Source organism: Paraglaciecola polaris LMG 21857, from assembly GCF_000315055.1.
GTDB lineage: Bacteria > Pseudomonadota > Gammaproteobacteria > Enterobacterales > Alteromonadaceae > Paraglaciecola > Paraglaciecola polaris.
On sequence record NZ_BAER01000073.1, the window covers coordinates 1 to 54,259 of the forward strand.

Annotated in this window: 40 protein-coding genes and 1 pseudogene; 23 read left to right on the plus strand and 18 right to left on the minus strand. The window is 44.9% G+C overall.

The window, feature by feature from the left end; genetic code table 11:
- Positions 1–28: 28 nt before the first annotated feature.
- The gene (locus GPLA_RS13605; RefSeq protein ID WP_007105499.1) at positions 29–1,651 is read right to left on the minus strand and encodes an NAD(P)/FAD-dependent oxidoreductase; all 1,623 of its coding nucleotides are present in this window, start codon (positions 1,649–1,651) and stop codon (positions 29–31) included.
- Positions 1,652–1,840: 189 nt separating this feature from the next.
- On the opposite strand from GPLA_RS13605, the gene fdxA reads away from it, so the two are divergent.
- Both fdxA and GPLA_RS13615 read left to right on the plus strand, forming a co-directional pair.
- A complete protein-coding gene (fdxA, locus tag GPLA_RS13610; protein WP_040514823.1) occupies positions 1,841–2,164 on the plus strand; it encodes a ferredoxin FdxA in 324 nt (107 codons plus the stop codon).
- A gap of 125 nt (positions 2,165–2,289) precedes the next feature.
- Positions 2,290–3,510 (plus strand): hydroxymethylglutaryl-CoA reductase, encoded by a 1,221-nt coding sequence (locus GPLA_RS13615; RefSeq protein WP_051997681.1) that lies wholly within the window; start codon positions 2,290–2,292, stop codon positions 3,508–3,510.
- Between the two features lie 53 nt (positions 3,511–3,563).
- Here GPLA_RS13615 and GPLA_RS13620 read toward each other — a convergent pair whose 3' ends face one another.
- Both GPLA_RS13620 and GPLA_RS13625 read right to left on the minus strand, forming a co-directional pair.
- Positions 3,564–4,025, minus strand: coding sequence for an acyl-CoA thioesterase (locus GPLA_RS13620; protein ID WP_007105503.1), 462 nt, complete (start codon positions 4,023–4,025; stop codon positions 3,564–3,566).
- Between the two features lie 114 nt (positions 4,026–4,139).
- The gene (locus GPLA_RS13625; RefSeq protein ID WP_007105504.1) at positions 4,140–5,300 is read right to left on the minus strand and encodes an iron-containing alcohol dehydrogenase; all 1,161 of its coding nucleotides are present in this window, start codon (positions 5,298–5,300) and stop codon (positions 4,140–4,142) included.
- Between the two features lie 215 nt (positions 5,301–5,515).
- Here GPLA_RS13625 and GPLA_RS13630 point away from each other — a divergent pair, with 215 nt between their 5' ends.
- Both GPLA_RS13630 and trxC read left to right on the plus strand, forming a co-directional pair.
- Complete coding sequence (locus GPLA_RS13630) at positions 5,516–6,370, plus strand: ion transporter (protein WP_007105505.1); 855 nt, start codon at positions 5,516–5,518, stop codon at positions 6,368–6,370.
- A gap of 4 nt (positions 6,371–6,374) precedes the next feature.
- Positions 6,375–6,803, plus strand: a complete 429-nt coding sequence (trxC, locus tag GPLA_RS13635) for a thioredoxin TrxC (protein WP_007105506.1) — start codon at positions 6,375–6,377, stop codon at positions 6,801–6,803.
- Positions 6,804–6,881: 78 nt separating this feature from the next.
- Here the strand turns inward: trxC and prsT are convergent, their stop codons facing one another.
- Positions 6,882–9,623 (minus strand): XrtA/PEP-CTERM system TPR-repeat protein PrsT, encoded by a 2,742-nt coding sequence (gene prsT, locus GPLA_RS13640; protein WP_040514845.1) that lies wholly within the window; start codon positions 9,621–9,623, stop codon positions 6,882–6,884.
- Between the two features lie 536 nt (positions 9,624–10,159).
- Between prsT and GPLA_RS13645 the strand changes: the two genes are divergently transcribed.
- Together GPLA_RS13645 and cysG are read left to right on the plus strand one after the other, a co-directional pair.
- On the plus strand, positions 10,160–11,905 hold the full coding sequence (locus GPLA_RS13645) for a DEAD/DEAH box helicase (RefSeq protein WP_040514825.1): 1,746 nt from the start codon (positions 10,160–10,162) through the stop codon (positions 11,903–11,905).
- Positions 11,906–12,158: 253 nt separating this feature from the next.
- Positions 12,159–13,547: a siroheme synthase CysG gene (cysG, locus tag GPLA_RS13650; RefSeq protein WP_007105509.1), complete on the plus strand. Its 1,389-nt coding sequence runs from the start codon at positions 12,159–12,161 to the stop codon at positions 13,545–13,547.
- Positions 13,548–13,565: 18 nt separating this feature from the next.
- Here the strand turns inward: cysG and GPLA_RS13655 are convergent, their stop codons facing one another.
- The 4 genes from GPLA_RS13655 to GPLA_RS13670 all read right to left on the minus strand — a co-directional run bounded on the left by GPLA_RS13655 (position 13,566) and on the right by GPLA_RS13670 (position 18,325).
- Positions 13,566–14,243 carry a polyamine aminopropyltransferase gene (locus GPLA_RS13655; protein WP_007105510.1) on the minus strand — a complete coding sequence of 226 codons (678 nt, stop codon included), beginning with the start codon at positions 14,241–14,243 and terminating at the stop codon, positions 13,566–13,568.
- Between the two features lie 107 nt (positions 14,244–14,350).
- A complete protein-coding gene (locus tag GPLA_RS13660) occupies positions 14,351–15,097 on the minus strand; it encodes a ferredoxin--NADP reductase (RefSeq protein ID WP_007105511.1) in 747 nt (248 codons plus the stop codon).
- A 177-nt stretch (positions 15,098–15,274) separates the two neighbouring features.
- Entirely contained in the window at positions 15,275–17,629 is a 2,355-nt protein-coding gene (locus GPLA_RS13665; RefSeq protein WP_007105512.1) for a TonB-dependent receptor, read from the minus strand.
- Positions 17,630–17,908: 279 nt separating this feature from the next.
- Positions 17,909–18,325, minus strand: a complete 417-nt coding sequence (locus GPLA_RS13670; RefSeq protein WP_007105513.1) for a hypothetical protein — start codon at positions 18,323–18,325, stop codon at positions 17,909–17,911.
- A gap of 310 nt (positions 18,326–18,635) precedes the next feature.
- Here GPLA_RS13670 and GPLA_RS13675 point away from each other — a divergent pair, with 310 nt between their 5' ends.
- On the plus strand, positions 18,636–19,232 hold the full coding sequence (locus GPLA_RS13675; protein ID WP_007105514.1) for an HAD family hydrolase: 597 nt from the start codon (positions 18,636–18,638) through the stop codon (positions 19,230–19,232).
- 35 nt (positions 19,233–19,267) lie between these two features.
- On the opposite strand, the gene GPLA_RS13680 is transcribed toward GPLA_RS13675, so the two are convergent.
- Both GPLA_RS13680 and GPLA_RS13685 read right to left on the minus strand, forming a co-directional pair.
- Positions 19,268–20,380, minus strand: a complete 1,113-nt coding sequence (locus tag GPLA_RS13680; protein ID WP_007105515.1) for an aminotransferase class V-fold PLP-dependent enzyme — start codon at positions 20,378–20,380, stop codon at positions 19,268–19,270.
- 10 nt (positions 20,381–20,390) lie between these two features.
- Positions 20,391–21,200, minus strand: coding sequence for a tryptophan 2,3-dioxygenase family protein (locus GPLA_RS13685; RefSeq protein ID WP_040514828.1), 810 nt, complete (start codon positions 21,198–21,200; stop codon positions 20,391–20,393).
- A gap of 137 nt (positions 21,201–21,337) precedes the next feature.
- Here GPLA_RS13685 and GPLA_RS13690 point away from each other — a divergent pair, with 137 nt between their 5' ends.
- Positions 21,338–21,805, plus strand: a complete 468-nt coding sequence (locus tag GPLA_RS13690; protein ID WP_007105517.1) for an Lrp/AsnC family transcriptional regulator — start codon at positions 21,338–21,340, stop codon at positions 21,803–21,805.
- 64 nt (positions 21,806–21,869) lie between these two features.
- Here the strand turns inward: GPLA_RS13690 and GPLA_RS13695 are convergent, their stop codons facing one another.
- From GPLA_RS13695 to GPLA_RS13720, 6 genes are all read right to left on the minus strand, one after another.
- Positions 21,870–22,742, minus strand: a complete 873-nt coding sequence (locus GPLA_RS13695) for an ATP-grasp domain-containing protein (protein ID WP_007105518.1) — start codon at positions 22,740–22,742, stop codon at positions 21,870–21,872.
- A 355-nt stretch (positions 22,743–23,097) separates the two neighbouring features.
- The gene (gene msrA / locus GPLA_RS13700; RefSeq protein WP_007105519.1) at positions 23,098–23,598 is read right to left on the minus strand and encodes a peptide-methionine (S)-S-oxide reductase MsrA; all 501 of its coding nucleotides are present in this window, start codon (positions 23,596–23,598) and stop codon (positions 23,098–23,100) included.
- Entirely contained in the window at positions 23,598–24,047 is a 450-nt protein-coding gene (gene msrB, locus GPLA_RS13705) for a peptide-methionine (R)-S-oxide reductase MsrB (RefSeq protein ID WP_007105520.1), read from the minus strand. The genes msrA and msrB overlap by 1 nt, the downstream gene beginning before the upstream one ends.
- Before the next feature lie 331 nt (positions 24,048–24,378).
- Complete coding sequence (locus GPLA_RS23740) at positions 24,379–24,600, minus strand: hypothetical protein (protein WP_007105521.1); 222 nt, start codon at positions 24,598–24,600, stop codon at positions 24,379–24,381.
- 48 nt (positions 24,601–24,648) lie between these two features.
- A complete protein-coding gene (locus tag GPLA_RS13715) occupies positions 24,649–25,128 on the minus strand; it encodes a DsrE family protein (protein ID WP_007105522.1) in 480 nt (159 codons plus the stop codon).
- Positions 25,129–25,234: 106 nt separating this feature from the next.
- A complete protein-coding gene (locus tag GPLA_RS13720) occupies positions 25,235–26,887 on the minus strand; it encodes a M28 family metallopeptidase (RefSeq protein ID WP_007105523.1) in 1,653 nt (550 codons plus the stop codon).
- A gap of 254 nt (positions 26,888–27,141) precedes the next feature.
- Between GPLA_RS13720 and GPLA_RS13725 the strand changes: the two genes are divergently transcribed.
- From GPLA_RS13725 to GPLA_RS13745, 5 genes and pseudogenes are all read left to right on the plus strand, one after another.
- Positions 27,142–28,305, plus strand: coding sequence for an efflux RND transporter periplasmic adaptor subunit (locus GPLA_RS13725; RefSeq protein ID WP_040514832.1), 1,164 nt, complete (start codon positions 27,142–27,144; stop codon positions 28,303–28,305).
- Between the two features lie 8 nt (positions 28,306–28,313).
- Positions 28,314–31,524: pseudogene (locus GPLA_RS13730) on the plus strand (efflux RND transporter permease subunit).
- A gap of 327 nt (positions 31,525–31,851) precedes the next feature.
- Positions 31,852–35,226, plus strand: coding sequence for an nSTAND1 domain-containing NTPase (locus GPLA_RS13735; RefSeq protein WP_007105527.1), 3,375 nt, complete (start codon positions 31,852–31,854; stop codon positions 35,224–35,226).
- 28 nt (positions 35,227–35,254) lie between these two features.
- Positions 35,255–35,650 (plus strand): DP-EP family protein, encoded by a 396-nt coding sequence (locus GPLA_RS13740; RefSeq protein ID WP_007105528.1) that lies wholly within the window; start codon positions 35,255–35,257, stop codon positions 35,648–35,650.
- Positions 35,651–35,909: 259 nt separating this feature from the next.
- Positions 35,910–36,989: a PLP-dependent cysteine synthase family protein gene (locus GPLA_RS13745; protein WP_040514835.1), complete on the plus strand. Its 1,080-nt coding sequence runs from the start codon at positions 35,910–35,912 to the stop codon at positions 36,987–36,989.
- A gap of 191 nt (positions 36,990–37,180) precedes the next feature.
- On the opposite strand, the gene GPLA_RS13750 is transcribed toward GPLA_RS13745, so the two are convergent.
- The gene (locus GPLA_RS13750; protein WP_007105531.1) at positions 37,181–39,352 is read right to left on the minus strand and encodes a hypothetical protein; all 2,172 of its coding nucleotides are present in this window, start codon (positions 39,350–39,352) and stop codon (positions 37,181–37,183) included.
- A 963-nt stretch (positions 39,353–40,315) separates the two neighbouring features.
- Here GPLA_RS13750 and GPLA_RS13755 point away from each other — a divergent pair.
- Entirely contained in the window at positions 40,316–40,513 is a 198-nt protein-coding gene (locus GPLA_RS13755; RefSeq protein WP_007105533.1) for a hypothetical protein, read from the plus strand.
- Positions 40,514–40,853: 340 nt separating this feature from the next.
- Complete coding sequence (locus GPLA_RS13760; protein ID WP_040514837.1) at positions 40,854–41,837, plus strand: GGDEF domain-containing protein; 984 nt, start codon at positions 40,854–40,856, stop codon at positions 41,835–41,837.
- Positions 41,838–41,848: 11 nt separating this feature from the next.
- Here the strand turns inward: GPLA_RS13760 and GPLA_RS13765 are convergent, their stop codons facing one another.
- Positions 41,849–43,084, minus strand: coding sequence for an MFS transporter (locus GPLA_RS13765; RefSeq protein WP_007105536.1), 1,236 nt, complete (start codon positions 43,082–43,084; stop codon positions 41,849–41,851).
- A gap of 349 nt (positions 43,085–43,433) precedes the next feature.
- Here GPLA_RS13765 and GPLA_RS13770 point away from each other — a divergent pair, with 349 nt between their 5' ends.
- From GPLA_RS13770 to GPLA_RS13805, 8 genes are all read left to right on the plus strand, one after another.
- Positions 43,434–45,800 (plus strand): TonB-dependent receptor, encoded by a 2,367-nt coding sequence (locus tag GPLA_RS13770; RefSeq protein ID WP_007105537.1) that lies wholly within the window; start codon positions 43,434–43,436, stop codon positions 45,798–45,800.
- A 7-nt stretch (positions 45,801–45,807) separates the two neighbouring features.
- Positions 45,808–47,949, plus strand: coding sequence for an FAD-dependent oxidoreductase (locus tag GPLA_RS13775; protein WP_007105538.1), 2,142 nt, complete (start codon positions 45,808–45,810; stop codon positions 47,947–47,949).
- A 125-nt stretch (positions 47,950–48,074) separates the two neighbouring features.
- Positions 48,075–48,953 (plus strand): DUF547 domain-containing protein, encoded by an 879-nt coding sequence (locus GPLA_RS13780; RefSeq protein WP_007105539.1) that lies wholly within the window; start codon positions 48,075–48,077, stop codon positions 48,951–48,953.
- Positions 48,937–50,160: an ABC transporter substrate-binding protein gene (locus GPLA_RS13785; RefSeq protein ID WP_007105540.1), complete on the plus strand. Its 1,224-nt coding sequence runs from the start codon at positions 48,937–48,939 to the stop codon at positions 50,158–50,160. The genes GPLA_RS13780 and GPLA_RS13785 overlap by 17 nt, the downstream gene beginning before the upstream one ends.
- Positions 50,136–51,785 (plus strand): ABC transporter permease family protein, encoded by a 1,650-nt coding sequence (locus tag GPLA_RS13790; protein WP_051997682.1) that lies wholly within the window; start codon positions 50,136–50,138, stop codon positions 51,783–51,785. Before GPLA_RS13785 ends, GPLA_RS13790 begins: the two co-directional genes overlap by 25 nt.
- Positions 51,769–52,437: an ATP-binding cassette domain-containing protein gene (locus tag GPLA_RS13795; RefSeq protein WP_007105542.1), complete on the plus strand. Its 669-nt coding sequence runs from the start codon at positions 51,769–51,771 to the stop codon at positions 52,435–52,437. Before GPLA_RS13790 ends, GPLA_RS13795 begins: the two co-directional genes overlap by 17 nt.
- Positions 52,438–52,492: 55 nt before the next feature.
- Positions 52,493–53,113 carry a CDP-alcohol phosphatidyltransferase family protein gene (locus tag GPLA_RS13800; protein ID WP_007105543.1) on the plus strand — a complete coding sequence of 207 codons (621 nt, stop codon included), beginning with the start codon at positions 52,493–52,495 and terminating at the stop codon, positions 53,111–53,113.
- A gap of 403 nt (positions 53,114–53,516) precedes the next feature.
- Positions 53,517–54,224: a DUF1499 domain-containing protein gene (locus GPLA_RS13805; RefSeq protein ID WP_007105545.1), complete on the plus strand. Its 708-nt coding sequence runs from the start codon at positions 53,517–53,519 to the stop codon at positions 54,222–54,224.
- Positions 54,225–54,259: the final 35 nt, after the last annotated feature.

Genomic DNA, 54,259 nt, shown 5'->3' on the forward strand with positions numbered 1-54,259 from the left:
TGTCTTATGCATAGGCTAAGCAATGCCCTTAGTGAATATCAAGCTCACTATTTTCTAGCATGGATAACGCCACAGCTTCCGCTACTTTTATGCCATCAATACCAGCGGATAGAATGCCACCAGCATAACCAGCACCTTCACCGGCAGGGTATAACCCTTGCACGTTAACACTTTGGTAATCAGCCCCGCGCTTGATAGAAATTGGCGAAGAGGTGCGCGTTTCAACGCCAGTCAACAAACCATCTGCTTTTGCAAAGCCTTTGATCTGTTTATCAAACGCTGGTATTGCCTCACGGATTGCACTGATCGCGTAATCGGGTAGGACCTCAGATAAGTCTGTCAGTTTGACCCCAGGTGTATAGGAAGGCTTTACATCGCCCAGTTCTGATGAGGGTTTTCCATTTAAAAAGTCACCGATGAGCTGAGCAGGGGCATCGTAGTTACTTCCCCCTAGTGCATACGCTTGTTCTTCTAATTTACGTTGTAACTCGATACCGGCCAATGGATGACCCGGAAAATCTTTTTCAGGTTCGATACCCACTACGATGGCACTATTGGCATTGCGTTCATGTCGTGAGTATTGGCTCATGCCGTTGGTGACTACGCGTCCTTCTTCTGACGCGGCAGCCACAACGGTACCACCAGGGCACATGCAAAAGCTGTAAACTGCTCGGCCACTTTTACAATGGTGCACTAACTTATAATCAGCGGCGCCCAGAATGGGGTGACCAGCACTGGGGCCAAAACGACACTCGTCAATCATCGATTGCTCATGCTCAATACGAAAGCCCACAGAAAAAGGTTTAGCTTCGATATACACATTACGATCGTAAAGCATTTTAAAGGTGTCTCGCGCACTATGACCCACGGCCAGCACTGCGTGTTGGCAATCTAACCGCTCACCTGTGGATAAACTCAAGCCAATGAGTTGTCCATTTTCGATATGTACATCATCGACCCGGGTGCTAAAACGAACTTCGCCGCCTAATGCGGTAATTTGTGCCCGCATCCGTTCAACCATAGCCACCAACTTAAAAGTACCTATGTGCGGTTTGCTGACATACATAATTTCATCTGGCGCGCCCGCATCAACAAACTCTGTCAGTACTTTTCGCCCATAATGTTTGCGATCTTTAACTTGGCTATACAGTTTTCCGTCGGAAAATGTACCCGCTCCCCCTTCGCCAAACTGCACGTTAGATTCAGGATTTAACGGTTTCTTACGCCAGAAACCAAACGTATCTTTGGTGCGTTCACGCACCTCTTTACCACGATCTAATATAATCGGCTTAAAGCCCATTTGTGCCAACAATAAGCCGGCAAATAAACCACATGGGCCCAAACCTATTACCACAGGTCTCTGAGTTAAACCTTTGGGTGCCTGGCCAACAAATTTATAACGCGTATCGGGAGATATGCGAACATGCGGATCGTTAGCAAATTGGGCTAACAATGTTTCATGGTCATCGACTTCTATATCCAGCGTATAAATCAATTGAATATCATGTTTATTGCGCGCATCAAAACCGCGTTTAAACACTGAAACCTGTTTCAGATGCTGAGCACTACAAGCTAATTTGCTTAGCACGGCTTGAGTTAAGTCAGCATCTTGATGATTAAGTGGAAGTTTTATATCAGTTAAACGCAGCATATGAGATCCGAAAAAAGGTAAACGCAGGGGCACAGCCCAACACAAAAATTATAAGCGGGTTATTTTAAGTCATGCGTGGCCTTGTGTCTGGTTTATTCAACACGAACTTGCTCATCATTAACACCATCTTGTATTTTTATAACCAATAAGTATGATCGGCGCCCATATCGCTCAGCTAAGATCTTACTCATGACCTTTGTAGTCACAGACAACTGCATAAAATGTAAATACACTGACTGCGTTGCCGTTTGTCCGGTGGATGCATTCTTCGAGGGGCCAAACTTTCTCGTTATCGATCCGGATATTTGTATCGATTGCGCGCTATGCGAACCTGAATGTCCAGCCAAAGCAATTTTTCAGGATGATCAACTGCCACCGGGACAAGCCGTCTTTACCGAATTGAATGCCGAGCTTGCCAAGGTATGGCCAAATATCATCGACGTGATCCCCCCACCCGCTGACGCCCTAGATTGGGATGGGGTACCTGACAAATTGCAGCTTCTTGAAACCTAAAATATCACCTGTCATGGTAACTATCATTAGAACTACTGCACATTAATTAAGCATAACCATTTCAAACCACTAGCATTTGCTGATAATTGTAGATTTACCTTATCTCTACTGTTCCGGTTATTCCTATGTCAGATAAAAATGCTTCCACTTCGCCCTTCACAGGCTCTGCTACTTCCAAACCATCTATTCCAAGAGACAAACAGAACGATCATACTCAAAGTATGGCCCAGCAACGCCGCGACTTTATACAACAACAAACGAACGCAGAGCTTACCCATGTGGGCCACTATTCTCTGAGCCCTGAGCAAACTGCAGGTAATATTGAAAACTTTATCGGCGTAGCTCAAGTTCCTATTGGTTTAGCCGGGCCAATTAAGGTCAATGGCGAACATGCCAAAGGCGAATTTTATGTGCCTCTTGCTACAACCGAAGGCACCTTAGTCGCCAGTTATAATCGCGGCATGCGAGTGCTTGGCGCAGCGGGCGGCGTAAAGGTCACAGTCGTGGATGATGCTATGCAGCGTGCACCGGTATTTATTTTTGAAGATGCTCGCCAAGCACACGCCTTTGGTATTTGGATCAATGAGCAACTCGCAAGTATTAAAAATGAAGCGCAAAGCACCACTAGCGTAGGCAAATTACGTAATATTGAGCAATATGCTGCTGCACGTATGTTGTACTTACGGTTTAATTTCACCACAGGCGATGCAGCAGGCCAGAACATGGTGGGCAAAGCTACTTTTGCAGCCTGCGAGTGGATTAAGGCCAATTATCCCGGCCAAGGCATGCAGCGTTACAACTTATCTGGTGCTATGGATACCGACAAAAAGCATTCTCAACTCAATACGTTACACACCCGAGGCAAGCGTGTTATCGCGGAAGCGAAAATCAGTAATGACATTCTCAAAAGCATGTTGGGAGTATCAGCAGAGATGCTGTTTAAAATGCGCCAAGTATCCAACATGGGCAGTTTTATGGCGGGCTCTATTAATAACGGCTCCCACTCTGCAAATGGCATCACCGCCATGTTCATTGCCTGCGGCCAAGACGCTGCCAACGTAGCTGAGTCTTCAGCGGCGTTATCTTTTGTGGATGTAGACGAACAAGGCAATTTCTATATTGCGATCACCTTGCCCTCATTAATAGTGGCAACGTATGGTGGTGGTACGGCATTGGCAACACAGAAAGAGTGCTTAGAAATGATGGACTGCTGCGGAGAAGGTAAAGCCCATAAACTCGCTGAGATAATAGGAGCGACCGTATTAGCAGGCGAGTTGTCGTTGAGCGCCGCTGTATTAGCTGGTGACTGGGTGACCAGCCATGATGCACTAGGTCGCAACCGCTAATCCTGAATTGGTATGTCAAAGTGAATGCGACGGACGGTCGCATTCACTTTGCGTTATTCCACTTCGAGCAAATAATGGCTCAAACCTTCCCGCAACGATAACGGTAGCGGCGTAGGTAAATGGCTGAGTCTGTCCACATAAACATGCACAAATTGACCAACCGCACTTGCCTCATCACTCCCTTCAGAAAACACCGCTAACTGATACACAACTGAACTGGTACCTAACTTCAATATCGTTAAGCCTATATCCAGCACTGCTGGATAACTGACTGATGCATAATACTGGCAGCGAGTTTCTACCACTAAGCCAATCGGGCCATCACCGTCTAAGCTCAACCAGCCGTTATCAATCAGCAATCGATTGACTACCGTATCGAAAAAACTGTAATAGGCGACGTTGTTTACATGTCCGTAAACATCATTGTCTGCCCAACGTGTATCTATGGTATCAAAGTAACGAAAATGGCTACGCGTGGGGGGAATATTCTGCTTTTTTGTCGTCGATGTTGTCATCAATGGATCTCCATTATCTGCTGTTGACTATATAATTGACTTGAGCAAGCAGGGTAATAAAAGTACAACTCTCCCTCGTCGCCTTAGTCATTTTTAAATCCCATAAAACGTTACCTACCAAGCTTGTTGATAGAGCCCGAGTGCATCTTCGTAAGTGACCGTACGCGGATTATTCATCAGCAGTCGCGTTTGTAGCATCGCCCCTTGTGCCAGCGTGGGGAGATCCTGTTGGCCAATACCGTAATCACGTAAACGTTTGGTGATACCTAGCGCCTTACAAAACTGTTCCATATACTCGATGAATCCTAATGCTTGCTCAGCTTGTGACAAGCCGGCTAATTGTGGCGCCACCACCAGAGCCAACTGCGCATACTCCTGTTGTGCTGCAAGCACGTTAAAGCGCATGACATAGGGCAACATTAGGGCATTGGTTAGACCATGCGCCATATGATAAATACCTCCCAAGGGATAGGCTAGCGCATGTACCGCCGCCACTGGCGCATTTGCAAACGCTTGCCCAGCTAGCATCGCACCTAACAAGGTGCCACCACGATGATTCACATCTTGACCGTTTTCATAACTAAGGGGTAAATGTGTGGCTAAAAGCTGTAACGCTTTTATCGCTAGGTTATCTGACAGCGGATTCTTTTTGTGTTTACTCGTGAAAGCCTCGATCGCATGTACCATGGCATCAACACCTGTTTCTGCGGTGATATGCGCGGGCAAACCAAGTAATAACTTTGGGTCAAGCAAGGCCACGTCTGGGTATAGCACAGGCGATACCACACCCGCTTTGGTTGACTCCCCAGTAGTCACAATCGAGATAGGTGTCACCTCAGAGCCTGTACCCGCAGTCGTGGGGATAAGCACCAAAGGTTTACGGGCTGATTTCACTTGCTCAACGCCGTACATTTCGACAAGAGCCTGTTGCTCCATGGCTAACACAGCAGCCAGTTTGGCACTGTCCATTGAGCTACCACCACCTATGCCTACTACCACATCGACATACTTAGCTTTTGCACCAGCCGCTTGAATAACAGCTTCTGGCGGATCCGCCTGCACCTCAGAGAATATCGTAACCTGAAGACCTGACGCTTCTAGTATGTGTAATGTTTCAGCTAACACACCCGCATTTAATAAGCCTTTATCCGTAACCAATAAAATTGATTTGGCATTAAAGCGTGTTTTTAGCAAAGTCGGTAACGTCAGCGCTGCGTCCACCGCGAAACGGATATCGCCGACGGTTTTAAATTCGAAGTCGTTTATTACGTGCATCACTTCCCACCTTGGGCTGAGATTGGATACTCATGATGCTAGCAGAGAAGTTTTACACTCACGCTTTATCGTAGTGATATATCAAGCTAACGATTTGTTATAGATTAAACACGCAAAGAACAGCACATCTGACATCACCCGATACCAATCCTGAATTGACAGCTTCGCAAAATCCAATATTCTATCGACGATTTTTTAGCAAATTCAGTGAGTCCATGAACGCTTTATCTTTACAGGCCCAATTTATCCGTATTCGTTCGAACAAGCTGTTCGAAATTTTTGTCATTTCAGTGATTGTGTTTTCCGCCTTATTGGTGGGCGCAAAAACCTACGAAATGTCACCCACCATGCACAATCTCACCCAGTTTTTAGACTGGTTTATCAGTGCGTTTTTCCTCACTGAAATCACTATTCGCTTTTTAGCCGAGGAGCGTAAACGGAACTTCTTTACGAATTTCTGGAATATATTCGACACTTTAATCGTCATCGTTAGCCTGATCCCAGCAGAAGACGCCGATTTGGCCGTCATAGCCCGTTTAGTCAGGGTATTCAGAGTGCTGCGGATGATTTCTATTATTCCAGAGCTGCGCATATTATTGGTATCTTTAGTCAAAGCGCTCCCCCAGCTTGGCTACGTGATGTTGCTGATGTTTATTATCTTTTATATCTACGCAGCGGTTGGTAGTACACTTTTCGGAACGATTAACCCAACGTTATGGGGTGATATCACTATATCCTTATTAACCTTGTTTCGAGTGATGACGTTTGAAGACTGGACTGACGTAATGTACGAAACCATGGAGGTTTATCCCCTTAGCTGGATTTTTTACCTTACCTTTATATTCTTTACTGCTTTTGCTTTTTTAAACATGGTTATTGGTATTGTGGTCAACGTGATGGAGCAAGAGAACGAATTGGCTCGCAAAGAAAAAGCAGCACTTGAAGCCGCGGAGCATGAACAAGAACATGAAGAAGAACCCACGTTGAGCGATATACTGAAGCATATTAAAAGTCTGCAACAACAAGTAGAACAGTTATCGCCTCAATCTGCCCAACTGGAGAAAAAGTAAAATTATGCATATTGTTTGCCCCCACTGTTATGCCATTAATAACGTGCCTGAAAGCAAGACACACACAGAAGCTAATTGCGGTAAGTGCCAGCAAAAGCTGCATACCCATCAGCCATGTCAGTTAAGCCAAGGGCAGTTTTACCGCTATATTGAACGCAATCACCTACCTGTGTTGGTGGACTTCTGGGCCAGTTGGTGCGGTCCTTGTAAAAACTTCGCGCCTGTATTTGCCAAGTTAGCGGGGCAAACGGAGAGCGTACTGTTCGCCCAGTTAAATACCGAACAAGCACAACAAATTAGTAGCGAAGCAGGCATTCGCAGTATTCCTACTTTAATCCTATTTCATCAAGGTAAAGAAATAGACCGAGCCTCTGGTGCTTTAGGTGAAGCCCAGTTAAAACAATGGATCATGCAAGCCATTCAAAAGTGCTAAGCAATCCCCTATCAATAGAACCAAAAAGCCCGTGACGTTTTATCGTCACGGGCTTTTTATATTGTAAAAGCAACAGCGCTATTGGGCGTACTTAACCTTCAACTGGGTTTGGCGCTCAATGTTTGCTTCCGTTTTCATTTCGCGCTGCTCGAGCTTACGTTTACCGAGCAAATCGCTACCATCCAAAAATAAAGCTTCCACGTAATTTAAGTATATTTCTTCGTTACGCATTTTATCATTCACCACAGCATCATATTGTTTTACCGCTTTCTTATATTCTTTTTTAGCCACAAGCACTTGTGCATAAGTGTCGACCGCAGCAGCATTATCAGGACGTTGTTTCAGCGCATTCTCAGCGTATTGAAAAGCTTTATCCAACTCATTTTTTTGTAAATATAAATAAGCTAAATTATTGAGCGCTACAAAGTTATTAGGATTTTTCTGCAGCAAGGTTTGATAACTGACTATGGCCTCGTCATCGCCGCTGCTAATTTGTCGTTCCGCCAGCATCATTAACGCCGCACCATCATTCGGTAACGCCTGTAAATGTTGCTGTATGACCTTTAACGCTTCGCCTGGTTTATCGAGTCGTTCTAATGTTAATACCCACATCACCAAGTTGCGCCCATTGGGCAATCCCAGATAGGCCGCGTGGGCGTTGGGTTCAGCCAGCTCAAATTGCTCATCGTTAATTTGTAAACGCGCTAAAAAGCCTTTAACGATTGGCATCGATTTTAACGCTTGGGGAATACTGTCATAGGCTTTTTGTGCCGCGACAATACGCTTATTCATCAATAAAAAGTGGGTATGTAATAATTGCATCTGAGCATCATTACGCACAGCCAAAAAGCCTTCTGTGAGCTTAACTCCCTCTTCAAACTTACCTGTACTGTCGAGTAGTAATAACTTCCCGACCACTGCTTGTTTGTTATTCGGCGCTTGACTTAACCACTTATCGTAATGCGCTTGCGCGCCAGCAATATCTCCTGCTCGAATCAATGCCTGACCTTTACCCGGCCAGTAAGCGGGAGGAAGCGATGCGTCTTGGTCAAATGTCGCGAACTGCTGCAATGCTAAATCATATTGCCCTTCTAGCAATAATAGCCGTGCGTATAGCGTGCTCACCTCTTGGTCGTCTGGGGCATTCGCTAATGCCGCTTTAACCAGTGCGACACCCTGCTCAGCATGACCTTGCTGCTTATTCACTAAATAAGCCGTTGCTAAAGCAGGGGTATAATTAGGATGAGCGTTAAGCAGCACTGCTAGGGCCTTTTGCGCAGCGGTGTAGTCTTTTTCGGCAATATAGAGATTTATTAGGCCAAGCGCGGCTCCTTGATGGCTAGGCGCAATGCTCAGAACCTGCTGAAATTCCGCTTTTGCTTTACTCACATTTTGTTGTTTGCTGTACACCTCGCCAGCCAATAAGTAAGCACTGATATCATTCGCATCATCCTCTTTCCATTGCTGGGCGAGTTCCAACGCCTTATCGTATTGCTTGGTTGTTACATACGCGGTCGCCAAGGTTTTTTTAGCACTTTCCAGCTCAGGTGACTTTGCTACGGCCTCTTCTAAATCCACTATGCCATCAAGGTTGTTCAATGACAGCTTAAGCAAACCTAAACGGGTTAAGTCTTCTGCTGTGGTACTGATGCTTGACGATTTTTCCACCAGTTGTTGAGCGTCTTTTACATTACCTTGACGCAATAACTCATAACTTGCTTTTGAAAATAACTGGGCATCTTGTTCACTCACCTGCTCGATGCGCTCAAGTACATCACCCGCTTCTGTTGTTAAACCAAGTTGCAACTGGCTTGCTGCAAGCAAACGCAGCCCAGGATGGTTACCGGGTAAGTTGCTGGCGACCAAAGACAAGTGTTGTTGGGCCGATTCAAAGTCTTTCTGCTGATAAGCCGCGTAACCAGCAATTAACCGTAAAGCAGGATCATTAATACCGTTTTGTATCGCCAACTCAGCATATTTTTGCGCCTCCGGATAATCTTTTTCAGCAATACGCGCTGCAGCTTTAAGTTGATTGAGCAAACCATTTTTACCGTTAACCTCTAGTAATTTGTCTACATAAGGTTCTGCTTTAGCCGTTTCACCTAAGTCGACCCATAACTTCGCCAACACAAACATGGTTTGCAAATCATCTGGGTATAATGAAACGTAGCGATCAAATTCTTGGGCTGCGGCTTTTGGGTCGCCCACACTCAGGTGTAATTGTGCGGCGAGTTTCAGTACTTCAGGATGATCTGGCGCAGTGTCTTTTACATTAGCAATAATTTGTAAGGCCAATGGATAATCTTTGTTCAATATTTCGCCATACACCTGACTCAAGGCTTTAAACTCTGAATCTGTGTCCAGTTGCATTTGATCAGCAATGATTGCTCGAGCGTCATCAGGCTTATTCAGACGCACCAAAGACACAATTTTAAAATAACCGATTTCGGCTTTTTCATTTAGGCTCAAATCAACGTTTTGATCGTCCATTTCGCTAATAGCCGCATACGCTCCAGTTCGCTGATAAGCGCGAGTGAGTAATGGCAGTACTTTCGCACCATCGTAGCCATACTCTAACGCTCTGCTTAATTCTTTTTCTGCGCTCTCGAATTGCTTTTCGGCGATATATACTTTGCCTAATTCAAACCTTGCTTGGGGTGATTTAGGCGCAAGCTGAACGGCCGTTTTAAGGGAGACAATGGCCGATGCGTTATCATTTTTTGCGATAAAATCTTGAGCGGCTTGAATATGTTCTTCACTGGTTTGCTGGCCACAACTGATCAACATCCCTAGTGATAGTGCGATTATTGTTTTTTTCATGGTGTTCATCTTCCATATCCTCTCATCGTCTTTTGATGCAGCGGCATTAATTCGATCCGCTTCCATCTAAAAAGTACTGCGATATCCTAAAAATTAGCCGTCAAAAATATGCTAACGCTAAACTTATCTTACTTGAAGCACTGGGTCAGTTAAAAGGTTTGTACCTGACGCTTTTTGCTCAATTTACCCCGTCAGCTAAAATTTGAAGCTGAGCAAAAAGATGGAAAGGTCGTATTATTACCCCAACAATAATTCCTCTCGTAAAATGCTGCCCGCAACATTGTGTTAATACAAGTTAATTTGCATGACAATTTGTTGCATTTTAATGGTTCATTATCATTGCGTTAACGCATTGATAACAAGTTAACGAACTATCTTCAACTATTACAGATAAGTTCAAATAAAACGCGGCCTAACGTGGTGTATAGGGACGATTTCTCATATAATACTTTTTTTGTGTATCCACGCTGGTTTCGTTTTAGAATTTGACTGTGAAATCTAAGTTAATCCTGCGTGTTTCTAACTAGGGATAATTAATGACTGACACTGTCGAATTGACTTTTAAAGACCTCAACCTACCTGCCGAACTTCTTCAAGCTTTAGAAAAAGTAGGTTATGAAACACCAACTCCAATCCAAGCTGAATGTATTCCGCTAATCATGGCAGGTCACGACCTTCTTGGTACGGCGCAAACTGGTACTGGTAAAACAGCGGCATTCGCATTGCCTATGCTCGCGAACATTGATGCCAACAACAGCAATACCCAATTATTGGTTTTAGCTCCGACTCGCGAACTTGCGATTCAAGTAGCTGAAGCATTTCAGGTTTATGCGAGCTTCTCACGTAAAATTAACGTATTGCCAATCTACGGCGGCTCTTCATACGACAACCAAATTCGCCAACTAAGACGTGGCGCACAGGTTGTAGTAGGTACGCCTGGTCGTGTTATCGATCACATCAAAAAAGGCACGCTTAAATTAGACAACTTGAAATTCTTGGTACTTGACGAAGCTGACGAAATGCTGCGTATGGGTTTCATCGATGATGTTGAGTGGATTTTAAGCCATGCACCTGCTGAGCGCCAAACGGCCTTGTTCTCAGCGACCATGCCTGATCCGATCCGTAAAATAACCAAACGTTATTTGAACGATCCGAAGCAAGTTAAAATCGAATCTAAAGTCACCACTGCTAGCACCATTAAACAGCGCTACTGTCAGGTAGCCGGTCATCATAAACTTGAAGCACTTACCCGTATTATGGAAGTGGAACAATTTGATGGCGTGATTATATTCGTGCGTACTAAAACTGCGACTATGGAGCTGGCAGAAAAACTGTCTGCCCGTGGTTATGCAGTAGAGCCACTCAATGGTGACATTCCACAGAACTCTCGTGAACGTACCGTTGAGCGTTTGAAACGCGGCAAAATTGATATCTTAGTTGCAACTGACGTTGTGGCTCGTGGTCTTGATGTTGAACGTGTTAGCCATGTTATTAACTATGACGTGCCTTACGATACTGAATCTTATGTACACCGTATCGGTCGTACAGGTCGTGCCGGTCGTACAGGTGATGCAATATTGTTTATCTCTCACCGTGAAAAACGCATGTTGTTTTCAATTGAGCGCGCGACTCGCCAATCAATTGACCCTATGCCAATTCCGTCAATTTCCCAGTTGAACGAAACACGCTTAAGCCGTTTCAAAAACAGTGTTATTGAAGCGATCAGTGACAGCAGCATTGAAACATTGATCCCTATTGTTGAGTCAATTCAAAAAGAAACAGAAGCTTCACCAGAAGTGATCATGGCTGCATTAGCTAAAATCGCACAGGGTGACGAGCCACTTATTTTGAAAGAAGGCGACCGCCCGGACCTCAATGCTGCCCCCCCACGTGGTGACAGAGGCGACCGTCCAGATCGCGGTGGACGCGAACAACGCGGCGCTCGTAATGAACGCGGTGGCGACCGTGGCGGCGAAAGACCACAGCGTGCTCGTAAAAGCAGTACACCTGAAGAAGGTATGCAGCGCTACCGTATCGAAGTAGGCCACACTCATGGTGCAAAGCCTGGTAACATAGTTGGTGCGATTGCAAATGAAGCTAACATTAGCAGCAAAAACATTGGCGCTATCGAAATTTACGATAATTTCAGCACAGTTGATTTGCCTAAAAATATGCCTCGCGCAACCCAAGATACGTTGCAGAAAACCCGAGTTGCCGGTCAACGTCTGAATATGCGTGAATGGTCAGATCAGCCTCCACGTCGCAAAAGCAAACCTGAATAACGTTTTTCAAAGCGTCGCTTTAGGTTGATCGTAACCAAGTCGAACAAAACATTCTGAAGGGGCCTATGGCCCCTTTTTTGTGCCTGTACGTCACAGATGTCAAACATGGAGCCACGTTTTATCTTTGGCTATTAGCCTGGGCCTATTCATAACTAAAAAGAATATGTTTTCAGTTTACAATGCTTTATTTAAATAAGAAGAACACGCAAAATACGCCTTAGATTCAGTGTATAAAGAGCGTTAGCAGAGCAACATGCAATATTTCCCGATTTTTGTCGATACCAAAGAACTACACTGCCTGATTGTTGGTGCCGGTGAAGTAGCGGCGCGTAAAGCCGAATTACTATTGAAGACGTCGGCCACTGTTACGCTAGTAGCGCCTTGGGCCTGTGATACTATATTACGCTTGGCTGCAGAGGAAAAAGTCATCCTAGTTACCCGGGACTATCAGCCAAATGATTTACAGGCTAAACGCCTGGTATTCGTTGCGACTAACGACAGCTTATTGAACGCGCAAATCCATCAGCAAGCCAAAGCACTAAATATTTTGGTTAACGTGGTGGATAACACTCCCCTATGCGAATTTATCACCCCATCTATTGTTGACCGCTCACCGATCATCATTGCCATGAGCAGTGGCGGTGTTGCCCCTGTGCTGCTGCGTTATTTACGTCAGAAACTAGAATCAGTGATCCCACAGAAAGTCAGTTTACTCGGCCAGTTTTCGGAAAAATTTCGTGAAACCGTTAAAGCGCGTTTTAATTCAGTCACCAAACGGCGCTATTTTTGGGAAGATGTATTAGACGGGGATGTAGCTGAACAAGTGCTGCAAGGCAATCAAAGCAAAGCCGAGCAAATGATGCACCACAAGCTTGCGCTGGACGAACATGACTCAGGAAAAGGGGAAGTCTACTTGGTTGGTGCAGGCCCAGGCGATCCAGATTTACTGACTTTTCGTGCTCTGCGCCTAATGCAAAAAGCAGATGTGGTCGTTTACGATAGACTCGTTTCAAAAGAGATATTAGAACTGGTACGCCGTGATGCCGAAAAAATTTACGTGGGCAAAGCCCGTAGTTTACACACTGTGCCCCAAGATGAAATCAACCAGCTTTTAGCTGATCTCGCTTTAGCAGGTAACCGTGTGGTGCGCTTAAAAGGTGGCGACCCGTTCATCTTTGGTCGCGGTGGTGAAGAAATCGAAACCTTAGTGGAAAAAGGCGTGAGCTTTCAAGTGGTGCCTGGCATCACAGCCGCAAGCGGCGCGGCGAGTTACGCAGGGATTCCGCTAACTCACCGAGACCATGCGAAATCCGTGGTATTTGCGACAGGACACTTACGGGATAACAGCATTGATCTTAATTGGCCGATGCTCGCTCAACCAGAACAAACCACAGTATTTTATATGGGCCTTACTGGTCTGCCGGTGATATGCCAGAAACTGATTGAACATGGTTTGCCACAGACCACTGAAATCGCCCTAATTCAATCGGCAACCTTGCCAAACCAAAAAGTGGTGACCGGTAATTTAAGCAATATCCAGCAAAAAGTCGCCGAAGCAGGTATTCAACCACCGGCCTTAATTATTGTCGGTTCAGTGGTAAGCCTGCGAGATAAATTAAACTGGTTTAAGCAAAGTGCTTAGGACAACTGTTAACGGTGATTAGGCTTTTTTTGCCAGAAAGATAGTGTGTTTGCTACCTTTACCTGGACGCGCACGCACAACACGAGTATCGACTTTAAAGCCTATCTTTTTCAGGCGGACTTCGAACAAGTAATCCGGCCCTGCAGACCAAATAGCCAACATCCCGTTGGCTTTCATCACCTTAAAAATCTCTTTTAAACCCACTTCAGAATAGATCCAGTTATTGTCAGAATGCGTTAACCCTTCAGGGCCATTATCCACATCCAATAAAACGGCGTCATAGGTGGGCGTTTTCGTATTTAGCAGCGCCTTTACATCACCCACACAAACCCGAGTCCTTGAATCTTGCAACGGGTTACCGGCACAGTTACCCAAAGGACCTTGATTCCATTTAACCACTTCCGGTATTAGCTCAGCAACGGTCACGATTGACGTTTCATCCACGGCTTTCAACGCTGATGACAGGGTATAACCCATGCCCAGACCACCGACTAACACATGGGCATTTTTACTGGTTTTAAGGTGCGCACAGCCTAACTCAGAAAGAACTTTTTCTGAGTTATACACCCGACTATTCATTAGCTCACCGCGTATGCCCGATAAACGAATAGAGAACTCTTTCTCTCGTTGAGACAGCTTAAGCTCGCCGCCATTGTTAGGGATAATGGCGGTATCAAGGTGGGTCCAGGGGATCATATTAACGTGCCTAATGCGTAAGGGGCTTTTTTCGGGGGCTTATTTTAGCACAAATATACCACCAGAACGTTAGCTTAGAATTAACCCGCTAAATCCGCTACAGCCCATTACCAATAACGCTCTTGCGTGATTTGCCCAGGTGAGCGACGTAAGTGTTTTTTGAGCCCCATATCTTTCAATACCAGCATCGCTTCTTCAATCATTTGCGGATTACCACACAACATGACCTGACTTTGCTCTGCATCAAGCGTTTGCCCTGCCTGCTCAATGATATTGCCATTGCTTAATAATGCAGGAATACGTCCTTGCAACGCCCCGTTCACCTTCTCACGACTGACGATTGGCACAAAATGAAACTGGTTGGGATATTCATCTTGCCATTTTGCAATCAGCTCCCCGTAGGCTAAATCACTTGCGTGCCTAGCGGCATAAACCAATATCACCTGCTCATAACGCTGCCATATCTCGGTTCCCGCTAAAATAGACAAGAATGGCCCTACGCCTGTGCCGGTCGCAATTAACCAAATGTTACGGCTATCTGGTACTTCGTGCAAAACCAGAAACCCAGTGGCAGGGGCCATGATCTTGAGCCTATCGCCGACGTTAACCCCATGTAATTTAGGTGAAAGTACGCCCTCTGCCACCGGTACAGCCATGATCTCAAGGCTCTTGTCCTGTGGGTGGCTAACCAATGAATAAGGTCGAGAAATGATTTTTCCATCCTGTTCAATGCCGACTTTGGTAAATTGCCCTGGGGTATATTCAGGAAAGTCATCACATTGAAAACCCAGACTAAAGAGATGATCATTCCAATCTATACGCTGAGTAATTTTTGCGTCAAGCCACTGGGCCATACATCCTCCAATTAACGAGCTGAATCAACATACTATCTGTTCATAATAACGATCCAGAGGAATATTTCATTCTCTGTCTTTGCTATATCACCTTATGCAGCTCCATTAAACGAAAAGCCCCTTTCAACCAGTCGTCAAAAGAGGCTCACTTGGCTATTTTTAAAAAAACTGATGTGATTAGTACTCGCCAAAATTCATCGTAAACTCTACCCCATAAAAACGTGGCGGACCGGCCACAAATGTTGGGTTTCCAAACCCTCCACCGGTATTTCCCGCGTCAACTAGATACTCGTTATCTAGCAAGTTGTTGGCAAACAAACTAACCGACCAGTCCTCGTTAGCACGCGCAATACCGATACGAGCACTGACCAGACTGACCGCATCTTCGCTGATGTCTAAACCAGAAATAGGTGCATTTTCTGGCTCGAAGAATACATCTGAGCGGTAGCTGTACACTAACGAGCTCGTCAGGTTGTAGCCTTGGGATAACTGAGTTGAATAAAACATGCCCACGCTGGCTGTCCATTCTGGCTGTAAACGAAAACGGTTGCCTGCTAAGTTACCGTTTGTACTATCGTCATCAATGGTGGCATCGAGATACGCCAAATTAGCGAACATCTCAAAATCAGCACCTAATAAGGCGCGTACTTCCGCTTCGACACCTACATTCGTTGCTGAACCTGCATCAGCGGCAAATGCCACTCCTTCATCGTCGAGTAGGGTTACCTGAAAGTTAGAATACTGTTGATAGAACAGCGAAGCGTTATAATTAACAGATTTATCAAATGCTTGCCCCTTAATACCCGTTTCATAATTCCAGATTATTTCCGCTGGAATTTCGCTGACCGATCTTTCACCCAGCCCATCGTCACCACGAACAGATGTCACACTGAGTACATCTGAACGACGTCCTTTCGAAATCGTTGCGTACATATTGATATCGTCGTTAACCACATATAGCAAATTGAAACGTGGTAGCCAGTCATCATAATCGGCTTCGGCACGGAATATTTCCCCGTTAGTATTAACCGTGAATAGCTCACTTCCCGTTAATACGCTGTTAGGCGCATCAGAGCGATAGCCACTGCTTTTATCTTCGCGCACATAACGCAAGCCACTGGTTAGCTCTAGGGAATCATTCAACGCATAAGTGACATCTACAAACGCAGAATATGCATCGGAGTCACCATAATTTTCAAACTCTAGGTTGTAAGTCAGTAACTGAGCCGCACCTTCAGTCAAAACAGGCGTTAAAATAGGTACCGAGCCGTCTGCGGATATACACGGCTGACCAAATGCAGGAAGCGCTCCAAGACAATTGAGGAAAATAGACTCCTCTGTACTAAAGGGAACCGCTTGACTGCCGTCTTCGGTGAAGTAGCTTACACCCGCTATCGTAGTCAACTTGGCGCCCTGATGAATCAAGCGGAATTCTTGGCTGAACTGATCCCCAGTGGCATCTTCTGCAAACTCTAAAAACCACGCCTGGGTACCATCAGCATCAAACACCTCCAACGAATCAAAGCGACGTCCGGCAGTAATAGAGGTAAACGTTAGTTCACTGTTGATATCCCAATTGACCGTTAAATTTAGGTCTTCAACGGTACGCTCTACACCTAAGTCCTCGCGCCCAAACACCTCTAGGGACATTGGGCTACCTGACATTTCCACAAAGGAGTATGGACTAGTATTACCGCCCGTTGGCGCATATAAACCATTTTTAAAGGACGTACCTGTATCATCATTTTTTTCGTAGGTGTAAACCAAATCTACCGTGACATCGTCGTGTGGAGTAAAACGCAATGAAGGACGAAACGAAGTACGCTCAATGCCATGCATATCCTCTTGGTTTAATCCGTCGGGGTTTTGTGAACTCGCTTCGCCGGCAATATTACGAATAAAACCTTCACGCTGACGGTAACTAAATGCCAAGCGTCCCTGCAACTGGCTATTGCCGCCCGTTACAAAACCGCTCAGCCCCTCAGCAGAATAATTGCCTAGATTACCTTTAATCTGAGCAGAAAACTCCTCTTGGGGTTTACGCGTAATCACGCTGAGCGCGCCAACCGATGCAGCAGTACCGAATAAAGTTGCCTGTGGGCCTTTAACAACTTCGACTCGCTCAATATCGAACAACTCGAAATAAGAACCCCGAGAGCGTGACACGTCTGCGCCGTTATAATAGATAGATACACGGGGAGCGGCTTGAGATGAGCCGCTATCAGAGGTAATACCGCGGATCACAAATCCTGGATTATTTGGGCTTTGCTCTTGAATAACCAACCCAGGCGTAATTTCAGATAAGGTGTCTAGTTCGGCCACCCCTAAACGCTCTAAGAAGGCGCCATCATAGGCGCTAATGCTAACAGGCACGTCTTGAATTGACTGATTTCGTTTTTGCGCAGTTACCGTAATTTCTTCGATTTGATTATGCTCTCGTTGCTCAGCAGCGAAGGCATAATTACCCATCACAACAGCAACCAGCAGAGATAATTTGCTGAGTGTAAAAACAGATGGTTTGGTGGTTTTCATATGTGTTCCATTTATGAGTGACTGCAAATAAAGCGCAGCAAAGGTACTCAGCAAATGCGAAACTTAGATGACCATTTCATGACATATATGTGACGTTACAATTTAGGCCAACTATATAAAAATCCTACATTTTTTTTACATTATGTGAATGCATAATCTTAGCGAATGAACATAAAAAAGCCGACGAGATAAATCTGTCGGCTCACATTTTATGATACGCAGCTTACTGCCATCTTAAGACGGGTAAGTCACCTAACGTTGACGCTTATAGAACCTCGATTAGTTCCCTAAGGTAAATTTGGTGTCTTGGTCGCGCATAAAGTACAGCACAAAACAGGCTGCCCACATTGGCCATGCGGCGAAAAACAGTAAATTATTGAACGCATCAAGGTATTGGCCGAGTGCCGACAAAGTTGAACCGCCGTGCATCAAAAAGATAAGCCCGTAAGTGAAGCGTTTTTTGATACCCGCAACAAATGCCAACACTAAGATAAGCTGCAAAGCGCCCATGATATATGCAACTGTTTCACCTAATCCGGGAATAGAGTAAAACTTCTCGAAAATGGCAATGCTGTGACCAGGGTTTACAAATTTATCTAATGTCCACACGAACATCACAATAAAAACCCCAAGACGCAAGGCTAATAAAGACCATTGCAGACGGGTACGCACATCGTTAGATACCGCTTCACTCATTTTGACTCCTTGATTGTCGCTATTTTCAGCTTAGAAATATTAAGCTGGCCGTTAAATCGGCATAATTGAATAAAAAGTGCCACGCCTGCTAACGCATTAACGTTTGGCTATTCTCACTACCTAATAGTAGATACATCACAAGACCGATATATGCGGAATTACTTACAACAAAATGGTAAGTTTTTAGCGTTGAGCGACGAATAGTCCCCCTGAGCCGTTGAATAGCACAAATCTGCTGAAATTAAGGCTAAAAACTGACTAATGACGTATCTAACGGCTTGGCTGCAACCACATAGGAATGAAATAATTCATGACGATCCCTACTATGGCCAATATAAAAGGCTTTATCTTTGATTTGGACGGAACATTGGTCACGTCCCAACTAGACTTCAACTATTTGCGCGGCGTCCTCCAGTGCCCACCCGAGCAAGACATTCTACGTTTCATTAGTGCATTATCGACTCAGGAGCAAACACGAGCGAATAAAGTCGTGGAGGATTATGAGCTGCAAGATGCCCATAATGGCGTATGGATAGAAGGCGCAGAACAGCTGATCCGCACACTTACTCAAAGGCAACTGCCAGTCGCCATTGTGACCCGCAACAGCAAACAAGCCACGGCATTAAAACTGGCCAACAATCAGCTATTTTTTGACCTGATATTAACCCGGGAAGATGCCCCGCCCAAGCCTGATCCAAGTGCCCTACTGCATATAGCTCAACGCTGGAAAATACCGGTAACTGAGTTAGCGTACGTGGGTGATTATCTCTATGACATACAGGCGGCAAAAAATGCCGGAATGCTAGCTTACCTATATGCACCAGATACGCAGCCAGACTATGCCCAGCAGGCGGATTGGATTTTTAGTCGATTCGCAGATTTAAATGCTCTTGTTAGTCCAGACTAAGGGTAATGGCATAGCGCCAACGCGCTATTTCGCGTTTATAAACAGCGAAATATTTCCGCCACCTGTAACGCCTCTTGCTCGGTATTATAAATATGCCATGACAACCGAATACCATCACGGCGCTGGTCGAAATAAGCATTTGCTTGGGTTAGTCCACTGACTAACGCCTCAAGCCTAGGCTTTGCTAAGTGCAGGCAAAGAGTGCCACCTGAATAGGCTAACCCAATCGGATTCAGCAGATACTCAGCGGCATGATCAAGGACGATGCGCTGCAACGCCTTACTGTGTGCATAGATCTTCGGCACACCAATGTTGTTTATTTGCTGTATACCCACCAGCGCCGATGCATAGGGCAAAATACTCGGCGTGCCACCCCAAAACCGCTTAGCGCTTTTTGCGTAGCTAAAGTGCTCGATATCAAACTCGAACGGGCTTTCATGGGAAAACCAGCCAATATTTTTTGGCGTTAACTCATTTACATGCCCAGGATTTACCCACATAAAGCCCGCCCCTGGGCCACCACATAACCACTTCACGCACGAGCCAAGTACCAAATCAACCTGCCAACTTTGCAGGTCAATAGGAATAAGACCAGCAGATTGCGCCACATCCACTACGCAGCACACATTTTTTGCCCGGCACAACTGCGCAATACCAGCCACGTCCGATAACACACCACTGTTGGAGTGAACATGAGTGATAACGGCCACTGCCACATCATCGGTTAGAAGCGCCTGCCATGCATCCAAATCATTAGGATCGATATCCTTGTCGATCAATTTTAAATTAAATCCATATGCGGCGAGCCCTTGCACTGCAAATCCTAATGAAGGAAACGCCGATGCGTGCATTAACACAGTGCGGGCAGTCTTTAACGGCAATGCTTGCAGGTACTGACTCAAACCATTAGATACTGAGCTTTGCGGACAAATATCGTCTGCACTGGTATTAAATAGATCCGCCAATTCATGGCAGAATTGTTCAATTATATTTAGCCATTGGGGCCAAGCGTCTCCGCCATGTTGCTGCCATGGCTCGAAGTAACTCTGTGCGACCGAACTGCGGGTCAGCACGGGTAGACAACCCACTGAGTGGCTCAGTAAGTACATACCTTTTGGCACTGAAAATTGCCGATTGGTATCTTGCATTTCGAGACTCCTACTTGCTAATACTGCTATGAAAGGGGCATCCAGACGTTTCGTTCTGTGACTCGCTAATTGAGTCACGTATTTCGCCGTAAGCTTGACCCCAAGTATTGGTCATAGCGCTGCGTATATCCCACAATTGCGCAAAGAAACGATGCTTAGCCCCGTTTTCCAATATTGTTACCGCTCGGCCTTTAAGGGATTTAGCTTCAAGCCCGATTGAGCGTTGAATTAAAAACATATGTAAATTACGAAATTTTTGCAGTTGCTCGTCAAATTCCGCTAAACATTCAGCCAAGATATAACTGTCGTCATGGCTGTATTGGCTATCATAGATTTGCTCGATGGATTTACCACGTCCGACTAAATAATGGGCCTCAAAGACCTGCCACATATCTTCCGGCATTTTGAGTAAGGTACGAAAACCAGGCGACTCTTGGCCGCTGCCATTGCCCAATTGCAGTCTAATTTGTTGATATTCTTTGGGTGACATGGTTTCCAGCAAATCCAGCTGCTGACTCATCATGCGTTGTATAAATGTGACGCGTTTCATTAACGAAACAACGCGCAAAGTATTTTCTTGTTGCATATATTCCAGCACATCAACCAAGGTATAGATCATCAATTTCATCCACAGCTCTTCTACCTGATGCACAATTTGAAACTGCAATTCGTCGCCATTACACAGTTCGGTTAATGGTTTCTGGGCACTCAATAACTGCTGACAGTTTAAGTAAGTCCCATAATCCAGCATCTCTGGATTATCCAATAAAGTATGGTATTTCTGACGAAAAGTCGATTTCGTTGAGTTCGGTATAGTCATAGAGGGCACTCGATTTGCTCGTTAGGCGTTTACACGCTGATATAGCTAAACATGCTAGAGCACTCGCCTTTGAACATTGTTCTATTTATACTGATTAAATACAGTTTTTAAGAACATCGTTCTGGAAATAACCTCATATGAAAAACCACATGTTGGATAAAAACGCCCAAAAAATAGTAACCGCCCTAGAACAAGATGCCAGAATGTCGTTCGCCGCCCTAGGGGATGAAATTGGCATGAGCAAAACCCCATGCTGGAACAAAGTACAGCAACTACAAGCGTCTGGGGTCATAGAGGGCTACAGTGCGCAGCTTAATCCTAAAGCGTTAGGGCTGACGATCCGCGCGTTAGTGCACGTAGTAGTGGACTTTGAGCATTATCAGGCATTTGAACAGGCCATTAATGCCCATAAAGCCGTGCGCTCGTGTCATGCTGTTACTGGCGATTCCGACTATGTTCTGGAAATATTGGCTAGCGACATAGAAGCATTCGATGAGTTGTTACGCGCTCAGTTAAGCCGCTTGCCCGGTGTACAACGATTTAATACGGCTATTTCAACCCGTATGGTTAAAAATAATGGCCCTTACGCCGCTATGCTGACCTAAGGCGACTGACAAAGTGCTGTGCAGTGCTTGAATACCACCCTCGATGTTACTCACAAAGAGTATATTATTCGCCCATGCCAAACGATTCGACAAACGCCTCAACAAAGCGCCCGGGAGAGGCGCTATCCATATTGAAATACAAGCTTGGCTCGATTAGTTCAATTTCAATCACCACGTATTCCCCTCGATAACGCAGCAGATCAATACGAGCATACAGTGCATCGTCCGGCATAGCGGCCATCGTGTGGCGAGCTTGGGTGAGCATTTCCTCATCTGGCTGCACTGCTTGCAAGCGCCCCCCATGCTCTTCTTGCACTCTGAAGTCGCCCTGCTCTGGGATCTTTAAAATAGCGTGGCTGTAATGACCGTTAAAATAAAATAACGAATACTCACCTTGCGTGGTCACAGCTTCTATAAACGGCTGAACCATAAATGCCCGATCGCTAAAGACCGACTTTAACGCTTTTGCTTGTGCCAGGAGTTGCTCGCGGTCAAGCATGTAGGTGTGATCTGCATTCGCACTGACCTGGGGCTTGATCACGATGCGCTCACAGTCAAAATACTCAAAACCGCCACTGACCGACGATAAATCGAAGTCCTGCAACCAAATAGTTGGCACGACGGCGATCCCTTGGCTAGCAATGTCTTGTAAGTACTCTTTACTCACATTCCAGTTCAGTAATCTCAAGCTATTGGCTAATATTGCGCTGGAGTCATCAATACGTGTTAGACAATGCATAAACGCTTTGGCGTGTTGTTGATAATCCCATGTACTGCGCACCACGACTACGTCGTAAGTGTTCCAATCAACCTCAGTGTCATGCCAAGATACCGCATCAACCTGCCAGCCCACCTGTTTTAACGGTGCATACAACAACTCATCGTAAACAAAGTAACCTTCGAGATTATCGGTGGACAAAAATGCGCAACGTTTCATAAATTAATTCTTCAATTCATCTATCACCCTTTCACAGCAATATCATGAGTGGCGTAGGTGCGCAACAATCTCAAAATCCGCACGCATAGTTATGACTACAGCATCACACCATGACAACCCTAGGGATCATTGCATAGATTAAGCCTTGCACTTAATGTGCTAGGCGAATTGTTAACCGCTGGGATTGGGCAAAATGACAACAAATTATTAAAGCTGGAATTGACAGCATGAGGTGTTTATCGCGCTTGTGCTCAAGGAGCGTTTTGCCACACGAAGGAATAAGCGCTCAGTGCTCCCGTGCTAAAGACTGGTTCAGTCCTTTATTGCAAGGACGAACCAGCTGCGGAATTTAAGCTCATTTAGCACTGGGCAACTTCCAGCCGGGTCTGGGAAAGTGGCAAGTGTAGCCATTTGGTCGTACTTCTAAATAATCTTGGTGTTCTGGCTCCGCCTCCCAAAAGTCGCCTGCGGGCTCCACTTCAGTCACCACTTTTCCAGGCCATAAACCTGACGCGTCCACATCTTCAATTGTCTTCAACGCCACTTGATATTGCTCGTCACCAAGGTAATAAATAGCGGAACGATAAGAGGCACCCGTGTCATTACCTTGCCGGTTTGCAGTACTTGGATCATGGATTTGAAAGAAAAACTCCAAGATTTCTCGATAGCTTATCACCTCATTGTCGAACAAGATGTCGATACCTTCAGCGTGTCGACCATGATTGCGATAGGTCGCATTGGCTACTTCACCGCCGGTATAACCAACTCGAGTTGATATCACGCCAGGACGTTTACGAATAAGGTCCTGCATTCCCCAAAAACAGCCGCCGGCCAATATTGCTCGTTCATTTGCCATTAAAGAATGTCCTCCACTTGGTCTAAATAAGCTTCATATCCTGCATTTTTCATTTCATCTTTATGCACAAAACGCAAAGAAGCCGAGTTAATACAATAACGCAAACCACCCTGCTCCCTTGGCCCATCGGTAAACACATGCCCAAGATGGCTATCACCATGGGATGAGCGCACTTCTGTGCGTGTCATACCCAAAGACGTATCGGTAATTTCAGTTACGTTGACGGGATCTATCGCTTTGGTAAAGCTCGGCCAACCACATCCTGATTCATACTTGGCAGAAGAAGCAAATAACGGCTCTCCTGAGACTATATCTACGTATATTCCAGGTTGGGTGTTATCGAGTAATTCACCGGTTCCCGGACGCTCAGTACCATTTTCTTGAGTTACTCGGTACTGCTCAGCGGTCAGGGTAGAAATAACATCCATCGATTTTTGATATGTACTCATAATTTCCTCTTTGTCATTAAATGAGAGGTACCTGTGAATTATACCAGACCTGTCATTACAGAGCTTTATTGCACCCAGCCCAATAATCTAACGCGGGTGATAATACCCAGGTGTGTCCCGCCAGCCAATGAATTGAAATTCATTGGCATATAAATCAACCTTGCCCACACGGAAGGTCTAATTCATTGTGCAGAATTCAATTTTTAGTGGATTAACCTTACTTCGACTTATCTGTCAACGCTAGGTTCAACGATTATTGCCTAAGTTGAATCACAAAATTGGCTGAGTCAGCTTAGGCATGGTGTCCCGTGTTTCAAAATTTGCTGACACGTTAGGACCGCCTGTGCTTGGAACCCTGTTTGTTGTTCTGATTCTGCTTGCGCTGCTGGCGCAACTGTTTGCGCTTAAGCTGTTGGCGTTTTTTATCTTTTAGCACCGAATAAACGATCCCAACGAGTATGCCGATAAACGCGCAGACCAATGCCACACCTATCCACTGACAAAGCAGAGGATAGGCACAAGGCAAACCGATTTGAATGGCTGAATCTTGCATAACCTAGATCCACCTCCCATTGTCGTTAGATAGAGCGACCTGAGCTCGTTAAAATGGGTTTTGGCTATACCCATTTTGAGCCAAAATAGCGTGAGCGGTCATCGCTGATAACGCCATATCAACACCTTGGATCATGTCCTGGTTAGCTAATTGATAGTAGGCTGCTGATTGCCCACATTGCACAATTTGTACACCGTTTTTCAATAGCCTGGAAAGTAATTCCATATTGGGGTTTTCTTTTGCGTATTTGGCTTTATAGGCTTTGTCATTGCGCATCTCGTTGGTGGCGCTACCGTGCACTACAATCGCAAGGTGTATATTCTCGATGGGTACGCCATTGGCCACATGCATATTTAAAAAACGTGCAACACTATCGTAACCGCGATTAAGCCCACCATCCTTATTGGCCTGACTGACGTCAAAGACAACCTTGAGTTCGACACTTTTTTCGAGCTTCATGTCTTGCTGCACCGGCGTGTGTTTGCCGTAACCAAAAATAACGGGGCCGTCTGCAAAATCACCCGCCATGCTATTTGCGCATACACTCATCATCAGTAGGGTAAAGACGGTAATGAGTAATCTCTTTAGCTTCATTTTCCCCCCTGAACAATTGTTATAATGTTAGTCATTTTACTTATTTCCCTAAATCCGTTTCACGACTGGTCTTGAAATCTGAATCCATTTTCCACTTCGGCCAATCTCTCGAGTTGGCTAACGTTTCGGTTATATCGATCATTAATTCAAGATCTTGTTCTACCCCACCAAGGGACCAATCTGCTGAATAATCATCTTCAGCCTTATGATATTTATGTGCGATATAGTCAGGATCGGTGTCGCCCAAACTCATAAATAACAAGCTAGGCACACCTTGTTTCGCCATTGAGAAATGGTCTGAACGGAAAAACAAACCGTTTTGCGGTCGAGGATCCAGCTTAGCCTTACGTTTTTGCGCGTGAGCAGCCTTGGCTAAGTAGTCTTCCATTTCGGATAGGCCATCACCGTATTGCAGAATATAGTCCACTTTGTCCAATACGTTCATGCCATCGATGTTGACCAGTGCCACCATGTTTTTAGTGGCAATAATCTCTCCTTTAGAGAATTGCTCTGAGCCAATTAAGCCCGTTTCTTCTGCGGTAAAATTAATGAATAAGATCGAGCGCTCAAACGGCGTTACTTTATGTTTTGCCATTAAAATACGCGCCATTTCTAAGGTACCCGCCACACCGGATGCGTTGTCCACTGCGCCGTTATAAATAATATCCCCGTCAGGCGTTTGCTTGGTTCCAAAATGATCCCAATGGGCACCTACTAATACATACTCGTCTGGGTATTTACTGCCGTTTATTTTTGCCACAACATTGTGCGAGGTCGCACGACTAATTGTATTGTTGAGGGTCAGATTGGCGCTTTGTTTAAGGGTTAACGGGCTAAAGTCGGCTTGCAAGGCTTGCTGCTTGAGCTGCTGGTAGTCGAGGCCAGATTGTTTGAAAACTTGTTCGGTGGCCGCTAATTGCAACCATCCCATTATGGGTAACTTAGATTTATTTTGCTCACTGTCGACCAAGGTATATTTACTGCCAGTATTCGAGCTTTCCACCACGCTCCACGGATAAGCAGCCGGAGCCGTTTCGTGCACGATCAACACGGCTTTCGCGCCTTGACGGGCTGCCTCTTCGTATTTATATGTCCAGCGGCCATAATAGGTCATGGCGTTACCGGTAAATAATTCTGCGTTTTGCGTAGCAAACCCAGGGTCGTTCACCAACACAATCACCGTCTTGCCAACTACATCAATATCAGCGTAGTCATTCCACTGGTATTCAGGGGCGTTAATGCCGTACCCGACAAATACGACAGGGGAATCTACCAGTTCTATTTTTGGATTAATTTGCTCGGTGCGAGCGGTAAAATCACGACCCGATACAAAGGATAAATTACCCATTTTCAAGGTCATATTTTGATCTGGGGTAATTTGCGCCATAGGCACAGCTTGCAAATATGCCCCTAATGGCGTCGATGGCTCGTCACTCGTGTTTGCCCCGTGCAACCCCATTGCCTGATATTGCTTAGCCAGATAATCAATGGTCAGTTGTTCTCCCTCCGTCAATGGGCCTCGACCTTGAAAGGCATCAGATGCCAACGTCTTAATGTGCTTAGCGACACGGGGTAAATCCACTGCGACATTTTGCGTTTCTGCAAAGGCATTGAAATGGCACAGGCCCAAAATGACCAGGGCACAAGATTTAACAAATTTGTAAAATTGATGACGTAAATTGACGTTAAGCATGACTAAAGTCCCGTATTAAATATCTGTCTAGTTTGGCATAGTTAAGATGTTAATTTCACTCAAATTTAAATCACAGCTCGTCTCAATTTAACGGTGAAAATATTAATAAGAAATTAGGAAAGACAGATGTTAATCGATATACTCACGTTTGTTTACAATTACCAGTACCCGTTGAATGATACGTTGGATTATTATCTACGTATAACAGCTAACTATAATAATAAATAAACACACAAATAAGGTTTTACCCCCCCATGAACAATAGATGGATGAAGGTTCTATTCCCCTTTCTTGCTCTTTTCGTCGGTTTTGGCGCAATGACATTGATTGAAGTCAGTGCTTCAGAAGATGAGAAAAAAGAGGTTGTCGATACTCGCCCAACGATTACAGTTGAAACGGCCCAGGCTGAAGATTACCAAGTGGTTATTTCCAATTATGGAGAAGTTCAGCCACTTGAACGCACTATGATTTCCGCCCAAGTGTCAGGTGAAGTCATCAGTTGGCACCCCAATTTTGTCGCTGGCGGTTTAGTACTGCGTGGCAGTACCTTGTTTAGTCTTGAAAAAGACGCCTATGAAGCCGCTTTGTTACAAGCCGAAGCCAATGTAAGCTTGGCGCAAGCCCAGTTGATAGAAGAACAAGCCCGCGCCGACGTCGCGAAACAAGAAGCCAAAGGGTTGGCCAGCAGTAAGGTATCAGATCTTTATTTGCGCAAACCGCAATTGCTCAGTGCACAAGCTAATTTAAAATCTGCCCAAGCGGGTTTGAAAATAGCCCAGCGCGACTTAGACAATTGTGAAGTCATCGCACCTTACGACGCCCTTGTGGTCAGTCGCAGTATTGGTGTCGGTCAGTTTATAGGCCTAGGCACCACAATAGGTGAAATATACAATGTAGAAGCAGCTGAAATTATATTCCCTATTGCCGGTTTTGATCGTGAATTTTTACCGGACGACCTAGCAGAAAAACAAGCGAAAGTGACCACCAATGGGTACAACCCGATTGAACGCACGGGTTTAATTTCCCGCGATTTGGGAGTGGTTGATCAAGCCACGCGTATGAGCCAGTTAGTGGTTCGCGTAAACGACCCTTATAGCCTGAAAAGTAATATGCCCGCCTTAAAGTTTGGCAACTATGTACAGGTTAGCTTCCCAGGACGCACGCTTGATCATATATATCGCTTGCCCCAAGCCTTAGTGAATAACAAAACTGTTTGGGTAATGGACAAAGACAATAAGCTTCAACCTAAGAAAGTCGAAATTTTGCGCGAAGAAGGGGCTTTCTTGCTGATCAGTAAAGGCATATCTGACAACGACAACATAGTCACTACCCTGCCGGAATATCCGCAAACGGGTATGGAAGTCAAGATTGCCGGCGTGAAGGCTGCTAATGAGCTAACTGCTCAAAAAGCGAAGTAGGAGATACTATGTCAACTGAAGACGTAACGCCTCGCCCCAACGTGCCCCATGAAGAGCCAAGCCAATCCGGCGGTCAAGAACCCAAGCAAACGGGCTTAATTGCTTTTTTTACCAATAATTCAGTCGCCGCTAATTTGATGATGATTTTTATTCATTATCATGGGTCTGTTTAGTTATTTCACCATACAGCGCCAAATGTTCCCGAATATTGAGATTAACTATATCAATATCAGCGCTGTGTACCGCGGTGCCTCTCCGCAAGAAATTGAAGAAAGTATTTTGATCAAAATCGAAGAGTCGTTAAAAGACATCACCGAGATCAAAAAAGCGACGTCAAGAGCGTTTCGTGGCACAGGCCGCGTGACTCTTGAAATTCAAAAAGACAAAAAACTAACAGACGTACTCGACAAGGTGAAAGCCAGAGTAGACAGTATTGCCACCTTCCCTGCCGATATGGAGCCACCCGATATTTCACAAATCGAGTTCCAACAGGACGTGATTGAGATGTCTTTGGTCGGTGATTTGCCTATTACGCAACTCAAACCTATTGCTAAGAAAATAGAAGATGAATTATTGCAGCTCGCAAACGTGTCTTTGGTTAGCGTAGATGCACCGGAAGATGAAATAGCGATTGAGATCAAACCAGACATTCTGCGTAAGTATAATTTAACCCTAAGTGATGTTTCACAGGCGATCCGTAACTATTCAGCGAATATTTCTGCCGGTGAACTGCGCACCGAGTCGGGCATAGTCGCCGTTCGGGTTGAAAACCAAATGTACAGCGGCGATGAATTCCGGCATATCCCGATTAAGATCAGTGAAACAGGGGCTAAAGTTTTATTAGGCGACGTTGCGACCATAGAAGATGGTTTTGTTGAAGGCCAACGTTACTACAAATATTCCGGTGTCAACGCCATATATATGTCGGTAAAAGCCACCAAAGATCAAAGCACCATCCCAGTGTCCGAAACGGTAAAAGACTATATAGAAATGCGCAACAAAACGCTGCCGTCTGGTCTGCAACTTAAGATCCTGGTGGACATGACGTACTACCTGAATGCTCGCTTAGACATGATGCTTAGCAACCTCATTCAGGGCGCCGTTTTAGTGGCCTTGATGCTGACCATATTCTTGCGTTTCAGGTTAGCCTTTTGGGTCATGCTTGGTTTACCCGTATGTTTCTTAGGCGCCATCATGATGATGCCAGTATTTGGCGTAACCATTAATATTTTGTCCTTATTCGCATTTATTATGGTGCTAGGGATAGTGGTGGACGATGCCATTGTCATTGGCGAAAGTGCCTACAGCGAAATCGAAGAATCAGGTGGTGGGGCCGAAAGCGTTATTCGCGGCGCAAAACGTGTAGCCACGCCTGCGACGTTTGGGGTATTAACTACCATAGCCGTATTTGCGCCGGCATTGTTTTCCACCGGTCCTGAAGGTCAGTTCTTTTATGTTATCGCCTGTGTAGTGATCTTGTGTCTGGTCTTCAGTCTTGTGGAGTCGAAACTGATTTTGCCTGCGCATTTAGCCCACATGAAGTTTACTCCCGTCAAAGAAAGCAGTTGGCGTGCGCGTTTTAATAAACGTTTTTTTGGTTTCGTTAACGGTAAATACAAACGTTTTGTACAAAGGTGTACCGAATGGCGTTGGTTGGTTTTCTGCATTTTCATTGCAGTATTGATGATCAGCTGGGGTTTAGTCTCAGCCAATTATGTACGCATGATCCCCTCTCCTAAAGTACCCCATGACTTCCCGGGTATCTCATTTGAGATGAACGAGAACGTGGCAGACGAAGCCGTGATCAATGCGCTGATCTCCATTGAAAGCATGGTACTTGACGTTGACAAGCAGATTGTCGACGAATACGGCAGCAGTATGATGCGCGATATTATGGTCTTCAACCGCGGGCGCACAGAAGGTCGGATACAAGTGCCCTTGGTAGACGAAGAAGATCGCCATTTTGACGCCTTCGAGCTTGCCAGACGTTGGCGAGAACAACTACCGGATATCCCCGGCATGAAGTCGATTACCATCATCGACGACATTAACGGTGGCGGTAACGATGACGGTGAATTTGGTTTTATGCTCTTCGGCAGTGATATCGACACCCTAAATGCAGCCGGACGCGAATTTATCTCCATGCTGCAACAAACCAAAGGCTTGTTCGACATCAGCTCCACTATTGATCCGGCCAGTAAAGAAATACAAATGGAACTACTGCCGGTAGCGTACGATTTGGGCCTTAATTTAGCCGATATCGCTCGTCAAGTGGGTGCCAGTTTCTATGGCGGTGAGGCCCAGCGTGTTATACGTGGTGGCGATGAAGTACGTGTAATGGTGCGTTATCCTAAGCTGACTCGAGAACGTTTCGCTGAGCTAAAATACGCCGTTATCACAACACCTGCAGGCAAAGAGGTCATGTTGGGTGATGTGGTCAGCCTGACTGAAAAACCGGGTATTAACTACATTCGCCGAGAAGGCGGATATCGTAGTGTGTATGTGTTTGGTTCCATTGATGAAGAAGAAGTGGAGCCGAATGCCGTCATCGAAACCGTAGAAAAGGAATTGTTACCACAACTGAAAGATAAATTCCCAGGGGTAAAAACCGAACTTGGTGGCACCATCGAAGAACAGCAAGCACAACAAAGTCAGCAAATGATGTTTTTAGTGGCAGGCTTAATCATGGTCTATATATTACTGGCCGCTCCTCTGAAGAGCTATGGTCAGCCGCTGATTATCATGTCGGTTATTCCGTTTAGCTTAACGGGTGCCATATGGGGACATTTCATTTTTGGTATCGATTTAAGCATGATGTCCACGTTTGGTATTATTGCCGCCGCAGGGGTGGTGATAAACGACAGCTTGGTAATGACCGACTTCGTGAATCAACAACGCGCCATGGGTATACGCATTAAAGACGCTGTTATTAATGCAGGTTGCGCGCGATTTAGGGCCATCACGCTGACCTCAATAACGACCTTCGCTGGTGTTTTGCCCATTATGTTTGAGACCAGCTTACAGGCTAAATTCGTTATCCCCATGGCAGTTGCTTTAGGCTTTGCCGTGATGTACGCCACATTAGTCACGCTTGTTTTGGTGCCTTGTTTGTATTTAATACTCGAAGATATCAAAGCGCTATTTAAGGCGATGTTCAATGCAATAGGCCGCTTTATCAGCCGTAAAGGTAAAAAACAGCCAACCCCTAATATGAGTTAACTACGCCACCTGACGGGACGTCAGCTGGTCGTTAATTTCACTAAAAAGCGCCGTCGGCGCTTTTTTTATTTCACACCCTCGTTAGCATCAAGCAAAGCGTAAGCCCCCGCGACTTCAATGTCATGACCGCGGAGCACAGTTAAACTTTAGTAGGTGATAGCGAAGCCAGAATAACGTATATTCTTTAACCATAGATTAAAGTGGCAAACATAACTGGCTGTAATTAAACAGATTAAAATAAGACTCCATGCTCAATGGCTATAGCCTAGTAGTGTCCATTTGCTGATTTCAGTACACACACTGAATGAATTGATCATAAATTAGAACGTGAAAAAAATAACCAACATATTTTATATCGGGGACTGGCAAGTTACCCCTGCAACCAACAGTTTGCGCTGCGCCAATGTGGTTAAGCAGCTTGAGCCCAAAGCCATGGACGTGCTACTACTATTGTGCCAGCAACGTCATGTGCACGGAGCTGAGCAGGTGCTAAGTGCTGATGATATTGCCGACAAGTGTTGGGGAAACGACATTGGTGATAATCCCGTACACAAAGCTATTACCCAGTTGCGTAAAGCCTTTGACGACAAGCCCAGCGCACCCAAATACATAGAAACCATTCGTAAACGTGGCTACCGCATCGTCGCTAAGCTCGACTTACCTTTAGAAGAAGGCGTCAGCCCAGATAACAAAATACAGAACGTCTGGCAAGGGGGCTCCCCCTTCCCAGGCTTGAGTGCCTTCGAACCCGATGAAAGCAGTGTGTTTTTCGGTCGAAACGAACAAATCACCACCCTATTATCACGTGTATCAAGTTTAGTCAGTGCTCAGCAAGCCTTTGGCTTAATTTTAGGCCCTAGCGGCAGCGGTAAATCATCGTTAGTTAACGCGGGCTTGCTTCCCCGCCTTATCCATAGAAACGGTTACGATGGCATTGGCGTGGTCAGTTATACCAGCCTAGACTTCGCCGATGTCAGTCAATCACGCCTGTTTATCGACTTGGCTTCTGCCCTGCTCGATTGGGACGTAAACGACTTACCCGTATTTGATGGCCTTAGCGCAGACATGCTGGCCAATACACTGCAAACCGACTGCCAACAGGTTATAAACCTGTGCCAAAACGCGCTGTCAAACCAGTCGCTTGAGCAAGCTACTCTCGAACACGTCGACAAACATCGCGCACATTACGCCAAGCCACATTTTTTCCTGTTAATTGATCGTCTCGAAGTCTTGCTTTCGTCCCCCGTTTTTGATGCCCAAGAACGCAGCGACTTTTTGGCAGCTATTGACGCGCTCGCGACGTCCGGCTGCATATTGATTTTTAGCGCCTGTCGTAATGATTTTTATCCTTTGGTGGTCACGCATCCAAGCCTAATGTCCGGCAAAGACAAGGGCGCACATTTCGATTTGCTTGCGCCTTCACCCGCCGAATTAAGTCAGATGATCAGGCTGCCCGCAAAGGCTGCCAATCTGAGCTGGACGATTGAGCCCAATAGCACTACCCCATTAGATGAGGTCTTATGCTTTGAGGCTGCAAATCACCCTGATGCCTTGCCCATGTTGCAATACACGCTGCAAGAGCTGTATGAGCAACGCAGTGCTGATAACGAAATGCGCTACTCGGTTTACCGTAAATTAGGTGGCATAGAAGGGGCGATAGGTAAAAAAGCCGAAGCGCTCTATTTGCAATTATCTGCTGCCCAACAAGCCCAATTAGAATATGTTTTATCCTTATTGGTCACCCTCAACCCAGACGGTGAAACCGTGACAAGTCGCGCAGCTCGCTGGTCCCAGTTACATCACGATCCGATAAAACAAACCAGCCGTCATGAGTTCGTTCAAGCTATGGTCGATAGCCGCTTGTTTGTATCCCATCTGCAAAATGACGAGCCCTGTTTTAGTTTGGCTCATGAAGCACTGCTGCGAAAATGGGCCAGAGCGAGTCAATGGATCAGCAATCATCAAGAAGGCTTGCAAATAAAGAGCCGCTTACAACAATTGGCTGGGCGCTGGTTGTATGAGCACAAAAATAACGCTTATCTGTTGGCTGAAGGCAAACCCTTACAAGAAGCGCTTAGTTTACAAAGTAGCTCGGTCTTTACTCTTGAAGAGAATGAGCACGCACTTATAAAGGCATCGCAAAAAAGCGGTAATATTAAACGATGGTTAAAACGCACCACAGTGACGTTACTGTGTGTACTCACCTTCACTGCACTTTTTATGAGTGTTAAAAGCCAACAAGCAGAAAGCCTAGCCCAACACAAGCGCCTCGAAGCCGAGAGCCTATTAGGTTTTATGGTCGGAGAATTTGCCGACAAACTGCGCAGTGTCAAACGCATGGATTTACTCGATGGGATCAGCAACAAGGCCCTAGAATATTTCAGTCAACAAGATGACGATGCTGAAGCATCCGCATTATTCTCTTTTATTAACACAGAGCAGAATTTTAAAACCCGTTTTCAGCATGCTCAAACTTTGGGTGCTATGGGAGAGGTTGCCTATTCACGCAATAAAAATGATGAAGCGAAGCAAGCTTTTAGTTCAGCAAAAACGATTTTAGATAAGTTATATGCAATACAACCGCAGAACCTCGAACTTTTAAAAACCCTAGGGGCGAATGCATTTTGGTTAGGGCAGTTGGCTATGGATAAAACCGAATTCACCTCGGCCAAATCCCATTTTGAGTCATATTTGTCTTATAGCCAATTGATGAATCAACTCAAGCCAAACAGTGATGAAGCCAAACTCGAGCTCTCTTATGCATATCTTGCGATGGGTGCAGTTAACAGCAAACTACAAAATATGAGTACAGCAAAAGTTGCGTTTGAAAAAGCGTTAGCCATTCAGTATGAGCTAGTCAAAGACGCCCCACAAACTGATATATCCCATTTGAAAATCGCTAATACACTTGAGTGGCTGGCAGAGACGGAAGAACAATTAGGCGATTTACGACAAGCGGTTAACACGCGTAAAAAAGTGCAAAGCATTGTTACTGATTTATTAACATCCCACAGTGGTAATGGCGATTTGATAGAAAGCCTCGCTTATTCTTACTTGAATAATGCAAATGTATTGTATTATCTAGGTCAGTATACAGCGGCCAATCAGGCGGCTTTATCAGCTAAAGCGAACCTAACCACACTATTAACACAGGACCCGTCAAATGAAGTATGGCAACTCGACATGCTCAGAGCACGTGCCTTTGACCTCTATCTGACAACGTTGACCCACGACGCACCTCCAGCTCAAACCATAGCATGGCCCGAATTTCAACGAATATTAACGAGTATTAAAAAATCTCATTCATTGATTGCTATTATTATTAAAAATTACCAACTTCGCGGTGATTGGCATTTGGCATACAGCGCTATCGAATTAGCAAAATCAAAATTGGAAGAATTATTAAGTGGACAGCCCTCAAACCACTTATTTCTGACGACGCTAAGCAATATCTACTTATTAGAAGCAAAACAAAATCTGCATGCGCAAAGCCAAAAAAGTGACAGGCTTATTTCCAACTCAGGTAAATTAAATGCCTGTCAGCAGGCAATGTCTTTACTGCAACCCATTATTACTGACAACAGTAGTTACGAGGTATTACTGCCCTATGTGCAAGCCTACGACTGCCTAGGAAGGTTAGATAAAGTTGAAAATTTAGCCGCTAAATTAGCACTTATGCAGATAAAAAATTATAGTTTTTAGTTCAACCATCAACAAAAAAGGAAGACACATGTTCCCTCAAATAAAAAAAATAAAATCGCGAGTACTGACAAGTCAAGGTGCTAAGCCCGTAGTCCAGTTTTACGATACCGAGCAAAAAAGCTGGGATGAAGAAGTTGTCCTGGATTTTAGTCGCTCAGGCATGGCGCTTTTCACCCTAGATACCGATGATAATGCAGACCCCTACATTTTTTTTGGGGCGCTGCAAAAAACCGAAGATGGCTGCAACCCAGATACCAACTGGGATTTTATGATAAATGGCGCGGGCAATATCATCTGTTTTAACAATGATTGTAAAAGCGCGCAAAATATCTCGGTTAGACTGACTTTGATAAAACGAGGGGATGATAATTTCGAGAACGCCATCGTCAGCGCCGATCCTATGATTAAAAATCGACCAGACTAATTTTCAAAATATTGGAAACACAGCAAACGATAGATTTGCCAGTTGAAACTAAACATTGATATATAAAAACGCCGGTCACTTCTCAATTAACGACCAGCGTTTCTTGTATTGGCACTGCCCACGATGGCATTACACCACTGCATTTGGCACGACCTGCGTATCCTAGCCCACTGAATAGTTAAAATATCTTTGCCTGCGCATTCACTCAGTCAGGTCTTTGGGCTATCGTAATGTAAAAATTCGCCGCAAGATAAAAGTGATGACCCTTTCCACAGAAAAAAAAACTTGGTTAGCCGCCGCGTTGACTATTATTAATGCCGATTTTAATCGTTCATCTGACACCCATTTGATAAAAGTCGACTTACCTTGTTTTGTTGATGTATCACTGTATCTCAAGGATGAATCCACTCATCCCACTGGCAGTCTCAAACACCGCTTGGCCCGTTCGCTGTTTTTATATGGTTTGTGCAATGGGGTCATCAATCAAAATACCACTATTGTTGAGTCATCATCTGGCAGTACGGCTATTTCTGAAGCCTATTTTGCCCGCCTACTCGGCTTGCGATTCATCGCAGTCGTACCCAAAAGTACTGCCAGTGAAAAAATAAAACAGATTGAATTTTATGGTGGTGAGTGTTTTAAAGTTGAACCACAAGATCTCTACGCTAAGGCTCAGCAACTCGCCGACGAATTAAATGGTCACTACATGGACCAATTTACTTACGCAGAGCGAGCAACCGATTGGCGAGGCAATAGCAATATTGCCGAAAGCATTTTTGCCCAAATGGCGTTGGAATCCCATCAGATACCCAGTTGGATTGTAGTGAGTGCCGGCACCGGTGGCACCTCTGCCACCATAGGCCGCTATTTGCGTTATAACCCAGCATTGCATCTAAAAACCCAGTTAGCCGTAGTCGACCCAGACAATTCAGTCTTTTTCGATTACTACCGTGATCGTAATAACGAAATCACCAACAACAAAGGCTCACGTATTGAAGGTATAGGCCGACCTCGCGTTGAACCTTCATTCTTACCCGATGTGGTTGATCACATGATTCAGGTACCGGATGCGGCCTCTATCGCGACTATTCGTTGGCTTGAAGGCATACTTGGGCGCAAATGTGGCGGCTCAACCGGCACCAATGTGTATGGCGCCCTTCAACTTATCGCCCAAATGATAAAAAATAAGCAACAAGGCAGCGTGGTCAGCATGATCTGTGATTCTGGTGAACGCTACCTAAATAGCTATTACAGCGATGAGTGGGTAACACAACAACAATTGGATTTAGCGCCTTATACTCAGCAGCTAGAAAATTTTATGCTAACGGGTGAAATGTAGTATTTATAAGGGAGCTGGCAGTTTTTACTAACGACGTAACTTGCCTACCCTCATACGACGTTACTGCCCAGTAATTGGCGACATTTATGTATTACGCTGGAATAAAACAAGCAGGTAAAAAAATGGCTAAATCAATAAAATTGATTTGGCCATTTTTCTTCGTACCACAACCCAGCGCTATGCGCATTTGTTTATACTTCAGCGCCGTCGTCGTTTAACGATATCACCTTGGTTTTACTGATTTTGTGGCGATAAATTTCTCGTAGATATTTGATCGCTTTTTTCACGCTATCACGGCTTAATCGAATATCGTTAATTGAAACAAATTTATCCTTTTCTCGGATCAGTTCACGATATTTTTTCTCGTACATTGGCTTGATTGCATACCAGTTTGTATCAAGAATTTTCGCCGGATTTTCATACTCTTCCAACATAGAATCCAACGCTTCTTCATCAAAAACTTCTGCGCGAATAAATTCAAGCATGGCTTGGTCGAGTTTTTCGTCAAAGCGATAGTTATCTTTGGCGAAACAGCGTTTGATATAGGCTACGATCAAGGTTAAAAAATCATCGCTCAAACAAGGGCTCTTAACAATAAGGGTCGTCAAAGAGATATTTGCCGAAGCACCTATAACTAATGCATACCGTTTGAGTGTCGTATTTGGGAACAACGCATTGAGATGCGACTTAAGGCGATTCAAATCTATATAAGATAACTTGTAATCTTTCGGTAATGAGATAATCGACACAACCGAAGAGCAATTCTTAAAGAAGTGCAAATCTTTTAAGTGCTTGGCGTCATAGCCACTTTTCAAGTATTCACTCAATCGCTTTCTGTAGCGTGATGACTCGATAGGTAATAGACTAATTCCTTCAATAGCCTGCGTCACTTTATTAAAGTGAGGCAGGTCAATTGAGCGAAAAAATAAGTCATCGATATTTAGGTCATCTTCGCCTTTATCAAGAATTTTAATTCTATCTAGATTCGAAACGTGTTCAACGGGCACGACCGACTCAGCATAAGCCAAGGCTACAGGCCCAGCTAGGCTCATAAACAAATCGTTGGCATCTAGGCGAATCGTTTCACCGATATCGATACCTGCTCGGCGAAAATAATTCTCGTCGTAATCAGTTGTGACCGCTTGTGCAGTGAGAATGTTGAATATTTGCTGTGAAATATACTGATTGGCATGCTTTTCCATCGCGTTAACGTCTATGTGCTGAATGCCACTGTCGTCTGTTTCTTCCGCATAGCGCATAATATCGTTAGAGATCAGCATCATGGCGTTCCACGGGCGAATGCGATGCATTGCGCTGGCGTCACTGCTGTCTTCTTTGTCGAAGTTGTATGAAAAGTCCCACTCCTCAGCCATGTATTTACACAGTAAACGCCCAGCGTTTATGTGTAATGCTTCAGACATCTCAACCCCATGGTCAGAAATATTCGGCAATATACAAATACCACTGGTGAAAATCGGCTCAAATACAAATGAGTGTCCGTGGTTATCATCACTCTCGCTAACGGCTCTGGTCTCAAATGTCTTGCTCATGTAAGCATATTGCTGGGCTAACCCAAATTCGGAAGCCATTCCAGAACCAGTGCCGCCGCCAGCACTGAATATGTAGAAGTAAAGTCGTGATTGATTCGCTTTTATACCGCATGAGTCGATTAAATATGAGTGTATATATTTCCACTCTTTATTAGCAAAACGCTGGGTGTCTTTGTTAAGGATAATTCTGGCTAAATACTGACCTAAAATAGGTGCATTCCCTGCGCCTCCTGCATGCACTTCAGATAAATCCATGATTTTCATCTTGGTGTATTCCTGCAGAAAATTCGATTTCTCGCCTTTATTTGAAAAACGAACTCGCCCTTCGATATCTTTATCTAGATCCCCTAACATGACTAAAGGTTCGATCAAAAATACGGGTTTCACATCTTGAGCGCTGGATAAATTCAATCCTCGTTTTATCCAACTCATTGGGCGGTGATCTAGTTCACGAGACTGTCGTTCTTCGTTTTCAAATTCGTTTAAATAGAAATTACGTGCGTTATATACAAGAGATGCGACATCCAATGCGATATTTGAGCCGCAACGACCCAAACCGATTAAGCAAACTGAGGGGAAATTCTGCTCTTTACCTACTTCTGATTCATTATCTGGGTTAGCTACTGGAAACACACTATTGCGCAAAGCATTGATGTTGTTTAATATTTTTTCTAATTCACGCTCAGTGAAATACATGTAGCGCTCATTAACAAAGGGGGTTTCGGCTGGTGAATTACCACCCTGGTCTATTTCTGTGGCTTGGAAAGAGGTTTCTTCAACCGCCAAATCATCCTTTTCGTTGTTAACGCTCATAGCACATTTCCTATTTCGGCAAGTCAAACCTGCGCCTAATGTAGTTAGAATAGTAGAATTTAAGATTCGTTCAGCATCGTTGTTTAATCCAAACGCACTCAAATAGCAAGTCAGCCACAGATTAAATTATTTAATTGAAACAACACTTTATCGTAGTTTTTATGACCTATATATGCTTAATGTACGTTAACCACTTGAGACATTAGTTATATATTTTCATAACTAAGTATACTTTTAGAGACACCGACTCTTTGTTCCGGTTGTGATAACGGTATGCCCTAACGCTGTTGATATTCAGATGCTTGCTCGGCTACAACACAGAAAACCTGTTGCTCTTGATCATATTCAAGGCCTATTGAGAGTCCGTTCCCAAGCTATCTACTTGCGTAAGTAATGACACATATTTGCAGCAAGGGAGCACAAGACTGACGCCCAATCTTTTTGCTTTTAGGGACATTAGATTGAAAATATCCGCGGAACAGGCGACGGATTAGCACTTAAGATATAAAGCAGTACTTGCTCTCATACACAGGAGTTCAGGTAGCGGTTCTAACATGTTCTGTATGAGAGAGCATGCCAATCTTCAACCCGTGATCGCCACAAAATCTAACTGCCACTTATTTTATTAATAAACCCTCAGAAGACTGACGGTTAAAAATAGTTGCCGATGTGCCGTTCATCAATCTCAAAAAACCATATTGACTGTCGCCTTCCTCTTGTAAATACGCGCTCTTCAAAACAATACCGGTATCAGTAGAACAAGTTCTGTTGCAAAGCCACAAGAAAAAAGTGGCAGGCGTTGATAATTTATTCATTGAAATAAACAACTTACAAATAGAAGGTTAGCGGAAGGTTAAGATTAAGCCCTAGGTATACAGTATGAACGTCGATTAACGCAGCATTCACATATTGAGTCATCGGTTGGAAATACAGCCTAAAACTGATGATACAAAAGGAGCTAACATGAAAACGTTTCTACTGTTACACATCGCTTTACTTTGCACTTTGGGTTATGTCAGCCAAAGCATCTTTTTTGGGCCCTTGGGAGATGTGTTATTTACCATCGCCAGTGTGATCTGTATCCCCATCGTCAGTGCCTACGCATTAAAGTGCTATTTCAGCCTTTCAGCGATGCGTCCGCGCAATCATAAAATCCTATAACTAGCTATGTTCGGCAATGGCTATATTTGCCGGTAAGTCGTCTCTACCTCAACAAGAAAATAAAGACTCAAGGCATCGAATAGTGACTTGAGCATCATTTGGGTTCCTCGACCTTTGCGCGCCATGTTATGGCGCGTTTTTTTACATCTACGCCTCATCCATCCATGAAAATGCTTTTCCCCTACGTTTAAAAAACTCGTCTTCTAGCGATCAACAAACAAATTTAACATATAAAAATCAATGCGTTAAAAAAGGAAGATTAGCAGAAGGTATTAGAGACTTTAGTCTAATATCTTGTTTGCATCACACATCAGCGTGAAAGCGCAAAAAAGGGAACATGATGCCAAACTCACACCAGCCTAGCGACAAAGCAAACAAATCAGAGTCAATAATAGATACCTTTTCAGTGTCTTTGCTGAATGAGAAAATGCAGGCTTTTAGCAAGATGGCAAACGTCATCGCTGAGGCCATATTCATCGTCAATGACGACGGAGTCATTGAGATGATTAACCCCCTAGCTGCGAAGTTCTTTGGTGCAGCGCATGAGGCATTAATTGGACAAAAATGGTTTTACTTTCTCCACGAGCGTTATCGTGAGCAATACGAGTACTTGTTTATTAACTGGAAAAAGACTCCCGACTTAGCCTTGAATCATGGTCCCAAGGAAGTATTGTTAAATCGGGCTGACAGCACATGGATGGAAGCTGATTTGTCGGTTTCTTGTTTGCCCACATCTTTGACGGGTACAAGTCCTCTATTTGTTGGTGTGCTGCACAACTTAACCAAGCATAAGACTGAATATAGCGAATTGCGTCGACTTGCCTCAACGGATCACTTAACCGGACTGGCTAATCGCCACAATTTAGAGAAGACCCTAGAAAAAAGTTGGCTTGAGTGCCTCAATAGCGATCAAGCTATCAGTCTAATTTTGATAGACGTGGACTATTTCAAATTATTCAACGATCAATTTGGTCACGTTAATGGCGATAAATGCCTCCAGAAAATAGCCAAAACCATAGAGCACTGTCTGCCCGCCAATGACAGCCTAGCAGCCCGATATGGCGGGGAAGAGTTTGCCGTTATCTTACCGCGCTTGCATGCCGTCAGCGCCGAGATAGTAGCCAAAGATATTCAGCAGCAAATCAATACACTTACTTTTAGCGATTTGGGGTTACCAGCCGACTTTAGGGTAAGTGTAAGCCAAGGCATTGCCACCGAGTTTGGCGGTCAATTTAGAACCTCTGAAGCGCTTATTTGCGCAGCTGACACCGCCTTGTATCGCGCGAAGTCAGATGGCCGCAATAGGATCAGCATCGGCCATTAATATCATCATTACTACACTTGGTGGCCAGCGGTAAAGGCATGCTTAAAAAGCAGCAGTATTAGGAAACACAGACTGGGCACAATCGCACTAATGCTGAAGAACCAGTGAGAAGGCAGGTATTCGACCACACCACCGGTTGCGAACCCTGCTAGCAGCATGCCCATGGCGAATGCATTTTGGTATAACGCGACGCCAAAGGTTGGCTCCTGGGGCAGTAAGCGTTGTAACAGATTCACCCCTAAGCCAGCCATAGCGCCGTACATAATGGCTTTCAAGCCTTGTAGGGCAAACAAATAAAAGACGTTTTGGCTAAGGGGCAACAAAACAAAAAATGCACAGCCACTAAGACTAGCAATCATGAAAAGTCGAGAATAAGAAAAGCGTGATAACAAGCTTACACAGCTTACAATTAAAGCGATTTCGACCAGTGCTGCGCACATAAATAGCGGCCCCACCATACTGATTGGCAGTGCCTGTTCTACAAAATAGACCGGCAATAAATGCTGATACAGGGTAATGGCAAAGCTGCTTAACGTGAAAAAAAGCACACTGGGCCATACGTATTGGTAACGCCAAGCACCCATTGCTGGTTTACCCCACGCTTTGCCTGATGTTGTCTGCCCAATGACTTGTCGCTCATGTTCATTCGTATCAGCCAACTCTGACGGTTTAGCTTTCGTTGCTGCAGGCAGATAACAAAACAGCCCAGCAAGTAATGGCAATCCGGCTCCCAGAACGTAAAAGAAAGTACCAAACCCCACATACTCAACCGTATAAAATGCCACGCTTGGGCACACTAACCAGGCTGCACTGACGGTTGCCATCAAACGAGCATTTACTCCGATAATCTGTGTGCTTGGAAAATAACGAAACGCTAAGCCCATGAATAGCGACGTGGAGGCATGAAACGGCGCAAACAAGATAATCATCACTAGGGTAGCCAGATAGTAATTCTGGGTATAAGCCAATAACAACAAAGCAACGCTGGCTGTTAGGCTAATCCCCAATAACCACAACTTGTGTTGCCCCACGCGCTCAACAACTCGCGAAATCACAAACGCATACACAATACTACTCAAGGCATAGCCGCCCAGGAGCGCACTCAACTGGGTGGCGCTGGCATTCAGATAACGATAGGTATACACAGACATTATCGGTAGTAGACATGCCATCACGCAGGCATTCATAAAACCCGCCAGATAATAACGGCGCTCACGATGAACAATATTCTGACCACTATGCATCATGGCGTACGGCTTTCTCTGGGCTTGACTGGTTATAAAATGAGTGTTGAATCTTTGTATCCAATATACCCATTACCCTCGTAAAGATAACAATTGTTGATTGTACGAGATTAGCTTTAATTTAATAACATATTGTTTATTATGATTTTTATTTATTTTATGCACCTAATTTATACGTATAAAAATAACCAAATTCGCTGGTTAACAGGTTAAAACTAACGAATTCGCGTTATAAAACGTAAGAAATATATAACTTTTAGCTCTAAAATAAGCCAATTAAGTAGTGCTGCGTTGCAATAAAACTCGCGTCTGCTGGGTCTCTAGCCACAGAATCATTTTTAAAGGAAAAAGCATGTCGATTTTACCGCACAGTTTATTTGTTAGCGCTAGCCTAGCGATGGCATTTACTGTGGCCGCTCAAGAGCAGAGCAGTAATAGTCAAGACAATAACCTAGAACACGTTACTGTCACCGGTTCTGCTCAACCTACACTGATCATGTCTCCGAAAAATGCTGTGATCGACGGCCCGTTCGGTAAAGATAAAAGCTTAACGGACATCGCCCGTACGCTCACCTCAATTTCTAGCGACATGTTAGAGCAGTTGTCTATCGATGACCTGCAAGATGTCTTGACCTTAGTCCCCAACACCTATTCTGCCAGTGGCTTTGGTGCACCCAGCTTACCCACTATTCGCGGTCAATTAGGAGAGTTGTTCCAACAAGGTATGCGTCGCCAAGCAGGTAACAACGGTTTTGGCATTCCATTGTCATTCAACAGCGTCGGGCAAATCGACGTCGTAAAAGGTGCACCGTCGGTAATACTAGGGACCACTCAACGTAACGGTGGCTTTGTTAACTTAAATAATAAAGTGGCTAGTTTGTCCGGTAATGATATAAAACTACTAGCCAGTGCCGGTAGTTGGCAGCATTATCGTGGCCAAGTCGATGTAAATACCGCCATAGATGAGGGGAAAAGCGGTATTCGCGTTAGCGCAGAATACATAGATAACGACAGCTATTACGACTTTAGTGAATATCAAAGTGAAGACTTATTTGTTGCTTATCGACTGTTACCTGATGATAAATCCAGCTGGGATATCAGCTTTGAATACTATGACGTGGATTTTACCGATAACGCCGGTATCAACCGTCCCACACAAAATCTAATCGATAATGGTTTATATATCACAGGCCAAGGCGTGCAGCCTAATGGCTCACAAGTTCCTGGTGCCTTTGCTGTGGTATCGCCTACCGGCGAAGTGCGTATTCCCCGCAGTACAGTGTTGACTGACCCAGACACCATTAATAACGCCCAAACCTATGTGTTTCACAGCACCTACGAACGTCAATTGAATACAGTACATAGCGTCACTAACCGCAGCTATTTTCAGTATTTAAACCGAGAAGAAATTGCCCAAAACAGTTTTGTTGAAATCATTGACGGTGCTAAAACAGCGCAAAATCGCATAGAAATCAATTCAACCTGGAGCGCCGAGCAACAAACCACATGGGGTGTGGACCTGCGTTACAACAAGGTATTAGGTTACAGCCAGTTCACCACCGAAGCCGACTTACCCATTGATTTACTCGGCACTCTAGAACAGCGCCGCATTCCTTTAACTGATACACAACAAGCCCGTTTAGTAGAGCTGCGTCCAGGGGTGTTTGTTTCACCTGGGGCGAATTACGACATAGACGGTGATGGCACAAATGATTTTTCACTGTCTGATACCACTGATTCAACCACGTGGCAAACAGGCTTATTCGCCGAGCAAGATAGTGACTGGAGCTATCGCTTCAGCACCACAATCGGCCTACGCGCGGATCATTACGACGTCACCGCGCGTGATGCACTCGCCCCGCAAGGGCAAGTTGCAGCACAAGACAGTTTCAGTAAATGGTTGTACTCAGGTTCCGCCAGCGCGCGTTTTAAGCTCAATAATGCCCTAGTGACTTACGCGACCTATAGCTACAGTGAAGCGACCTCTAACAGCATGGGTGGCGGCACGGTGTTAGGCGCTGATAACAAGATCAACCCACTCAATTTTGCCACCGAAAATGAACTTTACGAGTTAGGCATTAAATACTCCCCTGCAGGTACACCTTGGTATGCAGATGCCTCAGTGTTTGAGCAAAGTCGCAGCTTGTGTAACCGAGATGGCAGCAACACGGGTATCATCGCCAAGGGGTTTGAAGGGCAAGTGTTTTATCAAGGTGACGTTTTGTGGGCAAACTTAGGCTATAGCTATCTTGATGCCCACTATGATGATTCAGCCGCCTCCCAAGATTCGCAACAAGTGGCCGATGCCTTTGATAACTCGCGCCCAGATATTATTCAGGGAACTGGGCTAGGCGCACCGAATTTTGCAAGTTTTGCGCCATCCGATCAGCGCGTGCAAGGTATTCCACAACAAACCGTTTCAGCCAGTGCCGGTTGGCAAATATTGGAAAACTGGGACGTATCCGGCTCAGCTATTTATAGCAAAAGTTACCCTCTCGATTACTTAGCAACTGTGTTAATTCGAGACCAAATCACCATTAATCTGAATACCAATGTGGCGTTAACAGAGCAATCTAGTTTGCGTTTAGAAGTGCAGAATCTAACAGATGAAAAAAATTGGCGTCCGGTTTTTGAAGGCGGCTATTTTGGTTCAACGTTGGTTTTTCCTGAACTTCCACGCAACGTTCAGTTAACCTACACCTATAATTTTAAGGCATAAAGACCTCATGAATAGTAAACGTACAATATTAGTCGTCATCATTGCGGCGCTAATCGCCAGTTTTTTTATATTGGATTTAAACCAATATCTCACCCTTGAAAGCTTAAAGAGCAATCAACAAGATTTAGCACAATATATAAACGCGAATTGGTTAGTCGCATTTATCGGCTACCTTTTGATTTATGCTGTCGCCACGGCCCTTAGTGTGCCAGGCGCCGCTATTTTAACTTTGGGTGCGGGGGCTTTGTTTGGGTTCGGTTGGGGCTTATTACTGGCCTCTTTCGCCTCGAGCATCGGTGCCACATTGGCCTTTTTGGCATCACGCTTCTTACTTCGTGACTGGGTGAAAAATACCTTTTCTAAAAAGCTTGAGTCTATCGATAAGGGTATCGAAAAGGACGGCGCATTCTACTTGCTCAGCTTGCGTCTTGTGCCTATTTTCCCTTTCTTCATTATCAATTTAGTGATGGGCGTAACCAGCATAAAAACTTGGACTTACTACTGGGTAAGTCAACTAGGCATGCTTATTGGAACGGCTGTTTTTGTGAATGCCGGTACCCAATTGGTTGAAATAAATCAGCTGTCTGACATTCTTTCAAGTGACCTGATCTTGTCGTTCGTGTTGCTAGGCATATTCCCTATATTAGCTAAATTTATTCTCAGCGCCTTACAACAACGCCGCGTGTACAAAGGCTGGAAAAAGCCACAGAAATTCGATCGTAACCTAGTCGTTATCGGTGCAGGTTCAGCAGGTTTGGTCACTGCGTATATTGCCGCAGCAATCAAATCAAAAGTGACCTTAGTAGAGCGTCACAAGATGGGTGGCGACTGCCTTAATACTGGCTGCGTGCCGTCGAAAAGCTTGCTGCACGCCAGTAAACTCGCCCATATTCATCATACGTCGCAAAATGCTGGGGTGACTTATGACGCACCAAAAGTTGATTTCAAAGCGGTGATGAACAAAGTGCACAGCGTGATTAAATCAATCGAACCTCATGATTCCGTTGAGCGCTACGAATCTCTTGGTGTTAACGTGGCGATTGGCAGTGCAACGATTGTTTCACCTTGGCAGGTTGATATTCAAACTGAAGACGGCGTGCAATCATTGACCACACGCAATATTGTTATTGCAACCGGTGCCCGTGCTTTTGTACCTGATATCCCGGGCTTAAAAGATATCGATTATTTAACCGCCGATAATTTATGGGAAATTCAAGAACAGCCGAAACGCATGATAGTGCTTGGCGGCGGACCGATTGGTTGTGAGTTATCGCAAGCGTTTGGTCGCTTGGGCACGCATGTCACCCAAATTGAGCGCGGTGCTCAGGTACTGAGTAAAGAAGACCCAGATGCAGCCTTGCACTTACAAACTCAACTGGAAAAAGACGGCATCGATTTACGCCTGAATACCAGCGCCATAGCGGTTGAAACCACCAGCGAAGGCAATGTGCTATTGGTCGAATTTGCAGGCAAAGAAGAACGTATACCGTTTGATAAAATTTTGGTCGCTGTCGGTCGCCAAGCTAATTTGACCGGTTTTGGTTTAGAAAAGCTCGGCATTGAGACCGACCGTACGGTTATCACCAATGACTTTTTACAAACTAAGTATCCAAATATATTAGCCGCCGGCGATGTGGCGGGTCCTTATCAATTTACCCACACAGCCAGCCATCAAGCTTGGTATGCGGCGGTAAATGCGTTGTTCAGACCCTTTAAAATCTTCAAAGTAGATTACAGCGTCATTCCTTGGGCGACATTTGCCGAACCAGAAATAGCCACAGTTGGCTTAAATGAAGTGTCCGCAAAGCAACAAGGCATCGAAGTTGAAGTCACACGTTACGATATTGGCGGCTTAGACCGTGCGTTAGCTGACGATCACGCCAGAGGCTTTGTTAAAGTATTAACCAAGCCAGGTAAAGACAAAATATTAGGTGCCACTATTGTGGGGGCGAACGCCGGTGAGCTATTGGCTGAATTCGTACTCGCAATGAAACACGGCTTAGGCTTGAATAAACTGTTGGGCACGATCCACATTTACCCAACTATGGCAGAAGCCAATAAAAACGTAGCAGGTAACTGGAAACGCGACCATGCGCCGCAAAAAGTACTCGCCTTTCTTGAGCGTTTCCACACTTGGCGTCGTAAATAACTATAGGCATCGGATACAGGTGAACCCGTTTGCCTGCCACCGTGTATAGACCTCAGTGCTGATGCACTGTCGTCTATTATGCTTTCATCGGACAACAATATGTGCAAACTAAAGCGAGGAAGAGCATGAATAATCTAGCGTACATAAACAAGCGTTTACGTAATTATCCCCTCATCAGCAGTATGTTATTACTGTTCACGTTGGCCACTCAGTTACATGCAGAAGAGTTTGATCACAGCTACAACGGCTTTGACACGGTTCTTCACGAGGTTGTTCAGCTTTCAGATGATAAAAAACAGACCCGGGTGGACTACCAACAACTGGCATTGCAGAAAGATCATTTAAATAGCCTATTAACCTCCTTTTCTCAGGTCACAAAAACACAGTATGACGGCTGGGATGAGCAACAAAAACTGAGCTTTTTGATCAATGCTTACAATGGATTCACCCTCAAGCTGATCGTGGATCACTGGCAAGAGTTCACGGAAGGCGACGCCACTTCTATCCGTGACCTAGGCAGCTTATTCACCACCCCATGGGAAAAAAAGTTCTTCGTGTTATTTGGCAGTCAACACAATTTAGACGATATCGAACACCAAATGGTACGTAAATGGTTCAAAGAACCGCGTATTCACGCCGCATTAGTATGTGCTGCGGTTTCATGCCCGCCCCTACGCAGTGAAGCCTTTTTGGCTGACAAACTCACCGCGCAGCTCGATAGCCAGATGCAATTATTTTTAGCCGATAACAGTCGCAATGAAATTCTCGTGGATGGTCAAAAAGGCCAAGCTTCATTGTCGTCCATTTTCAAATGGTATCGTGGTGACTTTGAAAAAGGCGATCAGGGGTTTAATTCGCTGTTTGATTTGCTTAATGCCTATAGCTATGCCTTGGTACAAGATGACGAAAACTCGCAAGCTCAGCGAAATGTACTAAAAAGTGCGGATTATCCAATTATATTTAAAGATTATGACTGGCGTTTAAATGATGTGGCTAACTTCTAAATCAGCAAAAGCACTAGGGGCAGTAAAACGCCCAACTAACGCTAGTGGCCTTTTGACACTGTGCTTTTTGTCACTATTAGTGCTATTGCCCTTTGCAGAGGTTAACGCCCAAGACAATCCGTCGTCAGAAGCAAGCAAGCGTGCAAACAGCCAACAATGGCAACAAACCCTTGCCAGTGCACAGGGTGAAACCGTGTACTTTTACGCATGGGGAGGCTCAAAACCGGTTAATGACTATTTGCGCTGGGCGGCCAAAGAAGTGGCTAGGCGTTACAAGATAAGACTGCGTCACGTGAAAGTGGCAGACATCAGTGAGGCTGTCAGCCGTTTAAAAGTAGAAAACGGCCGCAACAGTGCGATTGATTTACTGTGGATCAACGGTGAAAATTTTAATTTTCTAAAATCACAACATTTGCTGCTCGGTGACCTTTGGCAGCAGATCCCAAACAGCGCATTGCTGGCAACAAAAAAGCTTTCACTACACAGTGATTTCGGTGTCCCTATGGACGGGTTTGAGGTCCCCTGGGGCGTAGGTCAATTTAATGTTATGGCCAATAAAGGGCTGTTTGATCATGAGACCCTGACCCCTGAGACCTTACTCAATGCCGCCAAGCAAAACCCGGGGCGCATCAGCTACCCTCGCCCGCCGGAGTTTCATGGCACCACTTTTTTAAAACAACTGTTAGTTGCCCTAAGTCATGACGATAAGCGCCTATATGAGTCAGCAACACCCACAGCTCAAAATGAATTACTGCCCTTGTTGTGGAATTACCTTGACCGGTTGCACCCCCTGACTTGGCAACAAGGCAAAGCGTTTCCTAGCTCCAATACCGAACAGTTGTCTTTGCTGCAGCAACACCAATTGGCGCTAGCGGTGAGCTTTAACCCCAATCAACTGGCCAAAGAACAAAGCGAAAAACGTATTCCAGACTCAGTTGAGCGTGTGTATTTTGCCCAGGGGGCGATAACCAATAGTCATAACTTAGCCGTTCCTAAAGGGGCACAAAATCCAAATGGGGCCAAAGTAGTGATTAATTTTTTATTGAGTGAGCAGGCACAACGACAAAAGCTTAAGGGCAACTGGGGCGATCCAAGCGTGATAACCCCCGTATTAGACAACGCCTCAACTCTGCCCGCGCAACAAGAACTGCACAGCTCTTGGCAGCAAATTATCGAAGATTCATGGCAACAAAAATACGGCGCTTAACCCTTAGTACGGGTTGGCTGCTGGTTGCTTTTGCAGCCGGGTTGCCCCTGTTTGGCGTCATACTCGGATTGTGGCCCTCAGTACCTATTGCATGGGCAGACATCACACGTTTTTTTGCATACAAGGGGCTGATGTCTTCAGTGACCAGTACGCTTTTTCTGTCTCTGAGCGCACCACTTCTAGCCTTATATGTGGCTTTTATGGTTTACAGCCAATACCGCTTTAACCCTCGCTGGCAAGCATTAGAGAAACGCCTAGCGCCACTGTTATCCCTGCCTCATTTGGCAGTGGCCTTAGGCTTAGTGTACCTCTTCAGTCCCGGAGGCATGGTTTACAGTGCGTTTGCCGGAATAATCGGTCACGCTGCTCCTGACTGGTTAGGGTTACCTCGCAAGAGTCTGTTGACCATGATTTTGGCAATTAGCATCAAAGAAGTGCCGTTTTTTTTACTGATTTTTAGTGCGCTGGGCCGTCAACTTGCGATCAAAGACTGGTTGCTACAAGGCAGGGCTTTGGGTTACAGCGAGAGTGCAAGTTGGTGGTTATTGGTTTTTCCTATCATGCTCAAACAATCACGCTTAGCACTGCTCGCGGCGATGGCCTACACCTTATCAGTACTCGACATTAGCTTACTGATCGGGCCGAACATTCCCGAACTATATGCCGTAGCCTTGTACAACTGGCAAACCGGCTTTACCAGTGCCGATCAAGCAAATGCGTTTTTAGGTAACCTATTATTGCTTATTATGCTCGCCACTTTGATCACCGGCATATATTTACATGAATGGTTAGTCGTGATGCGTTTACGTACCAATGCTGTGATGGCAAAGCCACTTAACATCGCCCGTTTAAGCAGGGTATTCACGGCGTGGTTAGGCTTTTTTAGCCTGTTAACTGTGGCTATTTTGGTAACATTTTTACTTTGGTCATTGGGCTGGAACAGTCAAAGCACATTGAGTAGCATCAACTGGTCACCTGCCTTGTGGCAAGATGAATGGTTTTTCATGCAAGGCCCATTACTGAATAGTTTACATATTGCATTTTTTAGCAGTATTTTAGGGGTGGCGATCACCTTGCTCGCATTAGAATTACAGCAACAAAGCCAACGTTATCTACCGGATTATATTTGGCTGCTAGCCATATTATTGCCGCAACTGAGCATGGTACATGGTTGGCGAATAGCCCATAGCGATTTATCCGCCAGCTATACAACATCATGGATCATTCTGACTCATATACCTTTTACCTTTGCTTATAGCTACTTAGTATTACGCGGGCCCTTTCAAAGCTTAAACCGTCATTATGAGCTGGTTGCAGCCAGTTTTGGTTACACCTATTGGCAACGATGGTGGCAAATTCGCTTTATGTTGCTACGTCCCGCACTGCTCAGTGCGTTAGCGATCGCATTTTCGGTCAGTATCGCCCAGTATATCCCCACCCTCATCATTGGTGCTGGCCGCATTACCACTATCACCACCGAAGCGGTGGCCATTGCCTCAGGCAACGAACAGAGCATTACGGCTGTTTATATGTTAGTTCAAGCGATATTACCTTTTATCGCCTTTTTAATTGCCAGTGTGCTGGCCCAACGTATTCGAGGAAGTTTCGATGCTACGCATCATTAATTGTCATATCAGCACAGACCATTGGCGTATTGAGCTACCCGATATCTTCCTACAAAGTGGCGAATTACTGGTGCTGACAGGCCCAAGTGGCATGGGTAAATCCACTTTTTTACACTGGGTTTTAGGTGACACGATTAAACATGCCAATATCAGTGGCGAAATACATCTTAATGATGTTTCACTCAATGCACTGAGTATCGAGAAACGTTGCATTGGCCTGCTGATGCAGGACGTACATCTGTTCCCGCATTTAAACGTGCTAGATAACATCTGCTTCGCGTTACCCTCATCAGCAAAAGATAAAGGGGGACAAAAATTAAATAAAAACCAACGCAAAGAGGCAGCTATGCGCCTGTTAAACAAAATTGATATGGGATACGTAGGCGAACATTTTGCTGAACAATTAAGTGGTGGGGAACGCTCTCGTGTTGGCTTGATTCGAGCCCTTGCCAATCAGCCTAAGGCCTTGTTGATGGATGAACCCTTTGCGGCCCTTGACCCACAGACCTGTGCTCAGGTCAGCCAGTGGGCTTTTGAGCAGTTACACACCCAGGGCGTGCCAGCCATTATGGTCAGTCACGATATCAACAATATTCCGCCTGAGGCTCAACACCTAGATTTGGCTAAATATTACCGCCGTATCGCTTCATAACAACCCGCTGACATATACTAATGCAGGCATCGATAGATTCACTACAAGGTAACCCATGATTGACCCCATTCTAAACCGACTTCTTAAACAGCCCCTATGTGCCCTTGCTAAGCAGATGATCAAACGCGGTGTTACCGCCGACGCTGTCACCTTTGTGGGCTTCATCGTTGGCATGTTGGCCGTACCGGCCATTATATTTGAGCAATATATCCTAGCCTTAATCTTAATTTTACTGAATCGACTGGGAGACGGATTAGATGGAGCCATTGCCAGAGAAACGTCGCCGACTGACGCAGGTGGATTTTTAGATATTACCCTCGATTTTATTTTTTATTCCGCCATCGTATTTGCCTTTGTGTGTGTTGCACCAGCACAAAACGCCATTGCTGGAAGCTTTTTAATGCTCTCATTTATGGGCACCGGCGGCAGTTTTTTAGCTTTCGCAATTATGGCGAGCAAACATGGCATCGACAGCCCCAACTACCCACAAAAAAGCCTACATTATATGGGCGGACTCGCCGAAGGGTTTGAAACCATATTAGTGTTATGTTTATTTTGTCTGTTGCCCACCCATTTTGTCTTGATTGCCAGTGTGTTCGCGGTGATTTGTTGGATAACAGCGATTATTCGTATCTGGGTGGGATACAACACTTTGCTCGCCACTAAAACGCCCTAACTTTCTTTGGGTGTTGCGCGAAATGGCATCATCAAGACCACCCCAATACTCATATTATGTCGCTCTTTGCTTTCATCAGCCCAAGGTTAAGCCATCAGCCCCTGCTGCCTGATGGGTATAACTTGCAAATAGCCGACCTCAAATCGATACATTAAAAGCAAATTTAGCCACTGGCGATAAACAGTTGGGCAGCAATGCGTCCCAGAGCAGCATAACAACCAGCACAGTTAAAAACGGCCAATACGCCGCCATGCTTCATTTTACAGACTTATCCAAATACATAATAAATGAGAAAGTTCAGTCCAAAAACTATTGCTGATAGTATTAGTTTGTTCATATATCATGAGTTAACAAAAATCGGATATTAAAATTCGATTAATAAAATAATAATGGAGAACTGCTTATGAAGACCTTGATTAGCCTAATTAGCTTGCTGGCAATTTTACTCGTCGCCTTACCTGGCCCCTTATACAAATTTGGTATTTTAGAATTAGGCCCTGCCTTTAGCGGTTTACGCTACGGTGTTTACGTGGGTATTGCGGCATTAGTGCTACTACTTATTCAAGTCATATTCATGCGCAAAAATATCAGCTGGGCATCGGCGGGTGTTTCAGCCTTGCTCGCAATCGTTGCCGTCGGTTTACCTATGAGCATCATGAGTAAAGCCAAGTCAGTGCCCCCTATTCATGACATATCAACAGATTTAATTAACCCGCCTAAATTTGTCGCCATTGTTGCCCTGCGTGCCGATGCACCTAACCCGGTAGAATACGCTGGGGATGAAACCGCTAAACAGCAGCGCGAAGCCTATCCTGAACTAACAACGCAAAAATATGCCCAGAACACGGATCAATTATTCGACGCTGCACAAGCCGCGGTCAAAAGTTTAGATTGGGAACTGGTAAATGCAGATAAGTCCCTTGGCATTATTGAAGCCACAGATACCACGGGTTGGTTCGGCTTTAAAGATGATGTTGTTGTGCGTATTCGCACCACTGGTGAAGAAAGCTTTTTGGATGTACGCAGTAAGTCCCGAGTGGGTAAGAGTGACTTAGGTAAAAACGCTGAACGTATTCACACCCTAATCAATGAGATAAACAAAAATCTATAATCCGCTAATGCAGGGATGATAATTATTAAAAAACG

What these genes read in the sequence shown, in the direction of transcription:
- GPLA_RS13660 (WP_007105511.1), bottom strand. Translation starts at nt 15,097, where the DNA reads ATGGCCCAGTGGCTTGACGCAAAAATTACTCAGCGTATAGATTGGAAT.
- fdxA (WP_040514823.1), top strand. Translation starts at nt 1,841, where the DNA reads ATGACCTTTGTAGTCACAGACAACTGCATAAAATGTAAATACACTGAC.
- GPLA_RS13665 (WP_007105512.1), bottom strand. Translation starts at nt 17,629, where the DNA reads ATGAAAACCACCAAACCATCTGTTTTTACACTCAGCAAATTATCTCTG.
- GPLA_RS13620 (WP_007105503.1), bottom strand. Translation starts at nt 4,025, where the DNA reads ATGACAACATCGACGACAAAAAAGCAGAATATTCCCCCCACGCGTAGC.
- GPLA_RS13630 (WP_007105505.1), top strand. Translation starts at nt 5,516, where the DNA reads ATGAACGCTTTATCTTTACAGGCCCAATTTATCCGTATTCGTTCGAAC.
- GPLA_RS13675 (WP_007105514.1), top strand. Translation starts at nt 18,636, where the DNA reads ATGACGATCCCTACTATGGCCAATATAAAAGGCTTTATCTTTGATTTG.
- GPLA_RS13805 (WP_007105545.1), top strand. Translation starts at nt 53,517, where the DNA reads ATGAAGACCTTGATTAGCCTAATTAGCTTGCTGGCAATTTTACTCGTC.
- prsT (WP_040514845.1), bottom strand. Translation starts at nt 9,623, where the DNA reads ATGAAAAAAACAATAATCGCACTATCACTAGGGATGTTGATCAGTTGT.
- GPLA_RS13765 (WP_007105536.1), bottom strand. Translation starts at nt 43,084, where the DNA reads ATGATGCATAGTGGTCAGAATATTGTTCATCGTGAGCGCCGTTATTAT.
- trxC (WP_007105506.1), top strand. Translation starts at nt 6,375, where the DNA reads ATGCATATTGTTTGCCCCCACTGTTATGCCATTAATAACGTGCCTGAA.
- GPLA_RS13625 (WP_007105504.1), bottom strand. Translation starts at nt 5,300, where the DNA reads ATGCACGTAATAAACGACTTCGAATTTAAAACCGTCGGCGATATCCGT.
- GPLA_RS13755 (WP_007105533.1), top strand. Translation starts at nt 40,316, where the DNA reads ATGAAAACGTTTCTACTGTTACACATCGCTTTACTTTGCACTTTGGGT.
- GPLA_RS13770 (WP_007105537.1), top strand. Translation starts at nt 43,434, where the DNA reads ATGTCGATTTTACCGCACAGTTTATTTGTTAGCGCTAGCCTAGCGATG.
- GPLA_RS13645 (WP_040514825.1), top strand. Translation starts at nt 10,160, where the DNA reads ATGACTGACACTGTCGAATTGACTTTTAAAGACCTCAACCTACCTGCC.
- GPLA_RS23740 (WP_007105521.1), bottom strand. Translation starts at nt 24,600, where the DNA reads ATGCAAGATTCAGCCATTCAAATCGGTTTGCCTTGTGCCTATCCTCTG.
- GPLA_RS13790 (WP_051997682.1), top strand. Translation starts at nt 50,136, where the DNA reads ATGGCAACAAAAATACGGCGCTTAACCCTTAGTACGGGTTGGCTGCTG.
- GPLA_RS13740 (WP_007105528.1), top strand. Translation starts at nt 35,255, where the DNA reads ATGTTCCCTCAAATAAAAAAAATAAAATCGCGAGTACTGACAAGTCAA.
- GPLA_RS13670 (WP_007105513.1), bottom strand. Translation starts at nt 18,325, where the DNA reads ATGAGTGAAGCGGTATCTAACGATGTGCGTACCCGTCTGCAATGGTCT.
- GPLA_RS13800 (WP_007105543.1), top strand. Translation starts at nt 52,493, where the DNA reads ATGATTGACCCCATTCTAAACCGACTTCTTAAACAGCCCCTATGTGCC.
- GPLA_RS13615 (WP_051997681.1), top strand. Translation starts at nt 2,290, where the DNA reads ATGTCAGATAAAAATGCTTCCACTTCGCCCTTCACAGGCTCTGCTACT.
- GPLA_RS13685 (WP_040514828.1), bottom strand. Translation starts at nt 21,200, where the DNA reads ATGACTATACCGAACTCAACGAAATCGACTTTTCGTCAGAAATACCAT.
- GPLA_RS13715 (WP_007105522.1), bottom strand. Translation starts at nt 25,128, where the DNA reads ATGGCGGGTGATTTTGCAGACGGCCCCGTTATTTTTGGTTACGGCAAA.
- GPLA_RS13785 (WP_007105540.1), top strand. Translation starts at nt 48,937, where the DNA reads ATGTGGCTAACTTCTAAATCAGCAAAAGCACTAGGGGCAGTAAAACGC.
- cysG (WP_007105509.1), top strand. Translation starts at nt 12,159, where the DNA reads ATGCAATATTTCCCGATTTTTGTCGATACCAAAGAACTACACTGCCTG.
- msrB (WP_007105520.1), bottom strand. Translation starts at nt 24,047, where the DNA reads ATGAGTACATATCAAAAATCGATGGATGTTATTTCTACCCTGACCGCT.
- GPLA_RS13745 (WP_040514835.1), top strand. Translation starts at nt 35,910, where the DNA reads ATGACCCTTTCCACAGAAAAAAAAACTTGGTTAGCCGCCGCGTTGACT.
- GPLA_RS13690 (WP_007105517.1), top strand. Translation starts at nt 21,338, where the DNA reads ATGAAAAACCACATGTTGGATAAAAACGCCCAAAAAATAGTAACCGCC.
- GPLA_RS13750 (WP_007105531.1), bottom strand. Translation starts at nt 39,352, where the DNA reads ATGAGCGTTAACAACGAAAAGGATGATTTGGCGGTTGAAGAAACCTCT.
- GPLA_RS13780 (WP_007105539.1), top strand. Translation starts at nt 48,075, where the DNA reads ATGAATAATCTAGCGTACATAAACAAGCGTTTACGTAATTATCCCCTC.
- GPLA_RS13775 (WP_007105538.1), top strand. Translation starts at nt 45,808, where the DNA reads ATGAATAGTAAACGTACAATATTAGTCGTCATCATTGCGGCGCTAATC.
- GPLA_RS13725 (WP_040514832.1), top strand. Translation starts at nt 27,142, where the DNA reads ATGAACAATAGATGGATGAAGGTTCTATTCCCCTTTCTTGCTCTTTTC.
- msrA (WP_007105519.1), bottom strand. Translation starts at nt 23,598, where the DNA reads ATGGCAAATGAACGAGCAATATTGGCCGGCGGCTGTTTTTGGGGAATG.
- GPLA_RS13760 (WP_040514837.1), top strand. Translation starts at nt 40,854, where the DNA reads ATGCCAAACTCACACCAGCCTAGCGACAAAGCAAACAAATCAGAGTCA.
- GPLA_RS13695 (WP_007105518.1), bottom strand. Translation starts at nt 22,742, where the DNA reads ATGAAACGTTGCGCATTTTTGTCCACCGATAATCTCGAAGGTTACTTT.
- GPLA_RS13720 (WP_007105523.1), bottom strand. Translation starts at nt 26,887, where the DNA reads ATGCTTAACGTCAATTTACGTCATCAATTTTACAAATTTGTTAAATCT.
- GPLA_RS13680 (WP_007105515.1), bottom strand. Translation starts at nt 20,380, where the DNA reads ATGCAAGATACCAATCGGCAATTTTCAGTGCCAAAAGGTATGTACTTA.
- GPLA_RS13655 (WP_007105510.1), bottom strand. Translation starts at nt 14,243, where the DNA reads ATGATCCCCTGGACCCACCTTGATACCGCCATTATCCCTAACAATGGC.
- GPLA_RS13605 (WP_007105499.1), bottom strand. Translation starts at nt 1,651, where the DNA reads ATGCTGCGTTTAACTGATATAAAACTTCCACTTAATCATCAAGATGCT.
- GPLA_RS13795 (WP_007105542.1), top strand. Translation starts at nt 51,769, where the DNA reads ATGCTACGCATCATTAATTGTCATATCAGCACAGACCATTGGCGTATT.